The 55343-nt window shown below is 71.1% G+C and carries 57 protein-coding genes (2 of these 57 only partly in view); 37 read left to right on the forward strand and 20 right to left on the reverse strand.

Going from position 1 to position 55343, the window contains the following annotated elements:
- The 3 genes in view from AB0P25_RS05315 to AB0P25_RS05325 are tightly spaced (at most 50 nt apart) and all read right to left on the reverse strand, a layout consistent with a single transcriptional unit that may run on beyond the window.
- Positions 1-421 carry the 5' portion of a uracil-DNA glycosylase gene (locus AB0P25_RS05315; protein WP_363805838.1) on the reverse strand. It extends 182 nt beyond the left edge of the window, so only the first 421 of its 603 coding nucleotides appear in the window; the start codon lies at positions 419-421; its stop codon lies off the left edge, out of view.
- A gap of 27 nt (positions 422-448) precedes the next feature.
- On the reverse strand, positions 449-1558 hold the full coding sequence (locus AB0P25_RS05320) for a zinc-binding dehydrogenase (RefSeq protein WP_363806241.1): 1110 nt from the start codon (positions 1556-1558) through the stop codon (positions 449-451).
- Positions 1559-1608: 50 nt separating this feature from the next.
- The gene (locus tag AB0P25_RS05325) at positions 1609-2499 is read right to left on the reverse strand and encodes an HAD-IA family hydrolase (RefSeq protein ID WP_363805839.1); all 891 of its coding nucleotides are present in this window, start codon (positions 2497-2499) and stop codon (positions 1609-1611) included.
- 152 nt (positions 2500-2651) lie between these two features.
- Here AB0P25_RS05325 and kynA point away from each other — a divergent pair, with 152 nt between their 5' ends.
- From kynA to AB0P25_RS05375, 10 genes are all read left to right on the forward strand, one after another.
- On the forward strand, positions 2652-3512 hold the full coding sequence (gene kynA / locus AB0P25_RS05330; protein WP_363805840.1) for a tryptophan 2,3-dioxygenase: 861 nt from the start codon (positions 2652-2654) through the stop codon (positions 3510-3512).
- The gene (locus AB0P25_RS05335; protein ID WP_363805841.1) at positions 3509-4789 is read left to right on the forward strand and encodes a hypothetical protein; all 1281 of its coding nucleotides are present in this window, start codon (positions 3509-3511) and stop codon (positions 4787-4789) included. Before kynA ends, AB0P25_RS05335 begins: the two co-directional genes overlap by 4 nt.
- A complete protein-coding gene (locus AB0P25_RS05340) occupies positions 4786-6063 on the forward strand; it encodes an aminotransferase class V-fold PLP-dependent enzyme (RefSeq protein WP_363805842.1) in 1278 nt (425 codons plus the stop codon). The genes AB0P25_RS05335 and AB0P25_RS05340 overlap by 4 nt, the downstream gene beginning before the upstream one ends.
- Positions 6056-6898, forward strand: a complete 843-nt coding sequence (locus AB0P25_RS05345; RefSeq protein ID WP_363805843.1) for a PaaX family transcriptional regulator C-terminal domain-containing protein — start codon at positions 6056-6058, stop codon at positions 6896-6898. The genes AB0P25_RS05340 and AB0P25_RS05345 overlap by 8 nt, the downstream gene beginning before the upstream one ends.
- A gap of 49 nt (positions 6899-6947) precedes the next feature.
- Positions 6948-7208, forward strand: a complete 261-nt coding sequence (gene purS, locus AB0P25_RS05350) for a phosphoribosylformylglycinamidine synthase subunit PurS (protein WP_363805844.1) — start codon at positions 6948-6950, stop codon at positions 7206-7208.
- Positions 7208-7906, forward strand: a complete 699-nt coding sequence (gene purQ / locus AB0P25_RS05355; RefSeq protein ID WP_363805845.1) for a phosphoribosylformylglycinamidine synthase subunit PurQ — start codon at positions 7208-7210, stop codon at positions 7904-7906. The genes purS and purQ overlap by 1 nt, the downstream gene beginning before the upstream one ends.
- A gap of 43 nt (positions 7907-7949) precedes the next feature.
- Positions 7950-8534 carry an RNA polymerase sigma factor gene (locus AB0P25_RS05360; protein ID WP_363805846.1) on the forward strand — a complete coding sequence of 195 codons (585 nt, stop codon included), beginning with the start codon at positions 7950-7952 and terminating at the stop codon, positions 8532-8534.
- A complete protein-coding gene (locus tag AB0P25_RS05365) occupies positions 8531-9127 on the forward strand; it encodes a hypothetical protein (RefSeq protein WP_363805847.1) in 597 nt (198 codons plus the stop codon). Before AB0P25_RS05360 ends, AB0P25_RS05365 begins: the two co-directional genes overlap by 4 nt.
- Before the next feature lie 65 nt (positions 9128-9192).
- On the forward strand, positions 9193-11511 hold the full coding sequence (gene purL, locus AB0P25_RS05370; protein ID WP_363805848.1) for a phosphoribosylformylglycinamidine synthase subunit PurL: 2319 nt from the start codon (positions 9193-9195) through the stop codon (positions 11509-11511).
- Positions 11512-11600: 89 nt separating this feature from the next.
- Positions 11601-12629: an alpha/beta hydrolase gene (locus tag AB0P25_RS05375; protein ID WP_363805849.1), complete on the forward strand. Its 1029-nt coding sequence runs from the start codon at positions 11601-11603 to the stop codon at positions 12627-12629.
- 1 nt (position 12630) lies between these two features.
- On the opposite strand, the gene AB0P25_RS05380 is transcribed toward AB0P25_RS05375, so the two are convergent.
- Both AB0P25_RS05380 and AB0P25_RS05385 read right to left on the reverse strand, forming a co-directional pair.
- A complete protein-coding gene (locus AB0P25_RS05380) occupies positions 12631-12831 on the reverse strand; it encodes a hypothetical protein (protein ID WP_363805850.1) in 201 nt (66 codons plus the stop codon).
- Between the two features lie 112 nt (positions 12832-12943).
- The gene (locus tag AB0P25_RS05385; RefSeq protein WP_363805851.1) at positions 12944-13861 is read right to left on the reverse strand and encodes a DMT family transporter; all 918 of its coding nucleotides are present in this window, start codon (positions 13859-13861) and stop codon (positions 12944-12946) included.
- A 145-nt stretch (positions 13862-14006) separates the two neighbouring features.
- On the opposite strand from AB0P25_RS05385, the gene AB0P25_RS05390 reads away from it, so the two are divergent.
- The 7 genes from AB0P25_RS05390 (at position 14007) to AB0P25_RS05420 (ending at position 20898) form a co-directional block, all read left to right on the forward strand.
- Positions 14007-15194: an LLM class flavin-dependent oxidoreductase gene (locus AB0P25_RS05390; RefSeq protein WP_363805852.1), complete on the forward strand. Its 1188-nt coding sequence runs from the start codon at positions 14007-14009 to the stop codon at positions 15192-15194.
- A 41-nt stretch (positions 15195-15235) separates the two neighbouring features.
- Entirely contained in the window at positions 15236-15925 is a 690-nt protein-coding gene (locus AB0P25_RS05395) for a CE1759 family FMN reductase (protein ID WP_363805853.1), read from the forward strand.
- Positions 15926-16041: 116 nt separating this feature from the next.
- Positions 16042-17520 (forward strand): glycosyltransferase, encoded by a 1479-nt coding sequence (locus AB0P25_RS05400; protein WP_363806243.1) that lies wholly within the window; start codon positions 16042-16044, stop codon positions 17518-17520.
- A gap of 101 nt (positions 17521-17621) precedes the next feature.
- Positions 17622-18323, forward strand: coding sequence for an ABC transporter ATP-binding protein (locus AB0P25_RS05405; protein WP_363805854.1), 702 nt, complete (start codon positions 17622-17624; stop codon positions 18321-18323).
- A complete protein-coding gene (locus tag AB0P25_RS05410) occupies positions 18320-19645 on the forward strand; it encodes an FtsX-like permease family protein (protein WP_363805856.1) in 1326 nt (441 codons plus the stop codon). Before AB0P25_RS05405 ends, AB0P25_RS05410 begins: the two co-directional genes overlap by 4 nt.
- A gap of 17 nt (positions 19646-19662) precedes the next feature.
- Entirely contained in the window at positions 19663-19977 is a 315-nt protein-coding gene (locus AB0P25_RS05415; protein WP_363805857.1) for a chorismate mutase, read from the forward strand.
- A gap of 3 nt (positions 19978-19980) precedes the next feature.
- A complete protein-coding gene (locus tag AB0P25_RS05420) occupies positions 19981-20898 on the forward strand; it encodes an SDR family NAD(P)-dependent oxidoreductase (RefSeq protein ID WP_363805858.1) in 918 nt (305 codons plus the stop codon).
- A 5-nt stretch (positions 20899-20903) separates the two neighbouring features.
- On the opposite strand, the gene AB0P25_RS05425 is transcribed toward AB0P25_RS05420, so the two are convergent.
- From AB0P25_RS05425 to AB0P25_RS05435, 3 genes are read right to left on the reverse strand one after another with little or no spacing between them, the layout of a single operon-like run.
- Entirely contained in the window at positions 20904-21194 is a 291-nt protein-coding gene (locus AB0P25_RS05425) for a hypothetical protein (protein WP_363805860.1), read from the reverse strand.
- Between the two features lie 20 nt (positions 21195-21214).
- Entirely contained in the window at positions 21215-22570 is a 1356-nt protein-coding gene (locus AB0P25_RS05430) for an APC family permease (protein ID WP_363805861.1), read from the reverse strand.
- A complete protein-coding gene (locus AB0P25_RS05435) occupies positions 22567-23463 on the reverse strand; it encodes a carbon-nitrogen hydrolase family protein (RefSeq protein ID WP_363805862.1) in 897 nt (298 codons plus the stop codon). Before AB0P25_RS05435 ends, AB0P25_RS05430 begins: the two co-directional genes overlap by 4 nt.
- A gap of 116 nt (positions 23464-23579) precedes the next feature.
- Between AB0P25_RS05435 and AB0P25_RS05440 the strand changes: the two genes are divergently transcribed.
- The 3 genes from AB0P25_RS05440 (at position 23580) to AB0P25_RS05450 (ending at position 26826) form a co-directional block, all read left to right on the forward strand.
- Positions 23580-24173: a TetR/AcrR family transcriptional regulator gene (locus AB0P25_RS05440; RefSeq protein WP_363805864.1), complete on the forward strand. Its 594-nt coding sequence runs from the start codon at positions 23580-23582 to the stop codon at positions 24171-24173.
- A gap of 44 nt (positions 24174-24217) precedes the next feature.
- Positions 24218-25501, forward strand: a complete 1284-nt coding sequence (locus tag AB0P25_RS05445) for a GNAT family N-acetyltransferase (RefSeq protein ID WP_363805865.1) — start codon at positions 24218-24220, stop codon at positions 25499-25501.
- 242 nt (positions 25502-25743) lie between these two features.
- Complete coding sequence (locus AB0P25_RS05450) at positions 25744-26826, forward strand: Fic family protein (protein ID WP_363805866.1); 1083 nt, start codon at positions 25744-25746, stop codon at positions 26824-26826.
- 9 nt (positions 26827-26835) lie between these two features.
- Here AB0P25_RS05450 and AB0P25_RS05455 read toward each other — a convergent pair whose 3' ends face one another.
- A complete protein-coding gene (locus tag AB0P25_RS05455; RefSeq protein WP_363806245.1) occupies positions 26836-28122 on the reverse strand; it encodes an adenylosuccinate synthase in 1287 nt (428 codons plus the stop codon).
- A gap of 134 nt (positions 28123-28256) precedes the next feature.
- On the opposite strand from AB0P25_RS05455, the gene AB0P25_RS05460 reads away from it, so the two are divergent.
- From AB0P25_RS05460 to AB0P25_RS05495, 8 genes are all read left to right on the forward strand, one after another.
- Positions 28257-30995, forward strand: coding sequence for an MMPL family transporter (locus tag AB0P25_RS05460; RefSeq protein ID WP_363805867.1), 2739 nt, complete (start codon positions 28257-28259; stop codon positions 30993-30995).
- 33 nt (positions 30996-31028) lie between these two features.
- Positions 31029-32936 (forward strand): hypothetical protein, encoded by a 1908-nt coding sequence (locus tag AB0P25_RS05465; RefSeq protein ID WP_363805869.1) that lies wholly within the window; start codon positions 31029-31031, stop codon positions 32934-32936.
- A 51-nt stretch (positions 32937-32987) separates the two neighbouring features.
- Complete coding sequence (locus AB0P25_RS05470) at positions 32988-33638, forward strand: TetR/AcrR family transcriptional regulator (RefSeq protein WP_363805870.1); 651 nt, start codon at positions 32988-32990, stop codon at positions 33636-33638.
- Positions 33635-34318 (forward strand): hypothetical protein, encoded by a 684-nt coding sequence (locus AB0P25_RS05475; protein WP_363805872.1) that lies wholly within the window; start codon positions 33635-33637, stop codon positions 34316-34318. The genes AB0P25_RS05470 and AB0P25_RS05475 overlap by 4 nt, the downstream gene beginning before the upstream one ends.
- A complete protein-coding gene (locus AB0P25_RS05480; RefSeq protein ID WP_363805873.1) occupies positions 34315-36252 on the forward strand; it encodes a YhgE/Pip domain-containing protein in 1938 nt (645 codons plus the stop codon). Before AB0P25_RS05475 ends, AB0P25_RS05480 begins: the two co-directional genes overlap by 4 nt.
- 76 nt (positions 36253-36328) lie before the next feature.
- A complete protein-coding gene (locus tag AB0P25_RS05485; RefSeq protein WP_363805874.1) occupies positions 36329-36505 on the forward strand; it encodes a hypothetical protein in 177 nt (58 codons plus the stop codon).
- A 127-nt stretch (positions 36506-36632) separates the two neighbouring features.
- Complete coding sequence (locus tag AB0P25_RS05490) at positions 36633-37472, forward strand: metallophosphoesterase (RefSeq protein WP_363805875.1); 840 nt, start codon at positions 36633-36635, stop codon at positions 37470-37472.
- Positions 37469-37873, forward strand: coding sequence for a DUF3052 domain-containing protein (locus tag AB0P25_RS05495; protein ID WP_363805877.1), 405 nt, complete (start codon positions 37469-37471; stop codon positions 37871-37873). The genes AB0P25_RS05490 and AB0P25_RS05495 overlap by 4 nt, the downstream gene beginning before the upstream one ends.
- Positions 37874-37895: 22 nt before the next feature.
- Here the strand turns inward: AB0P25_RS05495 and AB0P25_RS05500 are convergent, their stop codons facing one another.
- A complete protein-coding gene (locus tag AB0P25_RS05500; RefSeq protein WP_363805878.1) occupies positions 37896-38531 on the reverse strand; it encodes a TrmH family RNA methyltransferase in 636 nt (211 codons plus the stop codon).
- A gap of 96 nt (positions 38532-38627) precedes the next feature.
- Between AB0P25_RS05500 and AB0P25_RS05505 the strand changes: the two genes are divergently transcribed.
- Positions 38628-39425: an HAD-IIA family hydrolase gene (locus AB0P25_RS05505; RefSeq protein WP_363805880.1), complete on the forward strand. Its 798-nt coding sequence runs from the start codon at positions 38628-38630 to the stop codon at positions 39423-39425.
- Positions 39426-39460: 35 nt separating this feature from the next.
- On the opposite strand, the gene AB0P25_RS05510 is transcribed toward AB0P25_RS05505, so the two are convergent.
- Positions 39461-42274 (reverse strand): hypothetical protein, encoded by a 2814-nt coding sequence (locus AB0P25_RS05510; RefSeq protein WP_363805881.1) that lies wholly within the window; start codon positions 42272-42274, stop codon positions 39461-39463.
- Positions 42274-42822, reverse strand: a complete 549-nt coding sequence (gene pyrE, locus AB0P25_RS05515; protein WP_363805882.1) for an orotate phosphoribosyltransferase — start codon at positions 42820-42822, stop codon at positions 42274-42276. Before pyrE ends, AB0P25_RS05510 begins: the two co-directional genes overlap by 1 nt.
- Before the next feature lie 78 nt (positions 42823-42900).
- Here pyrE and AB0P25_RS05520 point away from each other — a divergent pair, with 78 nt between their 5' ends.
- Complete coding sequence (locus tag AB0P25_RS05520) at positions 42901-43749, forward strand: exodeoxyribonuclease III (protein WP_363805883.1); 849 nt, start codon at positions 42901-42903, stop codon at positions 43747-43749.
- Positions 43749-44141, forward strand: a complete 393-nt coding sequence (locus AB0P25_RS05525; protein WP_363805884.1) for a hypothetical protein — start codon at positions 43749-43751, stop codon at positions 44139-44141. Before AB0P25_RS05520 ends, AB0P25_RS05525 begins: the two co-directional genes overlap by 1 nt.
- Before the next feature lie 25 nt (positions 44142-44166).
- Here AB0P25_RS05525 and AB0P25_RS05530 read toward each other — a convergent pair whose 3' ends face one another.
- Positions 44167-44361, reverse strand: a complete 195-nt coding sequence (locus AB0P25_RS05530) for a DUF2795 domain-containing protein (protein ID WP_363805885.1) — start codon at positions 44359-44361, stop codon at positions 44167-44169.
- A 132-nt stretch (positions 44362-44493) separates the two neighbouring features.
- Here AB0P25_RS05530 and AB0P25_RS05535 point away from each other — a divergent pair, with 132 nt between their 5' ends.
- The 3 genes from AB0P25_RS05535 to AB0P25_RS05545 all read left to right on the forward strand — a co-directional run bounded on the left by AB0P25_RS05535 (position 44494) and on the right by AB0P25_RS05545 (position 46553).
- Positions 44494-44796 (forward strand): hypothetical protein, encoded by a 303-nt coding sequence (locus AB0P25_RS05535; protein WP_363805887.1) that lies wholly within the window; start codon positions 44494-44496, stop codon positions 44794-44796.
- The gene (locus AB0P25_RS05540) at positions 44793-45980 is read left to right on the forward strand and encodes a Vms1/Ankzf1 family peptidyl-tRNA hydrolase (protein ID WP_363805888.1); all 1188 of its coding nucleotides are present in this window, start codon (positions 44793-44795) and stop codon (positions 45978-45980) included. The genes AB0P25_RS05535 and AB0P25_RS05540 overlap by 4 nt, the downstream gene beginning before the upstream one ends.
- A gap of 105 nt (positions 45981-46085) precedes the next feature.
- Complete coding sequence (locus AB0P25_RS05545) at positions 46086-46553, forward strand: SRPBCC family protein (RefSeq protein ID WP_363805889.1); 468 nt, start codon at positions 46086-46088, stop codon at positions 46551-46553.
- A 60-nt stretch (positions 46554-46613) separates the two neighbouring features.
- On the opposite strand, the gene AB0P25_RS05550 is transcribed toward AB0P25_RS05545, so the two are convergent.
- Complete coding sequence (locus tag AB0P25_RS05550; RefSeq protein WP_363805890.1) at positions 46614-47453, reverse strand: SDR family oxidoreductase; 840 nt, start codon at positions 47451-47453, stop codon at positions 46614-46616.
- A 99-nt stretch (positions 47454-47552) separates the two neighbouring features.
- Between AB0P25_RS05550 and AB0P25_RS05555 the strand changes: the two genes are divergently transcribed.
- Positions 47553-47783 carry a hypothetical protein gene (locus AB0P25_RS05555; RefSeq protein WP_363805891.1) on the forward strand — a complete coding sequence of 77 codons (231 nt, stop codon included), beginning with the start codon at positions 47553-47555 and terminating at the stop codon, positions 47781-47783.
- Between the two features lie 22 nt (positions 47784-47805).
- Here the strand turns inward: AB0P25_RS05555 and AB0P25_RS05560 are convergent, their stop codons facing one another.
- The 4 genes from AB0P25_RS05560 to AB0P25_RS05575 form a co-directional block, all read right to left on the reverse strand.
- Positions 47806-48531 (reverse strand): Type 1 glutamine amidotransferase-like domain-containing protein, encoded by a 726-nt coding sequence (locus AB0P25_RS05560; protein ID WP_363805893.1) that lies wholly within the window; start codon positions 48529-48531, stop codon positions 47806-47808.
- Positions 48532-48596: 65 nt separating this feature from the next.
- Positions 48597-50015, reverse strand: a complete 1419-nt coding sequence (locus AB0P25_RS05565; RefSeq protein ID WP_363805894.1) for an APC family permease — start codon at positions 50013-50015, stop codon at positions 48597-48599.
- 80 nt (positions 50016-50095) lie between these two features.
- Positions 50096-50992, reverse strand: coding sequence for an SDR family NAD(P)-dependent oxidoreductase (locus AB0P25_RS05570; RefSeq protein ID WP_363805895.1), 897 nt, complete (start codon positions 50990-50992; stop codon positions 50096-50098).
- Positions 50993-51035: 43 nt separating this feature from the next.
- Positions 51036-51488, reverse strand: coding sequence for a GNAT family N-acetyltransferase (locus AB0P25_RS05575; RefSeq protein ID WP_363805897.1), 453 nt, complete (start codon positions 51486-51488; stop codon positions 51036-51038).
- 164 nt (positions 51489-51652) lie between these two features.
- Between AB0P25_RS05575 and AB0P25_RS05580 the strand changes: the two genes are divergently transcribed.
- Together AB0P25_RS05580 and AB0P25_RS05585 are read left to right on the forward strand one after the other, a co-directional pair.
- Positions 51653-53098 carry a DUF6421 family protein gene (locus tag AB0P25_RS05580; RefSeq protein WP_363805898.1) on the forward strand — a complete coding sequence of 482 codons (1446 nt, stop codon included), beginning with the start codon at positions 51653-51655 and terminating at the stop codon, positions 53096-53098.
- A complete protein-coding gene (locus tag AB0P25_RS05585) occupies positions 53095-53835 on the forward strand; it encodes an SDR family NAD(P)-dependent oxidoreductase (RefSeq protein WP_363805900.1) in 741 nt (246 codons plus the stop codon). Before AB0P25_RS05580 ends, AB0P25_RS05585 begins: the two co-directional genes overlap by 4 nt.
- A 30-nt stretch (positions 53836-53865) precedes the next feature.
- Here AB0P25_RS05585 and AB0P25_RS05590 read toward each other — a convergent pair whose 3' ends face one another.
- Together AB0P25_RS05590 and AB0P25_RS05595 are read right to left on the reverse strand one after the other, a co-directional pair.
- A complete protein-coding gene (locus tag AB0P25_RS05590; protein WP_363805901.1) occupies positions 53866-55104 on the reverse strand; it encodes an MFS transporter in 1239 nt (412 codons plus the stop codon).
- A 22-nt stretch (positions 55105-55126) separates the two neighbouring features.
- Positions 55127-55343 carry the 3' end of an HEXXH motif-containing putative peptide modification protein gene (locus AB0P25_RS05595; RefSeq protein ID WP_363805902.1) on the reverse strand. It continues 752 nt past the right edge of the window, so only the last 217 of its 969 coding nucleotides appear in the window; the start codon falls outside the window, past its right edge; the stop codon is at positions 55127-55129.

Genomic DNA, 55343 nt, shown 5'->3' on the forward strand with positions numbered 1-55343 from the left:
CCGGAGCGCCCGCGCGCACCTCCGACGAACGCGGTGTGCGGTTGGTCTGCGACTTCCCCGCGACGAACGGGTGGTGCGGATAGACCGGCCAGGAGAGCGGAAGCGGTCCCGTCCACTGGCGCATGGTGTCCCAGAACACGCGACTGGACGCCTCCCACGGCGCCTGGGGCTCGGCGGGCAGTTCGAGGCCCGGCAGGACGCCCGCCTCCACCTCGCGCACCGACGTGAACGGCACGCCGGTGACCGTCATGCCGCGCCAGCCCGGCGCCTCGCCGAGGAGCAGGATCGGCGCGTGCGGGGTCGCGAGATAGCGGCGGAGGTTGCGCTCGCGGAGCCGCCCCAGGTCGTCGTCGCCGAAGAGCAGTTCCGCGTCCGCCGGCGCGGGGACGGCACGGATCAGGTCGAAGAAGCGGTCGAACACGACCCCAGGGTACGACCGCCCCTCGGGTCAGGGCCGGACGGCGATGCGCGGATGCGTGGACGGCACGAGTGCGCGGTCGACGTCGGCGAGCGCGAAGGTCTCACCGACCTGCTCGGCGAAGGGATAGCGGTCCCAGGCGTCCGCGAGGAACCGCACCGCCTGCTCCAGGTGCCGGGGCGCGTAGTTGTGCACGCCGCGGATCGTGAGGAGGTTGCGCACCAGCTGCTCGGGCGCGATGGCCAGTTCCGGGCCGGGGGTCACGGATCCGACGAGCACGAGGACGCCGCCGACGTCCACCGCGGCGAGCAGCGAACGGACGGCGGACGGGTCGCCCGAGAGCTCGAGAGCGACGGTCGGGACCGCGGCGCGTCCGCCCGCCTTGTGGAGCACCGCGGCGAGGGACAGGGCGGGATCGGCGCCCGCAGACGGGTCGGCCACCGCGACCGCCCCGAACGCTTTCGCGGCATCACGCCGCTCCGGCACCGGCTCGCTGACGACCACGCGGGCGCCCGCGTCCGTGGCCATGGCGGTGGCCGTGAGGCCGAGCATCCCCGCGCCGGCGACCAGCACCAGCGCGCCGTCGAGCGGCACGATCTGGGATGCGGCCTCCAGCGCGGCGGCGACGCTCGCCGTCGAGCAGGACGCGGGGGCGAGCACTTCGGCAGGGATGTCGTCCGGCACCCGCACGAGCGGAGTCCCCTCGAGGATGTGCGTGTGCGTGGCGAAGCCGCCGGACAGCTCCCAGCCGCGCCGCATCCGCTCGTGGCCGTACTTCTGGAGGCTCAGGCAGTTCTGCGGCAGGCCGCGGCGGCAGCGGACGCACCGACCGCAGGGGACGGCCACCGACCAGACGACGCGTTCGCCGAGCGTGACCCGGTGCCCGTCGGTCGTCTTGGCGCCGCCGCGTCCGAGCGCGATGACGCGCCCGACCTGCTCGTGCCCGAGGACGAGCGGTGCCTGCGCCAGCCGCCGGCCCTGGACGGTGTGGAGGTCGGAGCCGCAGACCGTCGCGAGCTCGACCTCGACGAGCACGTCACCGGGCGCCAGCCGGACGCCCGGGACCGCGACCGCCTCGTGCGCGTGCCCTTCACCCGGCCACACCATCGCCGTGGCGGACGGATACACGCTCACCCCCATCCCCAGGCGAGCCGGCGGCTCGACGACGCGCGGGGTGACCGCCTTGACCGTCACCGTGCGCCGGACGCGGCGACGGCGTCCGCGCTCAGGCCGGGGGCGTCGTAGCCGAGCAGTTCCGGGAGGCCTGCAATGCTGCGGAGCACCGCGTCGGCGCCTGCGTCGAGCAGGGTCTGCTCGTCGTGGATGCCGGTGAGGACGCCGACGACGAGCCCGGCGCCCGCGGCGAGTCCGGACGCGATGTCGCTCGCGGTGTCGCCGACGACGACCATCCCCTCGACCGTGGACGCGCCGGTGCGCAGCAGCGCGGTCAGCGGCAGGTCGGGGAACGGCCGGCCGCGTCCCGCGTCCTCGGGGCTCAGGACCACGTCGGCCAGCACCCGCCAGCCGAGCGCGTCCAGGAGCACGTCGCGGACCCGCCGCGAGAACCCGGTGACCAGGGCGACATCGACACCGGTGGCCCGCAGCCGCCGGATGACATCCTCGGCGCCGGTAACCGGAGTCACGCCCTCCTGCTCGATGAGCTCGACGTAGGCGGACTCGAAGACCGCGTTGGCGTGCTCGGCCTGGTCGTCGTCGCCGGTGAGCGCACGGAAGACGCCGAGCGTCGATTGCCCCATGGTCTCGCGGACGAAGCCCCACGCGGCCCGGCGCGTATCGGGCGTGGCCCCGATGCCCGCGGCGGACGCCGCGCGGTCGTACGCGCGCTCGACGAGCCGTTCATCCGCCACGATCGTCCCGGACAGGTCGAGGACGACGAGTTCGAGGTCGGCCAGGTCGTCGTCGCGCTCCTCGCCCTCGGGATTGTCGTCGCGCGCGTCGTCGCCACCGTCGGTGTCGTCCCAGTCCTCCGCCCAGACGTGGGCGTCCCAGGACTCCCCCGCAGCCGGCGCGAAGCCGCCCGCGTCTTCGAACTCGCTGGTGATCCGCCCGTCCGGGGTCATCGTCGCGCCTCTCCTGCCGTGGTGCCGTCAGGCTAGGAGCCGGGTGCGACGGAGCACGCAACTGCGGGTAACGGGCGGGTGAACGGCGCGAGGACGGCGGGAGACGTGGGATCGGTGTTGCACTTCGTCGACGACCGGCGCAGAATTGCAGCATGGCTGACGCCGACAACACCCGCGAGTTCGATCCCGACATCGTCACCGACTTCCGGGAACGGATGTCGTACGGCTCCTACCTCGACCTCGACACCCTCCTGAGCGCACAGCGACCGGTGAGCCATCCGGAGCACCACGACGAGCTGCTGTTCATCATCCAGCACCAGACCACCGAGCTCTGGCTGAAGCTCGTTCTCCACGAGCTGGAGTCGGCGCGCGACCTGCTCCGGGCCGACGACCTCCCGCCCGCGCTGAAGCGCATCGCCCGCGTCAAGCACATCCAGCGCACCCTGACGGAGCAGTGGTCGGTGCTGGCGACGCTGACCCCGACCGAGTACGCGGAATTCCGCGGCTTCCTCGGCAACTCGTCGGGCTTCCAGTCGTACCAGTACCGGGCGGTCGAGTTCGTGCTCGGCAACAAGAACCGTCGCATGCTCAGCGTGTTCGAGAGCGACCCGGCCGCGCACGCGCTCCTCGCGGAGCTCCTGGCGGCGCCGAGCATCTACGACGAGTTCCTGCGCTATCTGGCACGGGCCGGTTTCGCCGTCCCCGCCACACTGCTCGATCGCGACGTGACCCAGGCCCACGTCTTCACGCCCGAGCTGGTCCCCGTCTTCCGCGAGATCTACGAGCACGCGAACGAGCACTGGCCCGAGTACGAGGCCTGCGAGGAGTTCGTCGACCTGGAGGACAACTTCCAGCTCTGGCGCTTCCGCCACCTCAAGACGGTGCAGCGGACGATCGGCATGAAGACGGGAACCGGCGGCTCCAGCGGCTCGGCGTTCCTCCAGAAGGCGCTCGACCTCACCTTCTTCCCGGAGCTCTACGCCGTCCGCACCGAGATCGGAGCATCGGCATGAGCGAGGCGCACCCCGCCGCAGGCGCCGCCTATCCTCACGACGCCACCGATCCCGACACCTACCTGACGGTCGACGCCGTCTGGAACGGCCACCGCTTCCTCGGCGAGACCACCTTCCGCAGCGACGGCGAGCGCCTGCACCCGGTCGACGACGTGCCCGCGCACGCCCGCGCGCGCCATCACCGCCTTCCCGGCACCCTCTTCCCGCGCCTCACCGATCACCACACGCACCTCGGCCTCACCGACCAGCACGCCGTGCTCGCGGGCGGTATCACGCACGCGATCGACCTCGGGTGGATCCCCGCCGTCGCCGCCGGGTGGCTCACCGACGACCTCTCGCGGCCGTCGGTCGCCATCGTCGGCTCCCTGATCACGTGCGTGGGCGGCTACCCGGTCAACGCCGGGTGGGGGCCGCCGGGCTCCTCGACGGAGGTCGGCGGCGAACGGGAGGCCCGTCTGGCGGTTCGTGCGAATGTCATGCTCGGAGCCTCCCGCATCAAGGTCACCCTCAACACCGAGGCCGGAGAAACTGTGGATGATCGGGTTCTCCACAGCGTTGTGGCCGAATCCCACGCCCAGGGCGTTCCGGTGACCGTCCACGTCCAGGGCGCCGGCCAGACGGCCCGGGCGCTCGCTGCGAGCGCCGACCAGCTCGCCCACACGCCGTTCACCGAACGGCTCGACGACGACCTGATCGCGCAGTCGGTCCGCCGCGGCATGAGCTGGGTCAGCACCCTCGACATCCACGGCTGGGGCGACCCGACGGAGGAGCACGCGATCGCATCGGACAACCTGGGCCGCTTCGCCCGCGCCGGCGGCCGCGTCCTGTACGGGACGGACCTCGGCAACGGCCCCCTCGCCGTCGGCGTGAACGCGCGCGAGCTGCGCGGGATGCTCGATGCCGGCGTGGCCCCGCTGGCCGCGCTGAAGGCCATCGCCGGTCTGCGCCGCCCGGACGACGACCGCGTCCCGACCATCGGTCCCCGCGTGGCCTGGGTTCCGACACCCCCACCCGGCGACGTCACATGCGCCACCGCCGCCACCGCCGACGGCCACGCCGCCACCGCAACGAGCCCGCGAGGCTCCCACGCGCTCCCGGACTGGCTCGCCACCGCCCGCGGCCTCACCGCCGCCGCCCTGCTCACCGCATCCACCGATCCCACCGCATCCACCGACCCCACCGGTCCGACCGACCCCAGCGCATCCACCAACCCCGCCGGTGCGACCGACCCCAATCACCCCACCGACCCCGCCACCGCCACCCCGGAGCCCCGATGACCGACTTCGACACCGCCCCTCCCGCCGCCCTCGAGCCCGACCCCCTCACCGCCGCCCGCGCGCTCGACGAGCGCGACCCGCTCGCCCCGTTCCGCTCCCGCTTCACGGGCATCGACGACGGCAGCTCCCAGGTCACCGCGTACTTCGACGGCAACTCCCTCGGGCGCCCGACCCGCGCGAGCGTCGAGCGCATCCAGCGCTTCCTGCTCGACGGCTGGGGCGACCGCCTGATCCGGGGCTGGGACGAGGAGTGGATGGAGCTGCCGTTCACGATCGGCGACGACCTCGGCCGGGCCGCTCTGGGCGCCGCGCCGGGGCAGACGTTCATCGGCGACTCGACCACCGTGCTCCTCTACAAGCTGGCGCGCGCCGCCGTCGACGGCCTCCCCGAGCGCAGCGAGATCGTGCTCGACACCGACAACTTCCCGACCGACCGCTACCTCCTGGACGGCATCGCCCGCGAGCGCGGACTTCGACTGGTGTGGATCGAGGCCGACACCGAGGCCGGCGTCACGCCGGAGCAGGTCACCGCCGCCGTCGGCCCGCGGACCGCGCTCGTCGTGCTCAGCCACGTCGCCTACCGCTCCGGCTTCCTCGCCGACCTCCCTGCGATCACCCGCATCGTCCACGACGCGGGCGCGCTGGTGCTCTGGGACCTCTGTCACTCCGCCGGCTCCGTCCCGGTCGAGCTCGACGCCGCAGACGTCGACCTCGCGGTCGGCTGCACCTACAAGTACCTCAACGGCGGCCCCGGCTCCCCCGCCTTCGGCTACGTGAACGCGCGCCTCATCCCGCACCTCACCCAGCCCATCCAGGGGTGGATGGGCGTGCGCGACGTCTTCCTGATGGGCCCCGAGTACGAGCCCGCGGACGGCGTGCGCCGTTTCCTCAGCGGCACGCCCCCGATCGTCGGGATGCTCGCCATGCGCGACACCATCGGGATGATCGAGGAGGCCGGCATGGACGCAGTCCGCGCGAAGTCGGTCGCCCTGACGGAGTTCGCCGTCGCTCTCGCCGACGAATGGCTGACCCCGCTCGGCGTCGCCCTCGCCAGCCCGCGCGATCCGGAGCGCCGCGGCGGCCACATCACCCTCAGCCACCCGGCCATGCGCGAGGTGACGGCGCTCCTCTGGGAGCGGGACGTCATCCCCGACTACCGCGACCCCGACGGCCTGCGCATCGGTCTGTCGCCCTTCAGCACCAGCTTCGAGGAGCTGTGCACGGGCATGGCCGCGGTGCGGGATGCGCTCGGCGAGCTCGCCCACGATGACTGAGGACGCCGCGCGCGACGACCTGGAGGCGAGCAGCGGGAGCGCGACCGCCCTCCTCCGCACGGTCGTCGGCAGCGTCCTCCGTCCCGTCGGCGGCTGGATGAGCGCGGCGGGTGCCGTGCGCCTGATGGGCGACCTCGGCATCCCCGCTGCGACCGCGCGCTCCAGCCTCGCCCGTCTCGTGACACGCGGCGTGCTGCGCCGGGAGCCGCGTGAGTCCGCGGCCGGCTACGCCCTCGAGCCTGCTGCGGTCCCGATGCTGGAGCGCGGCGACGACCGCATCTTCGGCGAGCGCGTCGAGGCGACGACGTGGTGCCTGCTGTCGTTCTCGTTCCCCGAGCGTCGTCGGGGAAGCCGCGACCGTCTCCGGCGCCGGCTGGCGGCGCTCGGCTGCGGCAGCGTCGCCGACGGCCTGTGGATCGCGCCCGCCGCCCTCGAGGACGAGCTCGCCGCCACCGCCCGCGACATCGCCGGGGAGGCGGACGTCGTCCTGTTCGCGGATGCGGCGCCACGCGGCGACCTCGCCGCCGGACTGTCCCGCTGGTACGACCTGGAGGCGATCCGCCGCGTGCACGAGTCGTTCCTCGCCCGCTTCGGAGATGTGGCCGCCCCGCCCGACGACGCGCAGGCGTTCGCCTTGTGGATCCGCGCCCTCGACGAGTGGCGCGTCATCCCCTACCGCGACCCGGGCCTCCCGTCGGATGCGCTCCCCGCGGGCTGGCCTGGAGCCGACTCCGCCTCCCTGTTCCGTCGGCTGCGGAGCGACCTGGAGGACCGTGCCGTCGCTCACGCCGCCGCGGTCGCCGGGCCCGCCCGACGCGTCGCCGCGGCGCGGTAGAATCGACAGCGAACCCCCACCTTGTCGCCCGAGTGAGCGGAGTATCCCCGTGCCGACCATCGTCGTCGAAGTAATGCCGAAAGCCGAGCTGCTCGACCCGCAGGGCAAGGCGGTCGCCGGAGCCCTGGCCCGCACCGGTCGCGGCGTCGTCAGCGGAGTCCGCGTCGGCAAGCGCTTCGAGCTGACCGTCGACGGTCCGATCGACGACGAGGTCCGCGCGACGGTCCAGGAGATCGCGGGCGAGATCCTGTCGAACTCCGTGATCGAAGACGTGGTGGGCATCCACTACCCCGCCGAGGTCGACGCCTGATGCGCATCGGCGTCATCACCTTCCCCGGCTCGCTCGACGACCGCGACGCCCTGCGCGCTGTGCGCCTCGCCGGCGCCGAGCCGGTCGCCCTCTGGCACGGCGAGCACGACCTCCAGGGCGTCGACGCCCTCGTGCTCCCCGGTGGGTTCTCGTACGGCGACTACCTCCGCTGCGGGGCCATCGCGTCCCTCTCGCCGATCATGACCGAGGTCGTGGACGCGGCGCACTCCGGGATGCCCGTGCTGGGCATCTGCAACGGCTTCCAGATGCTCGCGGAGGCGCACCTCGTCTCCGGCGGCCTGATCCGGAACGACCACGGCAACTTCATCCGCCGGGACCAGCACCTGACCGTCGAGAACGCCTCCACCCCCTGGACCAGCGGCTTCGAGCAGGGCCAGGAGATCGTCATCCCGCTCAAGAACGGCGAGGGCGGCTTCATCGCCTCGGCCGAGGAGCTGAACCGCCTCGAGGGCGAGGGGATGGTCGTCTTCCGTTACAAGGGCGTCAACCCGAACGGCTCGCTGAACGATATCGCGGGCGTCCGCAACGAGCGCGGCAACGTGGTCGGCCTCATGCCGCACCCCGAGCACGCGGTCGAGCCGGGCTTCGGCCCGGACACCCGCGACGCGATGCGCTCGGGCACCGACGGACTCACCTTCTTCACCTCGGTCATCCGCTCGGCGCTCGTCGAGGCGTAACCAGCTCGGGAACCGCACCCCTCGCCGCGGACACTTCATAGTTGTGAGGGGAATCCGACTCGACGAGCCGTCCGTGCTCGAACGCGTGCGCGACGGCGACGCCGATGCCTTCGGCGACCTGTTCGACCTGCACCACGACCGTGTCTTCCGGCAGGCGCTTCGGATGACCGCGTCCCTGCATGATGCCGAGGACGTGACAGCGGTCGTCTTCCTGGAGGCGTGGCGACGCCGGGACACCATGCGGGAGGTGAACGGGTCCGTCATCGCCTGGCTTCTGGTCATGACGAACTTCGTCTTCCGGAACTACGCCCGGGCGTCCCGCCGCTACCGGGAGGGACTGCAGCAGCTGCCGCCGCCCGAGAACGCGCCGGACCACGCGGATGCGGTGGACGACCGGATCGACCGTGACTCCCGGCGCGCCGCGATGCGCTCGACTCTCGCGCAGTTGCCGAAGCGCGACCAGGACATCCTCACCCTCTGCGTGCTGGAGGAGCTGAGCACGGCCGACGCCGCGGCCGCACTTGGCGTCGCGCCGGGCACGGTGAAGTCCCGCCTCTCGCGGGCGAAGGCACGGCTCACGGAACTGCTGCAGAACGACCCCGCGATGGCGAACGGAGGAGTGCGATGAACGACGAGCCGACCTTCGACCCGCGCCGCAAGGCGGCGATCCGGGACCTCGTGGTGACGAACGCGGCGGCCCACCCCGGGCGCGCGGGCGGGCGCAAGCGCACCGCCCTCGTCGCCACCCTCGTCGTGCTCGCGCTGACGATCTCCGGCGGTTCGGTCGCCTATGCGCTGGGGACGGGGTTGCTCGACCCGACGCCGGTGGCGGCGCCGAGCCCGACGCCGACACCCACCGTCACGGAGACTGCGACTTCCACGCCGACGACCACCGGCACAGCGGTCGTCGCCGGGGAATCGGAAGCAGTGGAGGCATGCACACTGCTCAACCAACTGTTCATGAGCTCCGGCTCGTCTGAGCAGGAGACCAGAGAGATCGCCCGGAGCCTGGGTGCTCAGGCTGCTGCAGCGGCTGATGCCGCACGTTCGGCGGATCCACGTTGGTGGGACGTAGCCAACCGTGTGGACACCGCGCAGGCGTCGTTGATCTCGTACTTGGAGGACAACACTCCCGCCGGGGTAACTGCTCTCGAGACAGCAGCCATGGACGCCCGAGAGGCGTGCGCACCGCTCGGGGTGACAGTGACTCTCCACGAATAGAGTCCCGCGCATCCCGGTAGACTGGACCACATCCCCGCCAGCCCCGCCCAGCCTGGAGTGCCCGCGTGACCGACACCGCCACCGCCCACGTCGTCGACACCGTCGCGAACGCGATCGAGACCCCGGAGCGGGAGCAGCCCTTCGCGGCGCTCGGGCTCAAGGAGGACGAGTACGCGCGCATCCGCGAGATCCTCGGCCGCCGCCCCACCAGCGGCGAGCTGGCGATGTACTCGGTGATGTGGTCGGAGCACTGCTCCTACAAGTCGTCGAAGATCTACCTGCGCCAGTTCGGCCAGAAGGTCAGCCCGGCGATGAAGAAGAACCTCATGGTCGGCATGGGCGAGAACGCGGGCGTCGTCGACGTCGGTGAGGGCTGGGCGGTCACCTTCAAGGTGGAGTCGCACAACCATCCCTCCTACATCGAGCCCTTCCAGGGCGCCGCGACCGGCGTCGGCGGCATCGTGCGCGACATCATCTCCATGGGTGCGCGCCCCGTCGCGGTCATGGACCAGCTGCGTTTCGGCGCCATCGACAACCCGGACACCGCCCGCGTCGTGCACGGCGTCGTCTCCGGCATCTCGTTCTACGGCAACTGCCTGGGCCTGCCGAACATCGGCGGCGAGACGTACTTCGACCCGGTGTACCAGGGCAACCCGCTGGTGAACGCCCTCTCGGTCGGCGTGCTCCGCCACGAAGACCTCCACCTGGCCAACGCGTCCGGCGAAGGCAACAAGGTGGTCCTGTTCGGTGCCCGCACCGGCGGCGACGGGATCGGCGGGGCGAGCATCCTCGCTTCCGACACGTTCTCCGCGGGCGGCCCGACCAAGCGCCCCGCCGTCCAGGTGGGCGACCCGTTCGCCGAGAAGGTGCTCATCGAGTGCTGCCTGGAGCTGTTCCGCGACAAGCTCGTCGAGGGCATCCAGGACCTCGGCGCCGCCGGCATCTCGTGCGCGACCAGCGAGCTGGCCTCGAACGGCGACGGCGGGATGTTCATCGAGCTCGACAAGGTGCTGCTGCGCGACCCGAGCCTCACGGCTGAGGAGATCCTCATGTCGGAGAGCCAGGAGCGCATGATGGCGGTCGTCAAGCCGGAGCTGCTGGACGCGTTCCTCGCCGTCACCGCGAAGTGGGACGTCGAGACCAGCGTGCTCGGCGAGGTCACCGAGACCGGCCGCCTCGTCATCAACTGGAAGGGCGAGGAGATCGTCAACGTCGACCCGCGCACGGTCGCGGTCGACGGTCCGGTGTACGAGCGTCCCGTCGCCTACCCGACGTGGATCGACGCCCTCCAGGACGACTCGGCCTCCGTGCTCGCCCGCCCGACGACCGGCGACGAGCTGCGCGAGCAGACGCTCGCCCTCCTCGGCTCCGCGAACCTCGCCGACAAGGGCTGGGTCACCGACCAGTACGACTACTTCGTCGGCGGCAACACGGCACTCGCCTTCCCGGACGACGCGGGCATGATCCGCGTCGACGAGGAGTCCGGCCTCGGCTTCGCCATCGCGACCGACGCCAACGGCCGCTACTGCCAGCTCGACCCGAAGCAGGGCGCCAAGCTCGCCCTCGCGGAGGCGTACCGCAACGTCGCCGCCTCCGGCGCGGTGCCGGTCGCGGTCACCGACTGCCTCAACTTCGGCAGCCCCGAGAACCCCGAGGTCATGTGGCAGTTCTCGCAGGCCGTCGAGGGCCTGTCGGACGCCTGCCTCGAGCTCGAGATCCCGGTCACCGGCGGCAACGTCTCCTTCTACAACCAGACCGGCGACACCCCGATCTTCCCGACCCCGGTCGTCGGCGTGCTCGGCGTGATCGACGACGTCGCGCGTCGCATCCCGAGCGGCTGGCAGGACGAGGGCGAGAACATCTACCTGCTCGGCACCACCCGCGAGGAGCTGGACGGCTCCGCCTGGGCGGGCACCATCCACGGCCACCTCGGCGGACGCCCGCCGGCGGTCGACCTGGACGCCGAGCGTTCGCTCGCCGAGGCCCTGCACGCCGCGGCGCAGGAAGGTCTCGTCTCGTCCGCGCACGACCTCGCCGACGGCGGCCTCGCCCAGGCGCTGGCCGAGTCGGTCATGCGTTTCGGCGTCGGCGCGCGCGTCTGGCTCACCGAGATCCAGGAGCGTGACGGCGTGGATGCGGCGACCGCCCTGTTCTCGGAGTCGACCGCTCGCGTCATCGTGACGGTCCCGCGTGAGGACGACGTGAAGTTCCGCGGCCTCTGCGAGGGGCGCGGCATCCCGGCCCTCCGGATCGGCGTCACCGACGCCGAGGTGGGCGCGCAGCCGGTCCTCGAGGTGCAGGACCAGTTCACCATCGGGCTGGAGGAGCTTCGCGGCGTTCACCGCTCCACGCTCCCCGAGCACTTCGGGCCGACGGTCGCCTGACGGAGCCCCCGAGCATACGAAGAACGCTCCCGATCCTCGCGATCGGGAGCGTTTTTCGTGTGCTCGGCGGCATTCGCTACGGTGGGCTCATGCGTGCCCGGTGGGTCCTCGGTTCCCTCGTCGTCGGTGTGGGAGGTCTCGCGCTCGGCGCGGTCGCGGCGGTACGGGCCACGCCGTGGCCGTCCGCTCTCCTCATCCGGCGAGTGTTCACCAAGGGCGCCCGCGAGACGGTCGCCGAGATGCTGCCGTTCGTGCCGGGCGGCGTGACCGCCTGCACCGGGGTGCCCGCCGGCCGGGAAGCGAGCGGTCTCACGTTCGACGTCTTCCGGCCGTCCGACGCGGAGGGTCCGCTCCCCACGGTCGTCTGGGTGCACGGCGGAGCGTGGCTGTCCGGGTCGAGCTGGGATGTGGAGCCGTACCTCCGCATCCTCGCCGCCGAGGGTTTCACCACCGTCGGGCTGAACTACACCCTCGCGCCGGAGGCCGCCTACCCGACTGCGATCCGGCAACTCAATGACACGCTCGGGCATCTGGTCGCTCACGCCGAGGAGTACGGGATCGACCCCTCGCGCATCGTCCTGGCCGGCGACTCCGCGGGCGCCCAGCTGGCGAGTCAGCTCGCGGTGCTCGGGACGAACCCCGCGTACGCCCGCGCCGTCGGCATCGCGCCGGCCGTGCGGCGCGAGCAGCTGGCCGGTGTCATCCTCAATTGCGGCGTCTACGACCTGGATGCGCTGTCCGATCTCACCGGGCTGCTCGGCTGGGGCTTCAAGACGGCGATGTGGGCGTACGCCGGAACGAAGGACTGGTCGGACAGTCCTGCCGGTCGAACCATGTCCACGCTCCGTCACATCACCGCAGACTTTCCGCCGACCTACGTCTCCGGTGGGAACGGCGACGGGCTCACGGCGTCACAGTCGGTGCCGCTGGCTGCGGCGCTGCGTGCTGCCGGCGTGGAGGTGACGGAGCTCTTCTGGCCTGCCCATCACGAACCAGCGCTGCCGCACGAATACCAGTTCCACTTGCGCTTCCCCGAGGCGCGGGAAGCACTCAGCACCACGTTCGCCTTCCTGCGCGCGCGGACCGGTCAGACCGACAGCGCGAACGACGTCGCCTGAGTCAGGCCGCTACGGCCTCGCCGTCGCTCGCGTCATCCACGTGACGCTTCAGCATCCGGGATCGGAGTGCGAGCAGACCGCCGATGACGACTGACGCCGCCGCGATCGAGTACGCCACCCAGGCGAGCGTGGACCCGGTGCTCGCAAGGACTGTCGTGCCGGTGGCTCCGATCCCGACGAGGATTCCCCCGCTGTTGTACATTCCGACTCCTGTTTCGCCTCTCGGGAAGGCGCCGCGACGTTCTCGCAGCACCGAGGACTCCATCTCGTGGAGGAGTTGCCTCACTACAAAAGACGGGACTCGGCGCCTGTCCTTACGCGATGTCCGGGCTTTTATGCGTTTCCACAGGTTGGCGCGTCAGGACGCGCACCCGCTGCTGCGTCAGCAGGATGCCGGCGAGCACGACGACCGCTCCGACCGGCTCGTTCCAGGTCAGGTGCTCCCCCAGCACCAGGATCCCGAGCGCGACGCCGACCACCGGCGTGACGTACGTCACGCCCGACGTCAGCGTCGGTCCCCACGCGCGCAGCACGTTCATGTTCCAGATGTAGACGACGCCGGTCCCGAGAGCGCCGAGCGCCAGGAGTGACAGCAGAACCGGCCAGCTGAAGTCGATCGGATGCCAGGCCACGACGGGGGTGAGCAGCACCATGATGACGGCGGCCAGCCCGATGTTGAGGAACGCGCTCGTGGTGGACGACACGTTGCGCGGGCTGATGAAGCGGCGGATGTAGCCGAAGCTGAAGCCGTAGCAGGTGACCGCGCCGAGGCAGGCGAGCTGACCCCACAGGCTGCCGGCGAGCGCATCCACCGCCCACGGGCCGACGACGATCACGACGCCGACGATGCCGACGAGGACGCCGAGCACCTGGTCGCGGTTCAGCTTCTCGACCCGGAACGCCGCGGTCGCCAGGATGGCCGTCGTGATCGGGGTGACCGCGTTGTAGATGCTGGCCAGGCTCGACGAGACGTACTGCTCGGCCCAGGCGAACAGAAGGAACGGAATGACGCAGTACGTGACAGCGACCACCGCGAAGTGCACCCAGACGATCGGCTCGCGCGGGAGGCGGGCGCGCGTCGCGAGCGCGATGACGCCCAGCGTGACGGCACCGAACACCAGGCGCGCCCACGCCACCTGTCCAAAGCTCACGCCCTCCAGTGCGACCTTCATGAACAGGAAGCTGGCGCCCCACACGAGCCCCATCGCGACGAACTGCAGAGCGACTTTCACGTTTCGACGTTAGCGGGCGCTGCGGGCCCTTCGCGCGCGAGAATCGGACAGGGATGCACCACATCCGGCCATCGGGAATAGATCCGCGCGCGTCACGTTGTATGCATTTGCATAGAAACGGCGAGACAAACAAGAGGAGCCAGACATGCAGTACGGAATCTTCTCCGTCAGCGACATCACACGCGACCCGGTGTCCGGTGTGACGCCGAGCGAGGCGGAGCGCATCGACGCGATCGTGAAGATCGCCACCCACGCGGAGGAGGTCGGGCTGGATGTCTTCGCCGTCGGCGAGCACCACAACCCACCGTTCTTCTCGTCGTCCCCGACGACCCTTCTCTCCCACATCGCCGCCCTCACCAAGACCCTGACGGTGACGACCTCCACCACGCTGATCACCACGAACGACCCGGTGCGCATCGCCGAGGAGTACGCGATGCTGCAGCACCTGTCGAAGGGCCGCATGGACCTGATGATCGGCCGCGGCAACACCGGTCCGGTGTATCCGTGGTTCGGGCAGGACATCCGCCAGAGCCTCCCGCTCGCCCTCGAGAACTACAACCTGCTCCACCGCCTGTGGCATGAGGACGTCGTGGACTGGGAGGGACGCTTCCGCACGCCGCTGCAGGGCTTCACCTCGACGCCGCGCCCGCTAGACGACGTTCCGCCGTTCGTCTGGCACGGCAGCATCCGCACCCCGGAGATCGCCGAGCAGGCCGCCTTCTACGGCAACGGCTTCTTCGCGAACAACATCTTCTGGCCCAAGGAGCACTACGCGCGCCTCATCGCGTTCTACCGCGAGCGGTTCGAGCACTACGGCCACGGCACCGCGAAGCAGGCGATCGTCGGCCTCGGCGGCCAGGCGTTCGTCGCGAAGAACTCGCAGGACGCGAAGGACCAGTTCCGTCCCTACTTCAACGAGGCCCCCGTCTACGGCAACGGCCCGACGATGGAGGAGTTCGAGGAGGCCACCCCGCTCACCGTGGGCAGCCCGCAGGAGATCATCGACAAGACCCTGACCTTCCGCGAGTGGGCCGGCGACTACCAGCGCCAGCTGTTCCTCGTCGACCACGCCGGACTCCCGCTGAAGACCGTGCTCGAGCAGCTGGACCTGCTCGGCGAGCACGTCATCCCGGTGCTGCGCAAGGAGACCGAGGCCCGCAAGGACCCGGAGACCCCCGAGGCCCCGACCCACGCGTCGCTCGTGAAGGCCAAGTACGGCGACGAGGCCCCGCGTCAGCCGCGCCCGAACGCGAACCGCGGCGACAACGTCACCGGCGCGTCCCCCTACCAGGACACCGAGGAGCAGTTCCAGGCCAGCTACCCGGCGCTCTGAGCGACCAGGCACGCGAACCGACGAACGAGAGAAGGAAGATCATGACCGACACCTCGCAGCGACCGTTCCGGGTCGTGGTGGTGAACGCGGGCGTCAGCGACCCGTCATCCACCAAGATGCTCGCCGACCGGCTCGCCCTGCGCGTCGAGGCGAACGCCCAGCGCGACGGACGCACGGTCGAGACGCTCAACCTCGACCTGCGCGAGCTGCTGCCCGAGCTGGGCGCGGCCCTCGCGTCCGGCCACCTGGGCCCGAAGTTCACCAAGGCGGTCGAGGCCCTGAAGTCGGCGGACGGCATCATCGCGACGGCGCCGGTCTACAAGGCCGGCCCGAGCGGGCTGTTCACGTCCTTCTTCCAGGTGCTCGACAACGACCTGCTCATCGCGAAGCCCGTCGTCCTCGGCGCGACCGCCGGCACCGCCCGGCACGCGCTGGTCGTCGACGGCGAAATGCGGTCGCTGTTCGCCTTCCTCCGCACGATGACGGCGCCGACCTCGGTGTTCGCGTCGACGGAGGACTGGCAGGACTCGTCCCTCACCAAGCGCATCGATCGTGCGGCGCGCGAGCTGGTCGTGCTGATGGAGTCCGAGGTCGAGGCGAAGATCACCGACACCTCCTGGGACAGCTACCAGCACGAGTTCGGCTCCGCGGGCGGTAACGCCCTCGGCATCGACCTGGAGTCGGACCTCATGCGCCTCGCCACCGGCGGGAGCCTTCCCGGCCGGCGATAGCAGCGGACAGCCTTCCGTCCGCGAACGGGCCCCGGCCAATGCTGGGGCCCGTTGCCGTTCCCGCGCGGTAGTCTGCAGGGTAGAACAGGGAGGTCTCGGGGTTGGACGTTCTGAGCGTGCTGCACTGGATCGGCGTGATCGTGTGCCTGATCCTGGCGCTGTCCGGGCTCATCCCGGTCATCGCCGCCGCCGCGACGTTCGTCGTGATCCCCTTCCACGCGTGGATCAACCACTACAAGAAGGCGGCGCCGTACCTCCCCCGCGTCGCCATCGTCGTCCCGGCCTGGAACGAGGGGGCGGTGATCGGCGCCTCGATCGACCGGCTGATGAAGCTGGACTACCCGCTCGAGGCGCTGCGCATCTACGTCGTCGACGACGCCAGCACCGACGACACCCCGGATGTCGTTCGCGGCCGCGCGGAGCAGTATCCCGGCAACGTGTACCTGCTGCGGCGGGAGCAGGGCGGCCAGGGCAAGGCGCACACCCTCAACCACGGCATCGAACGCATCCTCCAGGACGACTGGATGGAAGCGCTCCTCATCATGGACGCCGACGTCATCTACCTGCCGGACTCGCTCCGCCGCATGACGCGACACCTCGCCGACCCCGACGTCGGCGCCGTCTCGGCGTACATCCGCGAGGGCAGCAGCGAGCGCAACTACCTCACCAAGTTCGTCGGAGTCGAGTACGTGCTCTCGCAGCCGGCCGCCCGCCGCGCGCAGAACGTGCTCGGCGCGCAGGCCTGCCTGGCCGGCGGCGCGCAGCTGCACACGCGCGAGAACCTGCTCGCGATCGGCGGCCGCATCGACACCTCCTCGCTCGCCGAGGACACCATCACCACCTTCGAAACGCAGCTGCTGGGCAAGAAAGTCGTCTTCGAGCCGCACGCGCACGTCCTCGCGGAGGAGCCGAACCGCGTCGACGCGCTGTGGAAGCAGCGGCTCCGCTGGGCCCGCGGCAACGTGACCGTGACGGCCCGCTACTCCAAGGTCTGGTTCCGTCCGTCGCGGAGGCACCACCTGGGCGGGATCAGCTTCGGCATCGTCTGGTTCAGCCTGTGGCTGCTGCCGCTCATCATGATCACCTCGGCGATCGGTCTCGCGGGGCTGCTGTTCCTGCAGGACGAGCTGGCGACCAACGTCTTCCGCGTGCTGTGGATCTCTGCAGCGCTCGCCTACCTGTTCGTCCTGATACTCGGCTCGCAGACCGACGGCTCCACCACCAAGCACACGCTCGGCCATGTGATCCTCTTCCCCGGCATCATCAACATGCTGGTCATGGTCACGGCCCTGTTCCCGCCGGTGATGCTGGTCTGGCTTCCGGGCCTCTTCGGCTGGACGCTGTCCGGTCCGACGCTGTTCGTGCTGACGCTGGCGATCTACATCTGGATCCCGTTCTCCATGGTCGTGGCCTGGCTCGCCCGCCGCGCAGAGCGCACCCGGGCCGGCCGTTGGCTGGCCCCCGCGCTGATCTACCTCGCGGGCTACGGCTCGCTGCTCTGCGCGATCACCTTCGACTCGTACCTGAAGGAGCTGGCCGGCACCGAGGCGAAGTGGGACAAGACGGAGAAGGTGGGTCGCGTCGCGACGAGCTGACGTGTCATACCGCGGGACCACATCCTGCGGATGACCCGCCAGCCCCAGGATGCCCCTCCTGGCCGACGCACCCGCGCGCGGCGCCCGGGCACGCTGGGAGCATGACCTCGTCACCAGTACCGGCCCTTACGGCCTCCGGCCTCAGCAAGTCCTACGGCTCCTCACTCGCGCTCGCGGGCGTCGACTTCCGCGTCGACCCCGGCGACTCGGTCGCGATCATGGGCGCGTCCGGCTCGGGCAAGACGACCCTGCTCCACTGCCTCGCGGGCATCGTCGCGCCGGATTCCGGCACGGTCGTGCTCACGACGGTGAGCGGTCCGGTCGATGTCACGCGGCTGGGCGAAGCCGGTCGGTCGCGACTGCGGCGGGAGGAGTTCGGGTTCGTGTTCCAGCAGGGCCTGCTGCTTCCCGAGCTGACCGCGGTCGAGAACGTCGCGCTCCCGCTCCTGCTAACCGGCACCGACCGCCGGGCGGCCGAGCAGTCGGCGGCGATGTGGCTGGCCGCGCTCGGGCTCGCCGGATTCGAGTCACGCCGGATCGGGGAACTGTCCGGCGGCCAGGCGCAGCGCGTCGCCATCGCGCGTGCGCAGACGACCGGCGCGTCGGTGGTGTTCGCCGACGAGCCGACGGGGGCGCTCGACTCGACGACCTCGGCGGAGGTGATGGGGGCGCTCATCCAGTCCACCACCGGGCGCGGGCGCTCGCTGGTGGTCGTCACGCACGACGAGACCGTCGCCGCCCGCTGCTCGCGGGTCGTCCGGCTCGCCGACGGCCGCATCGTCGACGAGGTGACGAGCCGATGACGACGCTCCGCCTCGCGTGGCTGTTCGCCCGCCGCAGCGCCTCTGCCCGCTCGACGATCGTCCTCCCCGTCGTCGCGTTCGCGGTGGTGACCGCCCTGCTGCTCATCGTGGCGGGAGGCGCGCAGGCGTTCTTCTCATGGACGGACGACGAGGCCGGCATCTACCAGATGCTCGCCGTCGTCGCGCTGTCTCTGCTGGTCGTTCCGCTGGTCGCGCTCGGCGGCTCCGCGGCACGTCTGTCCGCCCGGCGACGGGACGACCGCCTCTCCAGCCTGCGGCTGCTCGGGGCGACGCCGCGGCTGGTCCGCACGCTGACGGTCATCGAGTCGACGATGCTCGCAGTGGCGGGCGCGGTCGCCGGCGTCGTCCTCGCCCTGCTCGCCGCACCGCTGATCGGGCTCATCCCGTTCCGCGGGAGGCCGCTCGGGTTCTCGGCACTGCTCGGACCGGGGTGGATGGCGCTGACCGTCCTCGGCGTCGCCCTCCTTGCGGCCATCAGCGCTGTCATCGGCCTGCGCGGGGTGGTGCTGTCACCGCTCGGGATCCGGACGCGACAGCAGGCGCCGCGCATCCACTGGCTGCGGGCGGTGCTCACGGTCGCCGTGATCGGCGTGGTCGTGCTGCTGGTCTCGGCGCTGCAGGTCGTGGCGCTCAGCGCGACGGTGCTGCTCCTCGTTCTCGCTGTCGCGTTCGGAGGCAGCATCGCGGTGCTGAACCTCATCGGGCCGTGGGTGCTGAAGCGGATGGCCGCATCCCAGGTCCGCCGGGCACGGAACGCGCGCCGCCTGCTCGCGGCGCGCAGCATCCTGGAGTCGCCGAAGGCAGCCTGGCGGCAGGTCTCGGGCGTCGCGATGACCAGCTTCATGGCGGTGTTCGCCGGGGTCGGCGTCGCGTTGATGGAGAGTGCGGGCGGTGGCGAGGGCGACCCGCTGCTCGCCGACATCCGGACCGGCGTGATCATCACCGTCGCCGCGTCCTTCCTCATGGTCGCCTGCTCGGCCGGCGTGAACCAGGCGGCGGCGGTGCTCGACCGCCGCGACCTCTATGTCAGCCTCGACCGGATCGGGATGCCCGTCTCGGAGATGAACGCGGCGCGCAGCCGGGCGGTGCTGTCGCCGCTGCGCATCACGACGGTCGGCTCGGCGGCCACCGCCGCCGTGGTCCTGCTGCCGCTCACCGGCGCGAGCCTGCTGCTGCAGCCGCTGACGCTCGTGGTCGTCGCGGCCTGTCTCGCGGGCGGGGTCCTCCTGGTCTGGGCGTCGTTGCTGGCGACCCGGCCGGTGCTCGACCGGGTGCTCGCCGAGCCGTCGCCCAGCCTCTGACCCAGTAGGGTCGATGCATGCCCCAGAACAGCGACGTGGAAGCTGCGCTCGAGCAGCTGCACAGCATCCGTCAGAGCATCGACAACATCGACGCCGCGGTCATCCACATGCTCGCGGAGCGGTTCAAGTTCACGCAGCAGGTGGGCGCGCTGAAGGCCGAGCACGGGCTGCCGCCGGCCGATCCCGAGCGTGAGAAGCAGCAGATCCAGCGCCTTCGGGCGCTCGCGGAGGAGAGCCACCTCGACCCGGCGTTCGCGGAGAAGTTCCTGACGTTCATCGTCGCGGAGGTCATCCACCACCACGAGCGCATCGCCGTCGAGAACGGCAAGTAGCCGGTGGGGTGGGACGCGACGGCCCTGCCGGAGGCGCGGGGCCGGACGGTCGTGGTCACGGGAGCGAACGCGGGGGTCGGGTACTTCACGGCCGAACAGCTCGCCGGGGCCGGTGCGAACGTGGTGCTCGGCTGCCGTGACCCGGAACGCGCCGAGGCGGCGGTCTCGGCCATCCGCCGGCGTGTGCCGCGCGCGAGCGTCGAGGCACTGCCACTGGATGTGACCGACCGGCGCTCGATCGACGCGGCCGCCGACTCCCTCCTGGCCCGGGGCGGGGTGGATGCGCTGGTGCTCAACGCCGGCATCGTGCACCCGCCGCGGTCGCGCCGGACCGACGCGTACGGCAACGAGCTGGTGCTCTCGACGAACGTGCTCGGGCATTTCCGCCTCGTGGCGCGGGCGCTCCCCGCGGTCGCTGACGGCGGCCGCATCGTGACGCTCGGATCCCTTGCGAGCCGTCTCGGCCGGCTGCGCCTGGAGGACCTGCAGCTCGAACACGGCTACACCTCCTGGCGCGCGTACTCGGGGTCGAAGATCGCGGCGCAGGTGTTCGGGTTCGAGCTCGACCGGCGGCTGCGCGCGGCGGGGTCGTCCGTGGAGAGCATCGTCGTGCATCCCGGCTACTCGACGTCGGGGCGCACGCCCGGCATCCGGGGCGTCAACCAGCCGTCACGGCTCAAGCGCTTCGCGGACAACCTGCAGGCGGCGTGGACGCAGGGAAAGGACGACGGCGCGCACGTCCCGGTGCGGGCGGTGCTCGACCCGACCCTCACCGGCGGCGACCACCTCGGCCCCGCCCTGTGGACGAAGGGCGCGCCCGTCCACGCCCCCGCGACACGGTCGTCCCGCTCCCCGCGTCAAGGCGCCCGTCTTTGGCCCCTCCTCGAGGCCGCCTCGGGCCAGCCCTTCCCGCTCCCGTAGCCCCGCTAGGCGACGACGATGGAGAGGAGGCGGTGGGAGGCGGGGACGGCGGCGCGCAGGGCGTCGCGGGCGGCCGCGTAGTCCGGGCCCTCCGCCTCGATCTCGGCGACCGCGGTCTCGCGGATGATCGCCTTCGCGATCACGCGGCCGCCGCGCGGCATCGCGTTGTGCACCTGCAGCAGCTCGAAGCCCTCCGGGACCTGCTCCTCGATCAGCGCCCGCGCCGACTCGGCGTCGTCCGCCTCCGCCGTCAGCTCCCGCGTCTCGCTGCTCTGGACCAGACCCAACACCTTCATGTCGTCCACGCTAGTCGACGTCAGGCCTCGACCGGCGCCGCCTCCTCCTCGGTGCGCTCGTCGACGTGCATCTCCGGCGGCGTCCGGCGGAACCCGCGGGTCAGCACCGCCAGGTACACGACGCCGATCACGAGCCACCCGATCCCGAGCCAGAGCGCGATCGGGCCGAGCTGGGTCAGGAGGTAGAGGTCCACCGCCGCGCCCACCGCGGGAAGCACCACGAACTTCGCGACCGAGAGCCGGTCGCCCCTGCGGCGGTTCCGGGCGAAGTGGACGATGACGCAGACGTTCACCATCGTGAAGGTGAGGAACGCGCCGAAGTTGATGAACGACGTCGCCGTGTCGAGCGACAGCCCGAGGCCGAACATCGCCACGACGCCGATCAGGACGAGGTTGAGCAGCGGTGTGTTGAACCGAGCGTTGAGGCGGCCGAAGAAGCCGCGCGGGAGCACGCCGTCGCGTCCCATCACGAACATCAGCCGGCTCGTGCTGGCCTGGATCGCCATCGCCGACGCGAAGCCGCCCACGATGACGACGAGGTTGACGATGTTGGCGAAGACCGGGCCGCCGACCAGCACCGACATCGCGTAGGACGCGGTCGAGGGGTCCTTGAACTCCCCGCCCGGATGCACGAGCTGCATGACGTACGAGACGACGACGAAGATCAGGCCGCCGATGATGACCGCCAGGAAGATGCCCCGCGGGATGTTGCGCTCCGGATCCCGCGTCTCCTCGCTGAGGGTGCTGATCGCGTCGAAGCCCAGGAACGAGTACGCGGCGATCGCGGCGCCGCCCGAGACGGCCGCGATGGTGGTCGTGTCGTTCCACAGCGGCGCGGTCAGCGACGCCGGGTGGTTCCCGACGAGGTGGCCGATGCAGAGCACCACGAACGCGGCGATGCCGAGGCCGGTCAGGGTCATCAGCGTGCGGTTGACCCGGTCGGCGAGCACGATGCCGAGGCCGTTCACGATGGTAGTGACGACGATGTTGATCACCAGCCACACCCACACCGGCACCGCCGGGAACTGCGCGTTGAGGTACACCGACTGGATCAGCCACGCCACCATCGGCAGGAAGAAGTAGTCGAGCAGGATCGCCCATCCCACCAGGAAGCCGACGTGCGGGTTGATGGTGCGGCGCGCATACGTGTACGCCGAGCCGGCGGCCGGGAAGATCCGGGCCATCTTGCCGTAGCTGAGGGCGGTCAGGGACATGGCGGCCGCCGCGATGATGTACGCGGTCGGCGAGGTGCCGTTGCTGGCGCCGGCGATCACGCCGAAGGTCAGCATCACGATGGCCGGCGACATATACGCGACGCCGAAGAGCACGATGGACGAGAGCGACAGCTTGGCCGTCAGGCGGGTGGGCGCACTCATGCGGACACCTCCGCGGCGGTCGCGTCGGTCGCCGGGGCCCAGCGGCCGGAGGAGATCCGGCCGTCGTAGAGCGGCAGCTCGAGGCTCGACTGCTCGCCCTCGTACTGCATCCACGGCCGGGTCACTCCGCCGCTGCCGAAGCGTCGGACGGCGGCGACCTCGTCGAGGTCGATGACGTCGGTCAGCACCGCGGTCTCCGAGCTCTCCGACTCGACGCGGACGCGGCCCTGCGGGTCGGCGAGGAGGCTGCGGCCGAGGCCGTTCGGTGCGGCCGCATTGACGCTGGCGACGAAGACCTGGTTCACGATGGCGTTCGCCTTCGCGATGGTGACCTCCTGAGCGCGGTCGGAGGTCGGGGTCTGGACGAGGTTCAGGATGAGCTCCGCGCCCATCCACGCCAGGTGACGGCTGGATTCGGGGAACCACGCGTCGTAGCAGATCGAGAGACCGACGCGGCCGAAGCCGGTCATGTCGAACACGACGAACTCGCTGCCCGCGGCGACGGTCTCGTACGGACGCCACGGGAAGACCTTGCGGTAGGACGCGACGCGGCGTCCCTCCGGCGAGTACGCGACGGCGGTGTTGTAGATGCGTCCGTCCTCGCCGCGCTCGTAGACGCTGCCGGGGACGAGCCAGCGGCCGAGGTCGCCGGCGAGCTCCGCCAGGGCTCGGTCGCGCGGCCCGTCGAGCGGCTGCGCAAGCGCCTCGATGCGCTCGGCCGTCTCGTCCGGGCTCGCCTCGCTGAGGCCGGTGAGGTGGAGTTCGGGATGCACGAACAGGTGCGTGTCGCGGTGGATGCGGGTGAGCTGTTCGAGCTGCGCCGCGAAGGCGCCGATGTCGTCGGAGGGGGCCGTCGGCGCTTGCACCAGGGCCAGGGAGAGCGGGCGGGTCATCGTCAACCGTGTTCCGTCGGGGTCGCCGCGCGACCGTGCGAGTTAATTAAACGCAATTTATATAAAGAACCCGGAGTCGTGTCAAACGGCGGAGTGCGATGTGCGACCATCGAGGTATGGCACGACCCCGGGAGCAGACGAAGCGGCGCGAGGAGCTCATCGCCGCCGCCTCCAGCGCCATGCTGCTCCACGGCTCCAACGGCCTCCGCCTCGCGGACATCGCCAAGGAGGCCGGGCTCACCTCGGCGTCGGTGCTGTACTACTACCCCGACGTGCGCGAGCTCTACACCGCCGTCTTCGCGCAGGGCAGCGACGAGTACTGCCGGCACCGCGAGGAGCGCGTGGAGGCCGCGGCCACGCCGGAGGCGAAGCTCGCCGAGTGCATCGCGTCGGGCATCCCGTGGCCAGGCCGCGCGGAGGAGACCAGCCGCATCCTGTACGAGCTCACGCCGATCGTGCTGCGCAACCCGGTGGCCGCCGCCGAGAACGCCGCGCTCATCCAGCGCCAGGTCGCCCTCTACGAGCGCGTGCTGTTGGAGTGCGCCGAGTCGGGCCGTTTCCGTCTGCTGCAGCCGGCGGACGTGCTCGCCCGCAGCTTCATCGCGCTCGAGGACGGTTACGGCGTGGATGTGCTCACCGGCGACCTCGCGCCCGAGACCGAGCAGCAGTGGCTGATGGACTACGCGCGGATCATGGTGGCCGCGGTCTGACCGCGACCCTGTCCCGCCCGGCGGCCTCCCGATACGGTGAGGGGATGGACTTCCGCACCGCCCCCCTCGACGACACGTCCGCCCAGGCCCTCGCCGCGACCGGCCTCCGCTACGCGCTGGTGGACGCCGCCGACGCCGACGCCCTCGACGGCTGGACGCGCGCCGACTTCCGCGGCTTCCACGGCCGTCGCCCGTCGCCCGAGCAGCTGGCGGGAGCGCGGGAGAACTTCGCGCCGCGGCGCAACACCGGCGTCTACGACGACGCCGGCGCGACCACCGACCCGGTCGGCACCGTCAACACCTGGCCCGCTCCTCTCACGGTGCCGGGCGGCGCGCGGGTGGACTCCTGGGCGATCAGCTCCGTCACGGTCGCGCCGACCCACCGGCGCCGGGGGATCGCGACGGCCCTGCTCGGCGGCGAGCTCCGGACGGCGCACGCGCTGGGACTGCCGCTGGCCATCCTCACCGTCTCCGAGTCGGTCATCTACGGCCGGTGGGGCTTCGGGCCGGCGACCTGGGCGACGGCCTGGTCGGTCGACACCAAGCGCGTGCGCTGGTCGGGAGGCGACACTCCCGGCCGACTGTCGTTCACCGAGCCGGAGGACTACGAGGAGACGGGTGCGCAGGTGCTCGACCGCGTCATGGCCGACCGGCCGGGCGAGATCGGCCTGGAGCCGTATCTCGCGAAGCGCCTGGTCGGCCCGCTGAAGGGCGACCCGGAGGCGGACAAGGCGCGACTGGTCCGCTACGACTCCGCCGACGGCGAGCCGGAGGGTTTCGTCTCGTACTCGCTCAAGGGCGGGGACGAGGACTTCACCCGCCACACCGTGGAGGTGCGCTACCTGGCTGCCGCGACCCCGGAGGCGCTGCGCGCCCTGTGGCGCTTCCTGCTGGAGCTCGACCTCGTCGCCGAGGTGAAGGTGTGGACGCGCGGTGTCGACGAACCGCTGCAGGCCCTGGTGAACGACGTCCGCGGCGCTCGCGTCACCGACCTGGAGGATCACCTGTGGGTGCGCATCCTCAACGTCCCGGCTGCGCTTCAGGCACGGACCTACGAGCGCGACGGCTCGCTGGTGCTGGAGGTGGCGGACGAGCTGGGCTTCGCGGCGGGGCGGTACCGATTGACGGTGCAGGATGGCCGCGCGACCGTTTCGGCGACCGACGACCCGGCGGACGTCACGCTGCCGGTGACCGCGCTCGGGAGCGCGTACCTGGGCCACGACGTCGTGCGAGGGCTCGCACTGGCCGGACGCATCCAGGGCTACGCGGACGCGCTGGACCGGCTCTTCCGCACGGCGGTGCCGCCGCGGCTCAGCACCTGGTTCTGATCTCCGCAGCCCGGAATAGCGGCATATCTGTTCCGGGTTTTGGACGGTAAGTCGGAATAACGCGTCATTATTCCGGGTTGTTGCGACATAATCGGATTATGGATGCGCTATTCCGGGAAGCTACGGCCTCCAGTCTCGACTGGCACCCGCACGGGTCGGAGGTCGTGCCATGGCGCAACCGCAGCGGGCGGGGATCACGCGAAGACCGAACGCTCACATCCATCTCGGCGACCATCCCACCGTTGATCGCGGAGCGCAGCCTGTCCAGCGACCCCGTCGACCAGGTTGCGCAGGAGAACGCTCAGCGCTCGCTCGCCGAGCTCGACGCGGATGCACGACCGGGCGCACGGGCGATCTCGACGTTCCTCATCCGCACCGAGTCGATCGCCTCCTCGAAGATCGAGCACATCGAGGCGACGACCGAGGATTTCGCGCGCGCCCTCGCGGGTGGCCGTGCCAACGCCAGCGCCACCTCCATGGTGTCGGCCTCTCGCGCTGTCATGGCGATGATCGAGGACGCTGGGTCCACGGGCACCATCACTCTCGACTCCCTTCTTTCCGCTCATCGCACGCTGATGGCGGACGATCCCTCGGAGGGCGCGTACGCCGGACGGCTGAGAGACGTGCAGAACTGGATCGGCGGCAGCGACTTCTCCCCTCTCGGCGCCGTCCACATCCCACCGGCTCCGCAGCGCGTCAGCCCGCTCATGGACGACCTCCTCGCTTTTTCCAACCGTGACGACGTGCCCGTGGTCGTGCAGGCGGCGATCGCGCACGCCCAGTTCGAGTCCATCCACCCCTTCACGGATGGCAACGGCAGGATCGGGCGCGCGCTGATCGGTGCGATCTATCGGCGCCGAGGGCTCACGAGCGTCACCACGCCGCCTGTCGCCTCGGCTCTGGCCGCCGATCAGCGCGGCTATTTCGAGCTGCTCGACCGCTACCGCGGCGGGGATCCGGCACCGATCGTGCGCGCCGTCGCGAAGGCGACGCACGTCGCGGCCGATGAGGCTCTGGTCTCCGTGAAGGCCATCCAGGATCTCCCCGCCGAGTGGTCCGAGCAGCTGAGCCCACGCGCGGGGAGTGCTCTGGAGGCACTGCTCGACGGGCTCCTCGAGAACCCGGTCTTCGACGCGGAGTCGGCTGAAGACAGGATCCGGAGATCCACCTCGGCGACCTACGACGCTCTCGACCGCCTCGAGGCCGCGGGCATCATCCACTCCATCAGCAATCGGAAGCGCAACCGCGTCTGGGCCGTGACGAGCATCATCGACGAGTTGAGCGCGCTGGACCGCCGCATCGCCGCGCGCGCGACGACCTCCTGAGATCTGGCCTCAGTCGATCAGGTCGTGGCGCACCACGATCTGGTCGCGGGCCGGGCCCACGCCGATCGCGGAGATGCGGGCGCCGGACAGGCGCTCCAGGGCGAGGACGTAGTCCTGCGCGTTCTTCGGCAGGTCTTCGAAGGTGCGGGCGCCGGAGATGTCCTCGGTCCAGCCGGGGAACTCCTCGTAGATCGGCTTCGCGTGGTGGAAGTCGCTCTGCGAGGCGGGGACCTCGTCGTGGCGGACGCCGTCGACGTCGTATGCGACCGCGACCGGGATGCGCTCGATGCCGGTCAGCGTGTCCAGCTTGGTGAGCACGAAGTCGGTGACGCCGTTGATGCGCGCGGTGTAGCGGGCGACCGGGGCGTCGTACCAGCCGGTGCGACGCGGGCGGCCGGTGGTGGTGCCGAACTCGAAGCCGCGCTCGCGCAGGAACTCGCCCCACTCGTCGAACAGCTCGGTCGGGAACGGGCCGGCGCCGACGCGGGTCGTGTACGCCTTGACGATGCCGATGACGCGGTCGATGCGGTTCGGGCCGATGCCCGAGCCGGTCGCGGCGCCGCCGGCGGTGGAGTTGGAGGAGGTGACGAACGGGTAGGTCCCGTGGTCCACGTCGAGCATGGTCGCCTGGCCGCCCTCGAAGAGCACGTACTTGCCCTCCTCCAGCGCCTGGTTGAGCAGCAGGGAGCTGTCGACGACCATCGGCCGCAGGCGCTCGGCGTACTCGAGCAGCTGCTCGACGACCTCGTCGACCGTGATCGCGCGGCGGTTGTAGACCTTCACCAGGAGGTGGTTCTTCTGGTCGAGGGCGCCCTCGACCTTCTGGCGCAGGATGTTCTCGTCGAAGAGGTCCTGGATGCGGATGCCGACGCGGTTGATCTTGTCGGCGTAGGTCGGGCCGATGCCGCGGCCGGTGGTGCCGATCTGGCGCTTGCCGAGGAAGCGCTCGGTGACCTTGTCGATGGTGCGGTGGTACGAGGTGATCACGTGCGCGTTCGAGGACACCTTGAGGCGCGATACGTCGACGCCGCGGGCGATGAGCGCGTCCAGCTCCTCGAACAGCACCTCGATGTCGACGACCACGCCGTTCGCGATCACGGGGACGACGCCCTCGGTCAGGATGCCGGACGGCAGCAGGTGCAGGGCGTACTTCTCGTCGCCGATGACGACCGTGTGACCCGCGTTGTTGCCGCCGTTGAACTTGACGACGTAGTCGATGCGGCTCCCCAGGACGTCGGTCGCCTTGCCTTTGCCTTCGTCGCCCCACTGGGCGCCGATGATCACGATCGCGGGCACGTGGATGTCCTCTCCATGGATGGAACGCGTCGGCGCCACGCGGACGACCGTCGCACTCGATCCTATCGCGAGCGGTCTTTCGGCCCCGTATCGAGCATTGTCGGACTGCTGAGGATGGCTCTACATTGGGCGCGATGTCGTCCCTCCTGTACTCGCTGGGCCGCTTCGCCTTCCGGGCGCGCCGGCGGGTCCTGGCGGTCTGGCTGGGCGCGCTCGTGCTGCTGTTCGCGGCGGCCGGGCTCCTCAGCCAGGGCACCGACAACACGTTCACGATCCCGGGCACCGAGTCGCAGCAGGCTCTGGATGCGCTGGCGCGCACGTTCCCGCAGGTCAGCGGGGCGTCGGCGCAGCTGATCGCGGTGGCTCCGAAGGGCGCGAGCGTGCGCGACCCGGCGTTCCAGTCGGCGGTCGAGAAGACCGTCGGCGAGCTCGCGAAGGTCCCGCAGGTCACCTCGGCGAGCGACCCGTACCAGGGCCCGTCGACGGGGAACGTCAGCGCGGACGACTCCGCCGCACTGGTGCCCATCCAGCTGTCCGTCGGAACGGTGGAGGTGTCGCAGAGCACGAGGGATGCGCTGCAGCGGTCGGGCGCCGACCTCGAGAAGGCGCTGTCTTCCGGGTCGCAGGTGGCCGTCGGCGGTCAGGTGTTCTCGTCGAGCGTCGCGGGCATCAGCGTCACCGAGCTCCTGGGCCTGGCGGTCGCGTTCGTGGTCCTCATCCTGACCTTCGTCTCGGTGGTGGCGGCCGCGATGCCGCTGATCAACGCGCTGCTCGGCGCCGGGCTGTCGCTCGCCCTGATCTTCGCCGCGACGAAGTGGCTGACCATCGCCTCCACCACTCCCCTGCTCGCGCTCATGCTCGGGCTGGCGGTCGGGATCGACTACGCGCTGTTCATCATCTCCCGGCACCAGGAGCAGGTGAAGAAGGGGATCGCGCCGGAGGAGTCCGCCGCGCGCGCCGTCGCGACCGCGGGGTCCGCGGTGGTGTTCGCGGCGGTGACCGTGATCATCGCCCTGCTCGGGCTGGCGGTCGCGGGCATCCCGTTCCTGACGACGATGGGCGTTGCGGCCGCGCTCGCGGTCGCGATCGCGGTGCTGGTGTCGACCACACTGACGCCGGCGCTGCTAGGGTTCGCCGGGATGCACGTGGTTGCGAAGCGGTTCCGGCCGGGGGCCGAGAAGCCGCAGGAGAAGGACGCCGCCCATACCGACGCGCCGCCGCGCAGACCCAAGCGCCCTCGCCGTCCCCGCTCCGAGCATCCCGTCGCCCACGGCTGGGTGAACGCCGTCACGCGCATCCCGGTCCTCACGATCGTGGTGGTCGTCGGCCTGCTCGGCGCGCTCGCGCTGCCCGCGATCTCGCTGCGCCTGGCGCTTCCGGATTCGGGATCGCTCGACGAGACCGAGCCCGCCCGCATCACCTACGACCTCATCGCGGAGCACTTCGGTCCCGGATACAACGGCCCGCTCATCGTCACCGGCTCGGTGATCGGCAGCAGCGATCCCGTGACGCTGATGGACGACCTCGGGGACGAGCTGCGCACCGTGCCGGGCGTCGCGGCCGTTCCGCTCTCCACGCCCAACCCCACGGGCGACACCGGCATAGCGCAGGTCGTTCCCACCGGCGCACCCGACTCGGTGGAGACGCAGATGCTGGTGGCGACCCTCCGCTCGATGCACGACCACTTCGAGAGCGAGTACGGCATCGACCTCGCGGTGACCGGGTACACCGCCGCGGGCATCGACATCTCGGCCCGGCTCGGGGATGCGCTGCTGCCGTTCGCGATCCTGGTCGTCGGGCTGTCGCTGATCCTGCTGGCGATGGTGTTCCGCTCGATCGTGGTGCCCGTGACCGCTGCGCTCGGCTATCTGCTCAGCATCGGCGCGGCCTTCGGCGTCACGAGCCTGGTGTTCATGAGCGGCTTCCTCGCCGGGCCGCTGCACGTCGCCCACCTGGGCTCGGTGATCAGCTTCATGCCGATCATCCTCATGGGCGTGCTCTTCGGACTCGCCATGGACTACGAGGTGTTCCTGGCCAGCCGGATGCGCGAGCAGTACGTGCGCGGGGACGCGCCGAAGGATGCGGTGCGCAACGGCTTCGTCGGCTCGGCCCGCGTGGTGACGGCCGCGGCGATCATCATGTTCGCCGTGTTCGCGGCGTTCATCCCGGAGGGAGATGCCTCCATCCAGCCGATCGCGCTCGGGCTGGCGGTGGGTGTCGCCATCGACGCGTTCGTGGTGCGGATGACTCTCATCCCCGCGGTGCTCGTGCTGTTCGGGCGGGCGGCCTGGTGGATCCCGCGCTGGCTCGACCGCCTGCTGCCGCGCTTCGACATCGAGGGCGAGGGGCTGCAGGCCGAGCTGGATGCGGCGGCCTGGCCGGTGCGGGACGAGCCGTACGCGGTCGCGGCGGCGGGGCTGCAGGCGGGGGCGTCCGGGCCGGTGGACCTGATGCTGCTCCCCGGTGAGGTGCGGGTGGTGGCCGATCCGGGCCACACCGCCCTGGCGCTCGGGCTGACCGGGCGGGGGCCTGTCGCGGCGGGGCGGCTGAAGGTCGCCGGTCTGCTTCTCCCCACCCGGCGCGCCTCTGTGCGAGCGCGCACCGGGCTCGTGCTCGTCGACCGCACCGAAAACGCCGTCGCGGCCGTGCACGCCGCGCGCACCGGACATCCCGCGCTGCTGGTGATCGACGGCGCGGCCGCGGTGGTCGGCGACGAGCGCGCCCGGCTCGCGGACGCCGTACGTCAGGCCGCGGCCGACGGGATCGCGGTCGTGCTGACCGATCGGGACGCGGCGGCCGTCGCGGATCTGCGGCCGGCGGCGGGCGACGCCGTATCGGTGCGCGAGGCGCCGCCGCTCGCCGCATCCACCTGAGGATCCGTTCCCCGAACCGACGGGAGGGCACCCATGACCCGCACACCGTTCGACGCGCGCGCAGGCACCGAGCGCACGCGCACGCTCACGCTGATCGGCCTGGCCCTCGCGCCGCTGATCGTCGTCGCCGTGCTCGGCTGGGGCCTCTTCGCGCCGGGCCAGCACCTCGACCGCGTCACCGCCGCGGTCGTCAACGACGACCAGCCGGTCACCAAGAACGGGCAGACCATCCCGCTGGGGCGGCAGTTCGCCGGGGCACTGATGTCGGGCGGCACGGTATCGACGGCGAGCGGAGGCTCGGACCAGGCCACCGAGCCGCCGCCCTCGGACGACGCCTCGAGCTTCGACTGGGTGCTCACCAACGACGACGACGCGAGCGCGGGGCTGCAGAGCGGACGGTATGCCGCGGTGCTGACCATCCCGAAGTCCTTCTCGGCCGACGCGACCTCGATCGGCGGCCCGGCGGCGAGCGCGACGCAGGCGACCGTCACCGTGCGGACCGGGCCCGCCACGCCGCTCGTGGATCCGGCTTTGGCGGCAGCGGTCACGCAGGCGGCTACCGCATCGCTGGACCGACAGCTCACCGTGCAGTACCTGCAGAACGTGTACGCCGGCTTCAACACGATCGACCAGCAGATCGGGCAGGCAGCCGACGGCGCCGCTTCGCTCGCGAGCGGCACGGCGAGCTTGGCGTCGGGGACGGCGTCTCTCGCCACCGGGGCGGCGTCGCTCGCGACCGGGACGCAGTCGCTGGACGCCGGAGCGCAGTCGCTGTCGTCCGGGCTGGCGCAGCTCGCATCCGGCACCGCCTCCCTGCCGGAGCAGACCGCCGGCCTCGCACGCGGCTCCGCCGCCATCGCGCAGGTCGCGGATGCGGCCGCGAGCCGGACAGCGGACGCGGTGGCCCGGATGGCGGAGGCTGTCGCCGAGGTGTGCGCGACGCCCGCCGCCGGCGCGTGTGCTCGCGCGACGGCGGCGCTGACATCGCTCCAAGCGGCGAACGGCGACGTACAGACCATCGCGGGGGTCGCGGACCAGGTCGCCGCGGGCAACGCCGCGCTGGCCGGTGCGATGCCGCAGGTCGTCGACGGGATCGACGCCTCCGCCACGGGGGCGGCATCGCTCGCCACGGGCGCTTCACAGACGGCGGCGGGAGCGTCGCAGGTCAGCGGCGGCGCGTCGTCGGCAGCCTCCGGAGCCCAGCAGAGCGCGGACGGAGCGGCGCAGTTGTCGTCCGGCCTGCAGCAGGCGACGACCTCCATCCCCACCTATTCGGACTCCGACATCACCACCCTGTCCGCCGTCGCCGCGCAACCGGTGGTGACCACGCAGAAGGCTCCGCCGACGGGGCTCGCGTCGCTGCCGTTCTTCGCCGTGCTCGCGCTCTGGCTGGGCGCGATGGTGACCTCGCTCGCCCGCCGGGCCGTCCCGACGCGCCTCTTGCTCAGCTCCGTGCCGTCGGCGCTGATCGCGGTGCGGTCGGCCGGCGTGGTCGCCCTGATCGGCGCCGGCCAGGGGGTGATCGTGGCGGGAGCTGCGCAGCTCGGGATGGGGCTGCGGCCGGATGTGTGGATCGCCTTCGCGCTGGCCGCGGCGCTCGTCGGTGCCGTGTTCGCCGTTGTCAATCAAGCGCTGGCCGCCGCGTTCGGCGGGGTCGGGCGCCTGATCGCCCTGCTCATCGGCGGGACGGCGCTGGTGGCCGGGCTGTCGTCCACCGCGCCGCCGCAGCTCGTCGCGTTCTCGCAGCTGCTGCCGACGGCGCCCGCGCTGGCGCTGCTGCGAGCCGCGGGGACCGGGGATGCGGCAGGCGCGTGGGGATCCGTCGGGCTGCTACTCGTGTGGGCGGCCGGCGCGCTCGTACTGACGCTGGCGGCGGTGGCGGCACGGCGGAACGTGAGGCTGCGGGACACTGTGCCGGCGCGCGCCGAGGCGGCCGCCTGAGGGATTGCTTAAGTTGCACACGAGTGTGCAAGAAGGGCGTACACTGGAGGCATGCCCACCTCCTCCACCCGCGCACCGCGCCGCGACGCGGCCGCCAACCGCGAGGCGATCCTCGGCGCGGCCGCCGTCGCTCTGAACGAGGACATCGACGCGTCCCTCGAGAGCATCGCCGCCCGCGCCGGCCTCAGCCGCCGCGCGGTCTACGGCCACTTCGCCACGCGCGACGACCTCCTCGTCGAGGTCTTCACCCGCGGAGCACGGCGCCTGGCCGCTCTGCTCGACCCGGTGTCGCATCCCGACCCGCTGGTCGAGATCGCGCTGTTCGGCGCGACCCTGTGGGCCGAGGTCGAGCACGTCCGCGTCAGTGCTGCGCTCGCGGTGCGCGGCCCGCACCGCGCCATGGTCGGCACCGCGCTCGACCCGGCTCGCGAACGACTGCGCGAGACGGTGGGTCGAGGCAGGGAGTCGGGCCGCATCCGCACCGACCTCGACCGGGAGACGGTCACCCGGTTGATCGAGAACGCCGCAGTGTCGGTGCTCGACGAGGCCACCCGCGCCCGCCTGACCCCGGAGGCCGGGCACCGGCTGGTCATGCTCGCCGGCCTCAGCGCCGCCGGTATGGGCTGGCGCGAGGCGGACGACCTGATCGCGTCGACGCCCGATCTGGCATTCGGCGTGCCGACATCGGGAGGCGCACGATGAAGGTCGTCCTCGACCGAGTCGGGAAGGGCGCTGCGCTGCCACCGACCTCCGCCGCCTTCGAGACCGGCCGCGCCACCCTCGCGCGCGCCGAGACCGAGCAGCGGCCCACCGTCCTCGGCCTCATCGCCTCCGGGAGGATGCGACCGGACACCGGAGAGGTCACCATCGACGGCGCCGCCGACTACGGCGCGATGCGCCGGCGGATCGCCCTGATCGACGCGCCGGACGTCTCCGAGCCCGCCTCCGACGTGACCGTCTCGGGCATCGTCGCGGAGGAGCTGATGTTCGCCGGGCGCGCGTCGCATCCCGTCGCCGTGGGCCGCTGCCTGCGCGAGCTCGGCGCGTCCGAGTGGTCGCGCGCCTCCATCGGCACCGTGCCGCCGACCGTCCGCATCCGCCTGCTCGCCGAGCTCGCGCTGCTGCGGAAGGGCGTCGACGGGCTGGTGCTCGTGTCCCCCGACCGCCACGGCGGCGACCCGGTCGAGTGGTGGCGCTTCGCGCGCGAACTCGCCGGGCGCGGCATCGCCGTGCTCGTGGTCGCCGGAGACGCCTCCGCAGCCGCCATCGCGGCCGCCTCCCTCGTCGAGCGCTTCGACGAGACCGAACCAGACACCTTCGACGAAGACCCCGGCCGGGACGACACCGACGATCTCCCGGGCCACGTTGTGGAGAGCGAATGAAGATCCCGCAGATGATCGCGGCGGAGTTCCGCCGCCTGACCGCCAGCCCCATGTCCATCGTGGCGCTCATCGCCCTGATGTGCGTCCCGGTGCTCTACGGCGGCCTGTACCTGTGGGCGAACCAGAACCCGTACGCCAACCTGAACCGCATCCCGGCCGCCATCGTGGTGGACGACACCGGCGCGACCGTCGACGGCAAGACCGTGAACTACGGCGACCAGGTGGCCGATCAGCTGATCGAGGACGGGTCGTTCCAGTGGCACCGCGTCGCGAAGGGCTCCGCCGCGAGCGGTGTGGACGACTCGAAGTACGACTTCAGCATCACGTTCCCCGCGGACTTCTCGTCGGCGCTCGCGTCCGCCTCCGGGACCGACCCGCACCGCGCCGTCGTGACCCTCACCACGAACGACACGAACAGCTACCTCGCGTCGACCATCGGGACGCAGGCGGCCGAGAAGATCCGCACCTCCATCGTCAAGCAGGTCAACGAGCAGGCCGCGAAGCAGTTCCTGCTCGGCCTCGCCGACATCCGCTCCAATCTGGTGACGGCGGTGGACGGCGCGAACCAGCTCGTCGACGGCAGTGCGAGCGCGCAGTCCGGCGCCTCGCAGCTCGCAAACGGCACGGCGCAGCTCGCGTCCGGTTCGCAGGAGCTGGCCGGGAAGCTGGGTCAGCTCGCTTCCGGGTCCCAGGAGCTGGCGGACAAGCTCGGCCAGCTCGCCGGCGGCGCACAACAGGTGAGCGACGGCGCAGCCCAAGTGGCGGCCGGCAACCGTCAGCTGGCCGCCAAGGCGGACGAGGCCTCGGCGGCGGCGCAGCAGATCGCCGCGGCCGCGCCCGCCGCGCAGCAGGACCTCCTGAACCGGCTCACCGCGGCCGGCGCCACCCCGGAGCAGCTGGCGCAGGTGAAGGCGGTCATGGGCGACCTCGACACGAAGGCGCAATCCGCCAACGGGCAGATCCAGGACGCGGTGGGGCAGATCCACCAGCTCTCCTCCGGCGCGGACCAGGTCGCGGGAGGAGCGACGCAGGTCGCCGCCGGATCGCAGCAGGCCGCGACGGGCGCATCGCAGGTCGCCGCCGGCTCGCAGGCCGCGGCGGCGGGAGCATCGCAGCTGGCCTCGGGCGCCTCGTCCGCCGCGACCGGTGCGGCGCAGCTGCGCGACGGGCTGACGACCCTGCACGACGGCACCACGAAGCTGCGGGACGGCCTGCAGAGCGGCGTGAAGCAGATCCCGGACTCGTCCCCGTCCCTGCAGAAGAAGCAGGCGTCGACGATCGCCGACCCCGTCAACCTCAAGAACGACTCCATCACCTCCGCCGGCACCTACGGCGCCGGGCTCGCGCCGTTCTTCGTCGCCCTGGCGGCCTGGATCGGCATCTACGCGCTGTTCCTCATCGTGAAGCCGGTCTCTCGCCGGGCGATCACCGCCCTGCATTCGCCGATCAAGATCACGCTGGCTGGCTGGCTGACGCCCGGGCTGCTCGGCGCCATCCAGATGATCGGACTGTTCGCGATCGTCGCGGGGGCGCTCGGCTTCCGCATCGACAACCCGCTCGGGATGTACGGGCTGATGGGGCTCGCGTCGGTCACCTTCGCGGCGATCATCCTGGCGCTGAACGTCTGGCTCGGGAGCGTCGGGCAGTTCCTCGGCCTCGTGCTGATGGTGCTGCAGCTCGTCACGGCGGGCGGAACGTTCCCGTGGCAGACGCTGCCCGGCCCGCTCGCGGCGCTGCACCACGCCCTGCCCATGTCGTACGCGGTCGACGGCATCCGGCAGCTCATGTACGGCGGCAATCCGGCGACGGCGTGGGCGGACGCGGGGGTGCTGGCGCTGTGGATGCTCATCGCCCTGCTCATCGCGGCGATCGGGGTGACGAGGATGACGCACTTCCGGACACTCCGCGACCTGCGCCCGTCCCTCATCGGCTGAGCCCCGGAGTCTGGCGGGGCGCCACCCGGCGGGGCTAGGGTGGCGCCCACCAGCATCCGATCCGAGGAGGACGACCATGGCCGATCTCGAAGTCCAGGCGGCGCTCTCGCAGGCGCGCCAGGCGGCGAGCGCCGCGAGCTACGACATCCAGAAGCTGTCCGAGGACTCGATCGAGCGGCAGGCGCTCCACAACCTCATCACGGCGGTGGACGCCATCATCCAGGCCCTGGACGCCGACTCCGACGGCGACTGACCGGCCGCCGACCCGGGATCGAGTGGTGACATCTGGTCGCCACCCGGCCGGGTTTCGCGCATCCACTCACCACTCGATCCCCGGCGGCGGCCCCTGCGGCGACGGTGGCCGGCGCTAGGGTGGCGGCGTGACCGAAAGCCTGCGCATCCTGCACCTCTCCGACACGCACCTGTACGGCGACGGCCGGCTGCACAACGGGATCGTGGACACGCTCGCCGGGCTCGACCGCGTCCTGGCGCGCGCGGCGACGCTGGCCGAGGTGGATGTGGTGGTCGCGTCCGGCGACCTGTCCGACGACGGGACCGCCGACTCCTACCGCCGCCTGAAGGGCACGCTCGAACCGTGGGCCGCCGAACGCGGCGCGGCGATCGTGTACGCGATGGGCAACCACGACCTCCGCGACGGATTCGAGGAGGTGCTGGGCGCCCGCGAGTCCGTCACCCACGTGCACGGCTTCCGCGTGGTGACCGTCGACACGTCCGTCCCGGGCGCGGGCTACGGCCAGGTCTTCGAGGAACAGCTGGACCGGCTGCGGGAGGTGCTGGCGGAGCCGTCGGAGAACGGGACGGTCGTCGTGCTGCACCACCCGCCCGTGCCGCCCACGACCGTGCTGTTCGAGCCGCTGCGGCTGGTCGATCCCGAGCCGCTGCTCGAGGTGTGCTCCGCGGGCGATGTGCGCCTCATCCTGGCCGGGCACTTCCACCACGGGCTGGTGACCGAGGCGGGGCCCGCGGGCATCCCGGTCGTGGTCGCTCCCGCCGTGGCGAACACCACGGACGTGCTGTGGCCGCCGCCGCGCGAGCGGGCCGTTCGTGGCGCCGGGTTCGCGTGGGTGCAGGTGCCGGCCGAGGGGCCGGTGCGCGCCCACCTGCTGACCGCTCCGTCGCCCGACGACGGCGAGACGGTGTACGACCTCGATGCGGACGCCATCCAGCGAATCGCCGACGATGCGGGGTGGCGCGGGTGAGCACCCCGGCGGGCTACTCCGGGACCCCGCTCTGGCGGAAGCTCGGGCTGAAGCCGGGGATGCGCGTCGCCGTGCTCCACGCCGACGACGGCTGGCGGATTCCGGCCGAGGGTGCGCCGGAAGTCTCGTGGGTCGACTCCGGTGCCGCGGGTCTCATCCTCGCCTTCTACCGCACGGCCGCCGACTACCTGGCGGAGCTGGACGAGCTCGGCGAACGCATCCGGCCCGACGGGATGGTGTGGGCGGCGTGGCCGCGCAAGGCCGCCGGGCACGTGAGCGACCTCGACGAGAACGTCATCCGCAACGCCGCGCTCGAGCGCGGCCTCGTCGACGTGAAGGTGGCCGCCGTCGACACCGACTGGTCCGGCCTGAAGCTCGTCTGGCGCCGCGAGAACCGCTGAGCCTTTCGGTCTCGCCGCCGGGCTAGTCGAAGGGGACGTGCTGGGTGATCCAGGCGTGCATCGCGATGGCGGCCGCGGCCGAGGCGTTGATGGAGCGGGTGGAGCCGAACTGCGCGATCTCGACCACCGCGTCGGCCGCGTCCAGGGCCGCTGGCGACAGACCCGGCCCCTCCTGACCGAACAGGAGCACGCACTCCCGCGGCAGCGCGAAGGTCTCGATGCCGACGGAACCGGGGACGTTGTCGATCGCGATCACCGGCAGCCCGGCGTCGCGCGCCCACGCCACGAACGCGTCCACGTCGTCGTGGTGGACGACGTGCTGGTAGCGGTCGGTCACCATCGCGCCGCGCTTGTTCCAGCGCCGCCGGCCGATGATGTGGACGGTGTCGGCGAGGAACGCGTTCGCGCTGCGAACAATGGAGCCGATGTTCATGTCGTGCTGCCAGTTCTCGATCGCGACGTGGAACGGGTGCCTGCGCTCGTCCAGGTCGGCGACGATCGCCTCCACGCTCCAGTAGCGGTAGCGGTCGATGACGTTGCGCGTGTCGCCGTGGCGCAGGAGTTCGGGGTCGTAGCGGGGGTCGTCGGGCCACTCTCCGGGCCACGGTCCGACGCCGTTCGTCGTCAGCTCGTGCGTCGGGTTCGGCGTCTCGTCCACCGGTCCAGGTTATCCACCGACCGCACGAGACCTCACCGCTGTGCAGCCCCCGGCCCCTAAGCTGGACGCATCCGATTCCCGCCGAAAGGAGTCCGCGTGACGCGTCGCGACGAGATCGAGTGCTGGCTCACCGACATGGACGGCGTGCTCGTCCATGAGAACCAGGCCCTGCCGGGGGCGTCCGAGCTCATCCAGCAGTGGCGGGATCAGGGCACCCCGTTCCTGGTGCTGACGAACAACTCGATCTTCACCCCGCGCGACCTCGCGGCCCGACTGCGGACGTCCGGTCTGGATGTCCCCGAGGAGTCGATCTGGACCTCCGCCCTGGCCACCGCGGATTTCCTGAAGTCGCAGATGCCCGGCGGCAGCGCGTACGTCATCGGCGAGGCCGGTCTGACGACCGCCTTGCACGAGGCCGGGTTCATCATGACCGACACGAACCCGGACTACGTCGTCGTGGGCGAGACGCGCAGCTACTCGTTCGACGCGATCACGAAGGCGATCCGCCTGATCGGCAAGGGCGCGCGGTTCATCTCCACGAACCCCGACGCCACCGGCCCGAGCGCCGAGGGCCCGCTGCCCGCGACCGGCGCCGTGACCGCCATGATCACCAAGGCGACGGGACGCGACCCCTACGTGGTCGGCAAGCCGAACCCGATGATGTTCCGCTCCGCGATGAACCGCATCGGCGCGCACTCCGAGAACACCGCCATGATCGGCGACCGGATGGACACCGACGTCGTCGCGGGCATCGAGGCCGGACTGCACACCATCCTCGTGCTCACCGGCATCAGCGACCGCTCCGAGATCGAGCGCTACCCGTTCCGGCCGGACGAGGTGCTGACGGGCGTGAACGAGCTGGTCGCGCGGGAGCCGATCGAGAGCGAGCTCTGAGGTTCTGCTCGAGGTCCCGCGCCGCCCGCTGAGCGTCAGGCGCTGGGGCCGGGTCCCGCCACCGACGACGTGAGCGGCTGCCCGCTCGACCGGTTCGCGAAGCAGTAGTAGGAGCGCTGGCCGCTCTTCCACTGATCCTCCGTGGCCGGGTACGAGCCGACGACCTGCAGGTCGGGGTACGCACCGGCGGCCCCGAGGTCGACGACGCCGGAGGCGGTGCACAGGGCGGGGATCTGCGCGGCCAGCGCGTCCGCGCCCGGATAGGGCGCGGCGGGGTCGGGGGAGAGCAGGTTCGTGTAGAGCAGCTGCGCGGTGTGCGGGGCGGCGCAGTCGACGACCGTGAACTCCTCCGCCCAGACGGACGTGAACGGCTGCAGGCACTCGCCTCCGCCCAGCGCATCCCAGGCGTGGGTGCCCGGTCCGACGGCGTCGGCAGGCTTGGGAGTGACGGTCGGGACGGGCGTCGGCGTGGGAGTGGGCGTCGGACTGGCCGACTTCCCGGCAGGGGTCGCCGACGGCTGCGGGGGCGCCTCTCCGCCGCCGAACAGGGACGGGATGCGCGTGCCCAGCGCGAAGAGCCCCACGAGCACGAGGACCACGGCGAGCCCGGCCAAGGTCAGGAGCAGGATGCGGTTGTTGCGGTTCGCCCAGAGGGCGGTGGTGGTGCCGTTGCTTCCGCCGTTGCTACCTGCGCCGCCGTTCCCACCGCCAGCGACCGCGTCGCCGGTGGCGGCCGTGTCCGTGTCGCCGGCGCTACGTCGTGCGCGACTCGACGTCGCCGCGTCAGCGGCTTCGGCCGGCGTGAAAGCCACGGTCGCGGGGCCCGTGGCCTCCGCCGAGGCGAGTTGGGGACCTTCGAGATCAGCGGCCGGTTGGGGCTCCGGCTCGAGCGCCCACGCGGAGGTTGCCGCGTACGCCGTGGTGGGAGGGGACTCCGGCTCGCGTGCGTCCACCGACCGCGGCGCGGCGTCGGAGGCGGACTTCGGCTGCTCGGCCTCCGGCTGATCCGGCTGTGCCACGGCATCGGCCTTCGCTCCGGGCTCCGGGACGGACGCGGTCGAGCCCGGGATCCACTCCGTTTCGCGCACAGGCTCCGGCCCCGGCGCGGCCTCCGCGTCGGGATGCGCCTCCGCTGCCAGGGCCGCCGCAGCTGCGGCAAGGGCGGCTGCGGTCGGCGGGAAATCGCGCTCGGGCTCGGGTTCCTGCTGGGTGCGGTCGATGTCGTCCGCCTCCGGCTCCGAGATCACATCGCCGAACAGCGCGGCCAGACCATCGGCACCGTCCGTGTCGTCGCGGCCCGAAGGTTCATCCACCGCAGTGGCCGCCTCCTCGCCGGGCGCAGCCGCGGTCTGGTCGGCCGCCGATTCATCCAGCGCAACGGCCGCCTCGTCGCGGGGCGCAGCCGCGGGCTGGTCGGGCGCCACAACGGCCGCCTCGTCGCGGGGCGCACCGGCGGGCTGCTCGGCTGCCGATTGATCCACCACAGCCTCCGACTCCTCGCCGGGTGCAGCGTCCGACTCCTCGCGAGACTCAGAAGTCCGTCGCGCCCAAAAGGGCGTGGACGCGGCCGCGATGCTCTCCGCGTCGATGGGGCTCGTCGCGGGCGAGGGCACGCCGCCGAGTGCGACCTCGGCCTCGGCGGCCGGGACCTGCGGCTCCGACGGCAGCACGTCCGGCGCGGGCGGCTCTTCCGGCGCGGGCGGCTCTTCCGGCGCGGGCCGCTCTTCCGGCGCGGGCGGCTGTTCCGGCGCGGGCGGCTGTTCCGGCGCGGGCGGCTGTTCCGGCGCGGGCGTCGCGCCCACGACGGGTGCCGCGGCGCCCCCCGGGCGGAGCAGCGCGGGGTCGATCGGGATGACGCTCGTCGTGTCGCCGATGACCGACTTCCCGGACGGCTTGTCCGTCTCCGTCCCGCCGAAGCCGAGGAGCGCTGCCAGACCGTGGCTCTCCTCCTCCTCGGCGGGAGGCGCGGGCGGAGGGTCGAAGATCGTGCGTGGAGGCTCCGGTTCGGCCTCCTGCGGCGGCTCGGGAGTCTCGATGACCCACGAGCGCGCGGCGACCGGGATCTCTCCCGTCGGTTCGGCCGACGGGACCGCATCGCTCGCGACGGGCGGTTCGACGCCCGCGAGCGCGGCGTCGACGGGAGGCGGCTCCACCGGTTCGACGAAGGACGACCGGCGAACCGGGGGGACCAGCGGGGGCGCGGGCGCCGGCTCCGGCTGTGCGGGAGGCTCGGGCTGCACCGGCGGCTCGAATAGGGGCGCGGATTCCGCCTCCGCTGTCGGCTCGGCCCCTGCATCCGCACCAGGTTCGGGCGCAGCTTGTGCCACGGACTCGGCCTGCACCCCGTGCGAGGCCTGCGCCGGGGGCTCCGGCGTCACGGGCAGGGCGGCGGTCGGGGCATCGCCGTCAGGGCTTTCCGCATCCATCGCCGGATCGGTGGCGGCACCGGGAGTGAGGTTCCATGAGAACGCGACGGGGAATTCGGACGCGGGCTCCTCGTCCTCGGCGGGCTCCTCCGACGCGGCACCCAGGAGGTCTTCGAAGCTCGCCGGTTGCGCAGCCGGTTCTGCAGACGCGTGCGCCTCCCGTTCGTCCGCGACCGACTCGGGATCGGTCCCTCGGACCGGAGCACCCGCCGGGCTCTCATCCCCCGCCGACAGATCACCCTCCGACACATCCGCGGTCGGCGCAGCCTCCGCTGCCTCGGCACCCCGCCGCTCCACATGGCGGCCGCCGGTCAGCTGCTGCAGCAGCCACTCCGAGCTGCCGAATTCCGGCTCCGCCGACGCGGGTTCCGCCGCTTCCGGGCGCTCCTCGCCCGCAGCGCCCCTCCCGCGCTCGTCGGACATCAGGCCAGCCCCAGGTCCTTCAGGCCGATGGCGGCGAAGTACGGGTAGCCCGCGCCCTCGATGACCTCGCGTGCGCCGGTGTCGCGGTCGACGACGACGGCGACGGCCGCGATCTCGGCGCCGACCTTCTTCAGGGCCTCGATGGCCTTGAGCGGCGAGCCGCCGGTGGTGCTGGTGTCTTCGAGGACGATGACCCGCTTGCCCGCGAGGTCGGGACCCTCGACCTGCTTGCCGCGGCCGTGGTCCTTCGGCTCCTTGCGCACGACGAACGCGTCGTACGCGAGGCCCTGCGAGGCGCCCTGGTGCAGGATCGCGGCGGCGACCGGGTCGGCTCCCATGGTCATGCCGCCGACGGCGACGACGTCGGGGACGTCGCGGATGAGGTCGATCATGACCTGCCCGATGAGCGGGGCGACCCGGTGGTCGAGGCTCACCTTGCGCAGGTCGACGTAGTAGCTCGCCTTCTTCCCGCTGGTGAGCGTGAAGTCGCCGTGGAACACGGCCTCGGCGGCGATGTAGTCGATGAGCTGCTGTCGTGCGTCGGTCACATCCCCGATTCTAGAGGGGAACATCCCGCTCTCCCCGGTTCTCCACAGGCCGTCGGAGGCTCCCGATACGATCGGGGCATGCGTGTCGCCACCTGGAATGTGAACTCCATCCGCACTCGTGTGGCCCGGGTGGTCGACTGGATGGTCCGTGAGGACGTCGACGTGCTCGCCATGCAGGAGATCAAGTGCAAGCCCGAGCAGTTCCCCTACGCGGCGTTCGAGGAGGCGGGCTACGAGGTCGTCCTCCACGGCCTCAACCAGTGGAACGGCGTCGCCATCGCCAGCCGGCTGGCCCTCCAGGATGTCGAGATCGGCTTCCCGGACATGCCCGGCTTCCTCAAGGACCACGACGGCCCGGACCTGCCGAAGGAGGCGCGCGCCATCGGCGCGACGGTCGACGGTGTTCGCCTGTGGAGCCTCTACGTCCCGAACGGCCGTGCGCTCAGCGACCCGCACTACGTCTACAAGCTCGACTGGCTGGCCGCCCTCGCCGCGGACACCCAGCGCTGGCTGACGGACGACCCGCAGCTTCAGCTCGCGCTGATGGGCGACTGGAACGTCGCCCCCCTCGACTCCGACGTCGGCGACCCGAGCCTGGTGCCCGGCCTCTCCACCCACATCTCGCCGCCCGAGCGCACGGCGTTCGCCGCGTTCGAGAAGGCCGGCCTCACCGACGTCGTGCGGCCGATCGTGCCCGACGGCTACACCTACTGGGACTACAAGCAGCTCCGCTTCCCGCGCAACGAAGGGCTCCGGATCGACTTCATCCTCGGATCGCGGGCGTTCGCCGACCGCGTCGTGGGGGCGAGCATCCACCGCAACGAGCGCAAGGGCGACGCCCCCAGCGACCATGTGCCGGTGCTCGTCGAGCTCGCCGCCCCTCCGGTGGACGAGGACGAGGACGACCGTCCCATGATCTTCGGCTGATGAGCGCGTATCCGCCCGCCTACCCGCCGCCCGGCAGCGCGCGAACCCGGCGGCCGGTGGTCGTGTGGGACCTCGTCACCACGATCGTGCTCCTGGTGCTCGCGGCCGTCATCGCGGCGGTGCTCACCTTCGCCGCGTTCTTCCTCGTCTTCGCGAGCGACCCGTGCGGCGCCTCCACGGTCTGCGACACCGGCCGGATGGGCGCGGGCTTCTTCATGGCGCTGCTCGGGCCGGCGGCGATCACCCTGGTGACGGTGATCGTCGCCGTGGTGCTGCTCGTCGTCCGCCGCCGGGCCTTCTGGGTGCCCATCGTGGGCATCCTGCTCGCCGCGGGCGTCTGGGTCGGCGGCGCGGCGCTGGTCGTGTCCGGCGTGCCCGGCGCGACGTTCTGACCGCCGGGCACCTCCAGACGCCGGCTCAGCTGCCGCTGATGCCCTCGGTCACCTGCACCGGGCTGTCGAACTGCCTGTCGGGAAGCCCTTCGAGCGCGTCGATGACCTCCTGGGGGGCGCCCTGCCCCTGCGCGGTCCCGACGAGGTCCGCCTTGCTCGCGGGGTAATCGACCCCGCTCAGGTACTTCTGCACGTCGATCTGGATGGGCCGGTCGGCCATGTCCGCTCCTTCCGTAGAGGTGGGTGGGAGATGCGTCCACGCCTACCCCGATCCGTGGAGCTTGCAAGATCTTGTCTCGTTTTCGGGCGGGTGGTTCGTTCGTCGCGATCCACCACGCGGAAGGAGCACCCCATGGCTGAGCGCGGTAACACGAAGCACGGACCGAATCTGGACGAGGAGCTGGCGCACGAGTCGCAGCCGTTCGTCCAGGGTCATGGCCCGAGCCACGTCGAGGAGTGGCGGCAGACGGAGCCGATGCCGGACGACACCGACGACGCCGAGGTGGTGGCAGCCTCCGGGATCGATGGCGAGGAGCGTCCGGCGGACGACGACGTGACCAGTCCCGAGGATCCCGGCGATCCTGCCGCGACCGGTCCGGACCCGGTGGCGTACTCCACCGAGACTCCCCCGGACCAGGGCGGAGACGACCGATGAGCGCCCGCGACATCCTCGCCGGGTTCCTCGCCGAGCCCGGCCCGTGGACCACGGTCTTCGCGGACATCTCGCGCGACCTCCCGGACCCCAAACGAACGGTCGACCTGCGGCACCGCTCGCTGATGCAGTCGCTGGAGGAGCAGGGCGCGCCACGGGCCGACATCGACGCGGTGGAGGAGGCGCTGAACACCGACTATCGCACCCCGAGCCCGAGCGCCCGGTTCATCGCCGTCCGCGGCGGAGAGGTGGAGGTCGACGAGGTCGTGCTCGGTGCGGTCCCCCGCGACGGCTGGGCTTGGTTCGCGCCGGTCATCGACCCGATCCCCCTCCTGGCCCACGACGCGTTCGACTTCCACGCCATCCTCGTCGAGGCGTCCCGGGAGGGCGCGACGATCTGGCATCGCCGCCCGGACCTCGACCATGACCCGGACGCCCCCACCGACGCCGGCGAGCCCGCGCAGAAGCTGGACGAGGCCGAGCACGTCGACGGAAGGACGCACCCCATCCACAAGGTGCCGTCGGGTGGCTGGTCGCACCTGCGCTACCAGCACCACGTCGAGGAGAACTGGCGTCACAACGAAGCCGCCGTGGCCGAGAGGATCGAGGAGCTGGTGACCCGCTTCCACCCTCGGCTCGTCATGGTGGCGGGTGACGTGCGCGCGGTAGAACTGCTCACCGAGAAGCTGCCTGCCGCCGCGAAGGAGGTGCTCTACACCGAACAGCTCGAGGCGAGCCCGGGCGACGATCGGGAGGAGCTGTTCCGTCGGTTCGAGGAGGCGGTCGCACGCATCGCCGCAGAGGACGAAGAGGCTGCTCTGCAGCGCATCTTCACGCGGTCGGAGGGCGAGGGCCGGCGCGAAGCCCTCGGCATCGGCGAGGTCGTGACCGCACTGGAGCAGAGCCAGGCGGACACCGTGCTCGTCACCGTCCCCCGGGAGGCCGAGCGCACGCATGAGGAGGAGCGTCACGCCATCGCCCTCGACGCCCAACCGTGGATCGCCTCCGCCCCGGAGGAGGACTTCGGCGCCGGCGAGCTGGGGGTCGTCCCCGCCTCCGTCGCGATCGCGCGGGCGGCCGTGCTGACGGATGCGCGCGTGATCGTCGTGTCGCCGGGCGAACTCCCTGACGACGCGCCCGCGGCAGCGCTCCTGCGCTGGCCGGTCGGGCCGCCCAAGCCGGAGTAGAAGCGCTTCACTTTCCACGATCCCCCTGGGAAATCCAGGCCCTAGCCCCATCCCGGCTCGGGCCTACCGTCGGGCACGACAGAGAAGACGACGAAAGGAGCCGACATGGCTGCAGTGACCAAGTCCATCGATGTGAACGTCCCGGTGACCACCGCGTACAACCAGTGGACCCAGTTCGAGTCCTTCCCCCACTTCCTCGACGAGGTGGAGGAGATCACCCAGGTGGACGACACCACCAACCACTGGCGCGTGAAGATCGGCGGCGTGGAGCGTCAGTTCGACACCGTCATCACGGAGCAGCTGCCCGACGAGCGCGTCGCGTGGAAGTCGGTCGCCGGCGACACGGACCACGCGGGCGTCGTCACCTTCCACCGCCTCTCGGACACCGAGACCAAGGTCACGGTGCAGCTGGAGTGGGCGCCATCCGACGCCCTCGAGAAGGTCGGCGCGGCCTTCGGTCTCGACGACCACGCGGTGAAGAAGGACCTCGAGAACTTCAAGGAGTTCATCGAGTCGCAGGGCACCGCGACCGGCGCCTGGCGCGGCGAGGTGGACCGCGGCGAGACGGTCTGACCGTCCCCTGAACCTGACGACGGCCCCGGCGGACTTCCGCCGGGGCCGTCGTCGTGCGGGTCAGAGGATGGGCCGGCCGCCCGTCACGGCGACGCGGGCGCCCGAGATGTAGGAGCCCTCGTCGCTGGCCAGCAGCACGTAGACGGCGGCGAGCTCGGCGGGCTGCCCAGCGCGGCCGAGCGGGGTGTCGCTGCCGAACTGCGTCACCTTCTCGTTCGGCATCGTGGAGGGGATGAGCGGTGTCCAGATCGGACCGGGCGCCACGCTGTTGGCCCGGATCCCCTTCTCGCCGAGGAGCTGGGCGAGGGATGCCGTCATGTTCGCGATCGCCGCCTTCGTCGCCGCGTAGGGCAGGAGGGCCGGTGAGGGCATGTCGGAGTTGACCGACGACGATCCGATGATGCTCGAACCCGGCTTCATGTGCGGCACGGCGGCCTTCGCGAGATGGAAGAACGCGGACAGGTTCGTCGCGATGGTGTGGTCCCACTCGTCGTCGGGGATCTCGTCCAGGGACTCGTGCGACATCTGGAAGGCGGCGTTGCTCACGAGCACGTCGAGGCCGCCGAGCTCGTCGACGGTGCGCGACACCAGGTCGCGGCAGTGCTGCGGGTCGGACACATCGCCCCTCAGGAGCAGGGCCGTGCGCCCGGCCTCGCGAACCCACTTCGCGGTGTCCTCGGCGTCCGCATCCTCCGACAGGTAGGAGATCGCCACATCCGCGCCCTCCCGGGCGTAGGCGATCGCGACGGCCTTTCCGATGCCGCTGTCGGCTCCCGTGATGAGCGCGACCTTGCCCGTCAGCCTGCCGCTCCCGCGGTAGCTCTCCTCGCCGTGGTCGGGCCGGGGGTTCATCGCCTCCGTCTCACCGGGCGGCTGCTGCTGTTGTTCGGGGAAAGACATCCATGGCCTCCAATCGTCTCGGTACCGTCCACCGAACACCCGCTCGCGCGCTCCGTCAGGGGCTTGGACGCGACGGGGCGGGCGCGTACCGTCCGCCCAATGAACGCAGCACCGGATGCACCCGACCAGCATCAGAGCGACGCCGACCAGACGGCGAAGGACCGCTCCTACAGTCCCGCGAGCGAGCGGGAGACCGAGGTCAAGCAGGAGGAGTCGACCGGCGGATCCGTCCGTCCCGGGACGGGAGGGCCCGACGATGCGGGCGATGTGCCCGTGCCGCCCGAGGACGACCTCGACGCAGCGGAGATCGTCGAGCGCGGTCGGGAGTAGGCGTCCGCCGTCACTTGCGCCGTCAGGCCCCGATCGTGGAGACCAGCACGCCGCCCTCGGTGGGCAGCACCCGCCACACGCTTCCGGCGCCCTCGACCCCAAGCGCACCCTCGCTCACGATGAGCGCCGTCCGCTCGTCGATGCCCAGCCCACCCGCGATCAGCCCCGACTCCACGGCGGCCACCAGTCGGGACAGCATCCCGCGCTGAGCCATGTGCACCTCCACGGCAACATCAATGAGTCCGATCCCGGCCTGGATCTCCAGCTCGCCGCCGGGCTCCCCGTCGTCTTCTGGTGAGACGACCACACCCCCGATTCGGGAGCCGCTTCCGAGCGAACCCTCCGCCGCGACCATGGCGCCGGCCGAGACGCCGAGGTAGGGAACGCCTGCCGCGACCTGTCGGCGCAGCTCAGCGAACACCGGCTCGAGTCCGGCGCGCACCTCCTCCACGATGCCGCCGCCCACCGCGATGCCGTCGACATCGTCGATCGCGTCGGGACCGATCGGCTCGCCGGGGCGTCCGGCGGCCAGGCGCACGTCGATCGGGACTCCCGCTGCCGCCTCGGCCAGGATCTCCCCCAGCGCCGCCGCCTTCTCCTCGGCCTCGGGGTGCAACGAGATCACGGCGATGCGCGGTCGCACGCGTCCGGCGGCCGCCGCGCGCCGCGTCACATCCTGAACGAACGGCGCGTGAAGGGGCGCATCCGCGACGGTCGTCGCGCCGCCGCCGATGAGGTGGACGCTCACGCGGCGCCACCCCCGATCGCGTATCCGAAGGGTGCTGTCTCGTCCGGGAAGGTCATCCGACGAGGCTACGTCACTCCACGTTCCACTCCGCGGCGCTTCGCCGCCGCCGCGTAGATCCGCTCCACGACCCACAGCAGCACCCCGATCGCGAGCAGCGCCAAGGCGATCGTGTACTGCCCCGCCGGGCGCCCCGACGTCCACGGGAACACCAGGTACAGGCAGGTGATGGCGCCGATGATCGGCAGCACCGTCGGCGTGCGGAAATGCTTGTGGTCGACCGGCTGCTTGCGCAGGACCAGCACGGCGATGTTCACCACCGAGAACACGGCGAGAAGCAGGAGGGAGGTCGTGCCTCCCAGCAGCGCGACGATCGAGCCCTTCGGGTCGAGCGACACGTAGATGATGAGCCCCACGGCGAGCGCCGAGGTGAACAGGATGGCCGTCCACGGCGTCCGGCGCTTCGGTGACACCTTCGCCAGGAACGGCGGCAGCACCTTCTGCCGGCTCATGCCGTAGAGCAGGCGGCTGGCCATCATCATGTTGATGAGCGCCGTGTTGGCGACCGCGAACATCGAGATGAACGGCAGCAGGTCGTTGATGGGGAAGCCGGGCGCCGCCGCTTCCACCGCGGTCACCAGCGGCGTCTCGCTGCCGGCCAGCTGACCGATGGGCACCAGCGCGACGACGGTGATCGACACGAGCACGTAGATGACGGCCGCGATGCCGAGGCCGCTGAGCATCATCTTGGGGAAGATCCGGCTCGGGTCCTTGGTCTCCTCCGCCATGTTGACGGAGTCCTCGAAGCCGACCATCGCGAAGAACGCCAGCGAGGTCGCCGTGCTGACCGCGAGCAGGATGCTCTTGTCCTCGGGCGTCTCGAACGCGACCACGCGAGACCAGTCGGCGTTTCCGCCGCTGATCGCCCAGAGCCCGATGAAGATGACGAGCAGCAGACCGGACAGCTCGACGAGGGTCAGGACGACGTTCAACCACACGCTCTCGGTCACCCCGCGCAGGTTGACCAGCATGATGAGGACGATGAACGCAAGCGCGATCAGCATCGTCGTCAGGTTGTCGTCCGGGATGCCGAAACCGACCGTGAGGTTCACCGCGAACGCACGCGACGCCGTCGACGCCGACGTGATCCCGGAGGTCATCACGATGAAGCACACGATGAAGGTGAAGAAGTGGATGCCGAACGCCTTATGCGTGTACAGGGCGGCGCCGGCCGCCTGCGGGTACTTGGTCACCAGCTCCAGGTAGGAGAAGGCGGTGACCGTCGCGACGCCGAAGGCGAGCAGGAACGGCAGCCACGCGGCGCCGCCTACCTCCGCGGCGACCTGCCCGGTGAGGGCGTAGACACCTGTGCCGAGGATGTCGCCGACGATGAACAGCAGCAGCAGCCCGGGCCCGAGCGCCCTCTTCAACTCCGGCTGCTCCGGCTCCACGGTCTTGACCACCTGGGTCCACGACGGATCGCTCACGATCGGCTCCCTTCGCATCGCTGTCGGGGAGCCACTGTATGTGAGTTCTCACAGAAACGGGAGTCCCTGTGGCCGCGGGTCTACTGCCGCCCGGTGAACTCGTCCATCGAGTCGTACACGCCGAACACGCGGCCGGCCACCGCGTCCCACAGCCGCAGGGGCAGCACGCCGCGGAGCGTCTTCGCCAGACCGACCGACCACGGGAGCATGAGCATCGGCTTGCCCGCGAGCATCGCGCGCCAGACGCGGTCGACGACGTACTCCGGCGTCATGATCGGCGTCAGCAGCGGCCCGCGCGCGCCCTCGAACATCCCGGTGTCGATGTAGCTCGGCGCCACCGTCGTCACCTTGACGTGCCCGAAACCCTGCTGCACGAGCTCGAGCCGGAGACTGTCGCTCCAGCCGATCACCGCCCACTTGCTCGCGGCATACACGCTCATGCGCGGGTTGCTGATCGTGCCGGCGGCGGAGGCGACGTTGACGATGCGGGACTCGCGGACGCTGCGCTGCATCCCGGGCAGGAACTCCCGCGTGACGTACATCGGCGCGAGCGCGTTGACCTGCATGGTCGGGCGGGTGTCGTCGCCGTTGTCGTGCTCCCAGAAGTACTTGCCGCGGACGATACCCGCGTTGTTGATGAGCACGTCGACGCCGCCGACCTCCTTGCGGACGGCCTGCGCGCTCTGTGCGATGGCGCCGAGCTCGGAGAGGTCGACCACGTACGGGAGGACGCTCGTCGTCGGGCGCCCGGCCGCCGAGCTCGGCGACCCCTGCGGCGCGCCCCACGCGGCCGCCGTGCGCCCGGCCAGCACCTCGCGCCGCAGCCGGTGCGTCAGCTCCATGAGCGCGGCCTCGTCGCGGTCCCACAGGATGACCGCGCGCGCCCCCTCGAGCACGGCGCGCTCGGCATACAGCCGGCCCATGCCGGAGGCCGCGCCGGTGATGAGGACGCGTGCGCCGCGGACCGTTCTCGCCATGGGTCCATCATCGCAGGCGCGTGCGCGCCGCGGGCGTGGGGTGTCAGACCTGTGGAGGGACGATGCGGGTGAAGAACACGCGCGAGAAGCCGTTCTCGGTGCGGCGGCCGGTCTCGACGAAGCCGCGCCGCGGGTAGTACGCCAGGTTCTCCGTCATCGTCTCGTGCGTGTAGAGCCGGACCTCCCCGAGGCCGTGCGCGCGGGCCTGGTCGTCGGCGATCGCCAGCAGCCGGGCACCGAGTCCGGTGCCGCGCTCGGCGGCCGCCACCGCCACATTCTCCACCAGCACGTGGTCGGGATGCACGGAACTGACGAGCAGACCGACGACCCCCTCCCGCCGGGCGACCAGCGCGCCCGTCGGCGACCACGGCGGTGTAGTCCTCGAGCAGCGGGCCGGGCTCCCGTCCGATGCGCGCCACGTACGGCTCGTATGCCTCGCGCACCAGCGCCTCGATCGCAGCGACATCGGCCGCCGTCGCAGGCTCGACCACCACATCCATACAGGGATGGTACGGCTAGCAGCGAATCCCTGCGTCTCGCGCGGATCCGGCGCAGTTTTCCGCCGGAATGGGCAACAAAACGCTTGCGATCCCCGGATAGGCTCGTGACATCCACTCACCTGCCGCGTGCGAGCGGCCGACCAACGACGGGAGGTTCGTCATGTCCAATTTCGTCCAGAACTACACTGCAGATGCGATTGTCGGAGAGCCCGAGGTCGTCGAGGACGGCCGCCCGGTCCGCGAGGTCGCCAACGATCCCGCCTGGCTGCGCCTCAAGGACGCGGCCGTCGCCCTGCAGTCCCTGCAGGTGAAGGACGGCTCCGTCGAGCAGGAGTCCGACCGCCCGGCCGCCGCCGAGCACGTCCGCACCATCGTCGACTCGATCGCCGCACTCGCACCGGCGTTCCCGCACGACGCGTCGTACCTCGCCGCCCTGCAGCGCGACTTCGCCCGCTGGGCGGACGAGGGCTTCGGGGTGCCCGACTTCCTCGACTCGCTGAACGAGTTCCAGCCGCAGCAGCACCGCGTGGACGGGCTCGGACACCTGGTCGTGTTCCCGATGTACACGCAGAACGGCAGCCCGAACCGGTTCGTCGAGGCGCTGCTGGTCGAGGTCATCTGGCCGGACTTCATCGCCGAGCTCGAGGCCGGCGACTACGGCAACAAGCTGTTCGTCGCCCTGCGCTTCGTCGACTTCACCCCCGGCTACGACACCAACTCGGCCGTGCTGTTCCCCGAGACGGTCGCCATGCGCGAGATCCCGTCGTTCACCTGGGGCGCGATCTTCCAGGACCGCGAGGCCGCGCGCTACCGCCGTGTGGTGCGCGCCGCCGCCGAGATCACCAAGCTGGAGCTGCCCGACGACGCGGCCGCGATGCTGGACGACCAGCACCTCACGGAGGAGACCTTCGTGATGTGGGACATCATCCACGACCGCAGCCACATGCGCGGCGACCTGCCGTTCGACCCGTTCATGATCAAGCAGCGGATGCCGTTCTTCCTCTACTCGCTGGAGGAGCTGCGGTGCGACCTGACCGCGTTCCGCGAGTCGGTGAAGCTGGAGCGCGAGCTCAGTGCGCTGCCGGACGGAGAGCTCTCAGACGAGCAGCGCTCCATCCGCGACCACGCCCACCTCGTGCAGTACGCGGTGATCTTCGACCGCATCTTCCGCTTCGCGATCACCGGCAGCCGCGTCCGCAACTACGACGGGCTCGGCGGCCAGCTGCTGTTCGCGTGGATGCACCAGCACGACGTCCTGCACTGGACCGACACCCAGCTCACCATCGACTGGGAGAACGTCCCGGATGTGGTCGTCGCACTGAGCGACCAGATCAACGAGCTGTACTGGCGCTCGATCGACCGCCCGAAGGTCGCGCACTGGCTCGCGGCCTACGCGATGCTCACGCAGACCCTCACGCCTCACCCCGCGTCCAACTGGGCGCGCGGGCTGTCGGACGAGGTGCTGTCCGGCGCCCCGAAGGGCTACACCGACCAGGTGCTGGACGACGAGTTCCCGCTCTCGATGTTCTACGAGGCGCTCAACAAGAAGATGGCAGGTGTCATCGAATCCACCGCCGGCATCACCGGCACGACGGACGCGGCATGACCGACGCCGCTGAGCCCCGCTCGGCGGCCCACCCGGCGGCCCGGACCTCCTCGGAGGCCGGGCCGTCCGGCGTCGCCGGCCGCCTCGTCCTCATCGCCGGCGCCACCAGCGCGTCCGGCGAGGCCGTCGCCCGGGCGCTCGTCGAGGCCGGCGCACGTGTGCTCGCCGTCGGGACCAGCCAGGAGAAGCTGGACGCCCTCGCGGCCGCGGTGCCGGGCGTCGACGTCCGAGCATGCGACCTGGCCGACCGAGATGCGGTGGCCGAGCTGGCCATGCGCATCCACCTGAAGTTCGGCGACCTCGACGGCCTCATCCACCTCGTCGGCGGCTGGCGCGGCGGCGGCGGGATCGCGGGCCAGTCCGACGAGGACTGGGACTTCTTCGACCGCGCCTTCCGCACACTGCGCAACACCACCCGCGTGTTCTACGACGACCTGGTCGCCTCGAGCGCCGGGCGCCTGGCGATCGTGTCGTCGACCGCCGTCGACAAGCCACTCGCGGGCGGAGCGAACTACGCGGCCGCGAAAGCCGCCGGGGACGCATGGACGCGCGCGATCGCGCAGGGCTTTGCGAAGCAGGCGCCGCAGTCGGCGGCGACGGTGTTCGTGGTGAAGTCGCTCGAGGGACTCGAGGATCGGCTCGGCGAGGAGGTCGTCGCCCTCTGGTCGGCGGATGCCGAGGCGGTCAACGGGCGCCGGATCCCGCTGACGCCTGAGAGCACGCCGGCGGGCACGTAACAGCAACGACCGCTGCCCGTCCACCGACGACTACTCGACCAGAGCGGGAGTCGCGACGCCGCCGATCCGCCCGAGCACTCCCGACGCCGCTAGCACGGCAGCGACGGCTGTTTCCAGGCAACCGAGGACGATCAGCCACGCACCGAGCCCACCTCTCCCGATGATGTCCACGACGGCACCGCCGACGAGGACAGCGACGGGATACCCTCCCTGACCAAGCAGCCTTCGAGCTCCGAAGACCTTCCCCTGGTCGGCCCGTGGGGTGGCCTCCTGCCAGATGGCCGTCAACGCGATGTTGTTGAGTTGCAGCCCGATCGATCTCACGAAGCCGCTCACCACCCACACCGGTGCCAAGCTTGTCAGCCCAAGCGCTGCCCGACCCCCGATTCCTGCCAGCACCATTCCCCCGCCGATGCTCCACGACCTTCGGAGACGAGCCCCGATCACCGCGACGATCAGAGATCCGATGAGCAGCCCGAGAGCGGCGGAGGAGTTGTAAAGTCCCAGCGCATGGCCGACACCATCGGCGCCCGTGATGAGGAGGACGCTGACCGCTGTTTGGGCGAGCCCGTTCGCGAGGTTGGTCACGGCGTTTCCCGCCTGCAGGCGGCGATAATCGCGGTGAGACCAGATCATTCGCAAACCGGCCGCAGCTCCGCGAAATGGCGACCATGAGCGACCGGATCCCTGTGATGCGCGACTGCGGCGGTCATCGGGCCATCGCACGACCGCGACGGCGCAACCTGCGACGACGAAACTCAGCGCGTCGACGAAGAGAACAGGCGTCATCCCCCACGTCTCGTACAGTATGGCGCCGAGGAAGGGTGCGATGACCTGAGGACACGTATCCAGCGCGCTGACGATGGCGCTCGCTCTGTTGAGATTGCGTTCGCTCCGGATGTCTCGGACGCTCGCCGCGAGCGAGGCGATCAACACGCTGTCCAGTACGCCGGACGCTCCCAGCACGACGCACGTCAGGGAGATGACGGACGCGCCGTCCGGAGATGAGGCCGTGAGCATCATGAGCACCAGGGCCGACGCCGCCTGGCCGACGTTGGCTATCAGTATCAAGGTCTTCCGCCGCACAACATCGGCGAGCGCTCCCGCGACCGGTGAGAGGTAGATGCTGATGCTCAGCCGCACAGCGGCGACAGTCGCCAAGCTCACTGCGCTTCCGGTGAGGTGATACACCCAGAGGCTCAGAGAGATGGAGGTCGCGCCGGACAGGAGGACGGAGACCGATTGACCACCCCATACGAGGTAGATCACTCCTCGGGTAGGAACAGTGCGCTCATCCGACAAGCTCGACCTCGAGCATGTCCGAGAGCATCCGGACACGTTGCTCCGCCGATTGTGCGAGGCGGCCGACGAAGAGCGCACCCGCCGGTGTGAACCAGTCGATGTTCTCGCAGAGGGCCGCCGAGAGAAAGGTCGCACTCTCGAGGGAGTCGACCGCAGCCTTCTCGATCGCGGCACGCTCCGTACCGGTCAGGATGTCGCTCCTCAGT

The sequence above is a fragment of the Leifsonia sp. NPDC077715 genome (genome assembly GCF_040686855.1).
GTDB lineage: Bacteria > Actinomycetota > Actinomycetes > Actinomycetales > Microbacteriaceae > Leifsonia.

What these genes read in the sequence shown, in the direction of transcription:
- AB0P25_RS05320 (WP_363806241.1), bottom strand. Translation starts at nt 1,558, where the DNA reads ATGGGGGTGAGCGTGTATCCGTCCGCCACGGCGATGGTGTGGCCGGGT.
- AB0P25_RS05325 (WP_363805839.1), bottom strand. Translation starts at nt 2,499, where the DNA reads ATGACCCCGGACGGGCGGATCACCAGCGAGTTCGAAGACGCGGGCGGC.
- kynA (WP_363805840.1), top strand. Translation starts at nt 2,652, where the DNA reads ATGGCTGACGCCGACAACACCCGCGAGTTCGATCCCGACATCGTCACC.
- AB0P25_RS05335 (WP_363805841.1), top strand. Translation starts at nt 3,509, where the DNA reads ATGAGCGAGGCGCACCCCGCCGCAGGCGCCGCCTATCCTCACGACGCC.
- AB0P25_RS05340 (WP_363805842.1), top strand. Translation starts at nt 4,786, where the DNA reads ATGACCGACTTCGACACCGCCCCTCCCGCCGCCCTCGAGCCCGACCCC.
- AB0P25_RS05345 (WP_363805843.1), top strand. Translation starts at nt 6,056, where the DNA reads ATGACTGAGGACGCCGCGCGCGACGACCTGGAGGCGAGCAGCGGGAGC.
- purQ (WP_363805845.1), top strand. Translation starts at nt 7,208, where the DNA reads ATGCGCATCGGCGTCATCACCTTCCCCGGCTCGCTCGACGACCGCGAC.
- AB0P25_RS05365 (WP_363805847.1), top strand. Translation starts at nt 8,531, where the DNA reads ATGAACGACGAGCCGACCTTCGACCCGCGCCGCAAGGCGGCGATCCGG.
- AB0P25_RS05375 (WP_363805849.1), top strand. Translation starts at nt 11,601, where the DNA reads ATGCGTGCCCGGTGGGTCCTCGGTTCCCTCGTCGTCGGTGTGGGAGGT.
- AB0P25_RS05380 (WP_363805850.1), bottom strand. Translation starts at nt 12,831, where the DNA reads ATGTACAACAGCGGGGGAATCCTCGTCGGGATCGGAGCCACCGGCACG.
- AB0P25_RS05390 (WP_363805852.1), top strand. Translation starts at nt 14,007, where the DNA reads ATGCAGTACGGAATCTTCTCCGTCAGCGACATCACACGCGACCCGGTG.
- AB0P25_RS05395 (WP_363805853.1), top strand. Translation starts at nt 15,236, where the DNA reads ATGACCGACACCTCGCAGCGACCGTTCCGGGTCGTGGTGGTGAACGCG.
- AB0P25_RS05405 (WP_363805854.1), top strand. Translation starts at nt 17,622, where the DNA reads ATGACCTCGTCACCAGTACCGGCCCTTACGGCCTCCGGCCTCAGCAAG.
- AB0P25_RS05410 (WP_363805856.1), top strand. Translation starts at nt 18,320, where the DNA reads ATGACGACGCTCCGCCTCGCGTGGCTGTTCGCCCGCCGCAGCGCCTCT.
- AB0P25_RS05415 (WP_363805857.1), top strand. Translation starts at nt 19,663, where the DNA reads ATGCCCCAGAACAGCGACGTGGAAGCTGCGCTCGAGCAGCTGCACAGC.
- AB0P25_RS05425 (WP_363805860.1), bottom strand. Translation starts at nt 21,194, where the DNA reads ATGAAGGTGTTGGGTCTGGTCCAGAGCAGCGAGACGCGGGAGCTGACG.
- AB0P25_RS05430 (WP_363805861.1), bottom strand. Translation starts at nt 22,570, where the DNA reads ATGAGTGCGCCCACCCGCCTGACGGCCAAGCTGTCGCTCTCGTCCATC.
- AB0P25_RS05435 (WP_363805862.1), bottom strand. Translation starts at nt 23,463, where the DNA reads ATGACCCGCCCGCTCTCCCTGGCCCTGGTGCAAGCGCCGACGGCCCCC.
- AB0P25_RS05440 (WP_363805864.1), top strand. Translation starts at nt 23,580, where the DNA reads ATGGCACGACCCCGGGAGCAGACGAAGCGGCGCGAGGAGCTCATCGCC.
- AB0P25_RS05445 (WP_363805865.1), top strand. Translation starts at nt 24,218, where the DNA reads ATGGACTTCCGCACCGCCCCCCTCGACGACACGTCCGCCCAGGCCCTC.
- AB0P25_RS05460 (WP_363805867.1), top strand. Translation starts at nt 28,257, where the DNA reads ATGTCGTCCCTCCTGTACTCGCTGGGCCGCTTCGCCTTCCGGGCGCGC.
- AB0P25_RS05465 (WP_363805869.1), top strand. Translation starts at nt 31,029, where the DNA reads ATGACCCGCACACCGTTCGACGCGCGCGCAGGCACCGAGCGCACGCGC.
- AB0P25_RS05470 (WP_363805870.1), top strand. Translation starts at nt 32,988, where the DNA reads ATGCCCACCTCCTCCACCCGCGCACCGCGCCGCGACGCGGCCGCCAAC.
- AB0P25_RS05475 (WP_363805872.1), top strand. Translation starts at nt 33,635, where the DNA reads ATGAAGGTCGTCCTCGACCGAGTCGGGAAGGGCGCTGCGCTGCCACCG.
- AB0P25_RS05480 (WP_363805873.1), top strand. Translation starts at nt 34,315, where the DNA reads ATGAAGATCCCGCAGATGATCGCGGCGGAGTTCCGCCGCCTGACCGCC.
- AB0P25_RS05485 (WP_363805874.1), top strand. Translation starts at nt 36,329, where the DNA reads ATGGCCGATCTCGAAGTCCAGGCGGCGCTCTCGCAGGCGCGCCAGGCG.
- AB0P25_RS05510 (WP_363805881.1), bottom strand. Translation starts at nt 42,274, where the DNA reads ATGTCCGACGAGCGCGGGAGGGGCGCTGCGGGCGAGGAGCGCCCGGAA.
- AB0P25_RS05520 (WP_363805883.1), top strand. Translation starts at nt 42,901, where the DNA reads ATGCGTGTCGCCACCTGGAATGTGAACTCCATCCGCACTCGTGTGGCC.
- AB0P25_RS05525 (WP_363805884.1), top strand. Translation starts at nt 43,749, where the DNA reads ATGAGCGCGTATCCGCCCGCCTACCCGCCGCCCGGCAGCGCGCGAACC.
- AB0P25_RS05530 (WP_363805885.1), bottom strand. Translation starts at nt 44,361, where the DNA reads ATGGCCGACCGGCCCATCCAGATCGACGTGCAGAAGTACCTGAGCGGG.
- AB0P25_RS05535 (WP_363805887.1), top strand. Translation starts at nt 44,494, where the DNA reads ATGGCTGAGCGCGGTAACACGAAGCACGGACCGAATCTGGACGAGGAG.
- AB0P25_RS05540 (WP_363805888.1), top strand. Translation starts at nt 44,793, where the DNA reads ATGAGCGCCCGCGACATCCTCGCCGGGTTCCTCGCCGAGCCCGGCCCG.
- AB0P25_RS05545 (WP_363805889.1), top strand. Translation starts at nt 46,086, where the DNA reads ATGGCTGCAGTGACCAAGTCCATCGATGTGAACGTCCCGGTGACCACC.
- AB0P25_RS05550 (WP_363805890.1), bottom strand. Translation starts at nt 47,453, where the DNA reads ATGTCTTTCCCCGAACAACAGCAGCAGCCGCCCGGTGAGACGGAGGCG.
- AB0P25_RS05555 (WP_363805891.1), top strand. Translation starts at nt 47,553, where the DNA reads ATGAACGCAGCACCGGATGCACCCGACCAGCATCAGAGCGACGCCGAC.
- AB0P25_RS05570 (WP_363805895.1), bottom strand. Translation starts at nt 50,992, where the DNA reads ATGGCGAGAACGGTCCGCGGCGCACGCGTCCTCATCACCGGCGCGGCC.
- AB0P25_RS05575 (WP_363805897.1), bottom strand. Translation starts at nt 51,488, where the DNA reads ATGTGGTGGTCGAGCCTGCGACGGCGGCCGATGTCGCTGCGATCGAGG.
- AB0P25_RS05580 (WP_363805898.1), top strand. Translation starts at nt 51,653, where the DNA reads ATGTCCAATTTCGTCCAGAACTACACTGCAGATGCGATTGTCGGAGAG.
- AB0P25_RS05585 (WP_363805900.1), top strand. Translation starts at nt 53,095, where the DNA reads ATGACCGACGCCGCTGAGCCCCGCTCGGCGGCCCACCCGGCGGCCCGG.